Below are 55,059 nucleotides of genomic sequence, written 5' to 3'. Positions count from 1 at the left end.
AGTCTGACACCACAAGCACCCACACGAATTGCTTGATTCAGTTGTTAAAGAGCGGTGGGTTGAGCCTTTCGCCTCAACCGAGGCGCGCATTCTACGNCGCGTGTCAAACTCTTTTTTCTCACCGCTGTCGATTCAGACAAACTCGACCGACTTCCTCGCTGACCTCATCCGATAAACCCTTGTAACTCATTGAAANTTTTCGTTTCCGTCTGCGCCGGAAGTGGGGCGAATTATAGACACCTCAACGAGCGCGTCAACCGTTATTTTGAACTTTCTTCAGAAACCAGCGTAACGCGCCCAAAAACCTTCTTGCCGGCCTGGCAGACATGCGTCGAACCCAGCTTGAAGATAAAGCCGCGATCCACGACCTCTCCATCTATACGCACACCACCGGAAGCCAGCAGATCACGAGCAACTGCTGCGTTCTTTACCAGGCCCGCTTTATTAAGGACGGCCGAGATAGGCATATCTTCAGCAGCCCCTACCGATATCTCCGGCAGATCGTCAGGCAGCTCACCTTCCTTCATACGGTTACCCGCAGAGCGGTGCGCATTGGCTGCAGCTTCTTCGCCGTGAAAACGAGCGACCAGCTCTTCCGCCAGCTTGATCTTGATATCACGCGGATTGGCACCCGCCTCGCAATCAGCCTTGAAGCCCTCGATTTCTTCCATGCTGCGGAAACTCAGCAGCTCGAAGTAGCGCCACATCAAGGAGTCAGGCATCGATACCAGCTTGTTGTACATGATGCCGGGGGCTTCCTGGATGCCGACGTAGTTACCCAGCGACTTGGACATCTTCTTGACGCCATCCAACCCCTCAAGCAACGGCATGGTCAGGATGCACTGCGGCTCCTGCCCATAAGCGCGCTGAAGCTCACGCCCCATCAGCAGGTTGAATTTCTGGTCGGTACCGCCCAGCTCGATATCGGCGCGTAGCGCGACCGAGTCGTAGCCCTGAACCAGCGGATAGAGGAATTCGTGAATCGCGATCGGCTGACTGCCTTTATAGCGCTTGTCGAAATCATCACGCTCGAGCATGCGCGCGACCGTGTACTGCGAAGACAGACGAATGAAGTCGGCAGGACTGAGCTTGTCCATCCAGGTGGAGTTGAACGCCACCTCGGTTTTGGCAGGATCGAGAATCTTGAACACCTGAGCCTTATAGGTCTCGGCGTAGTCCAGAACCTGCTCACGGGTCAATGGCGGACGAGTGGCGCTCTTGCCGCTCGGGTCACCGATCATGCCGGTGAAGTCACCTATAAGGAAGATGACCTGATGACCCAGGTCCTGGAACTGGCGCAGCTTGTTAATAAGGACGGTATGACCCAGGTGCAGGTCGGGTGCCGTCGGATCGAAACCGGCCTTGATGCGTAGCGGCTGGCCGCGCTTGAGTTTGGCGACCAGTTCGGCCTCGACCAGGAGTTCATCCGCGCCGCGCTTGATCAGCGCCAGCTGCTCTTCAACCGACTTCATATCAGCCCCCAATTTAAAGGGAACCAACCATACAAGATCAGAGCCCAATTACAAGTTTTTGCCCAGCACACGCCTACGATTCCAGAAGGGATTCGTGGGGAGGGTTGCTTCGAGCAGGTTTTGGTTATATTTTATACAGTTATTTCATCTTCATCATGTCATTCATCTTTTCCATTTCACCTTTTTCAAAGTCAAAATTACCTATGATAGACACACCGCCTAAAGCGCCCCCGCTTTATCCGAAGAGTCACCTGCTCGCTGCGAGCGGCATTGCTGCCCTGCTGAGCCTGGCTCTCCTCGTTTTCCCATCCAGCGAAGTTGAAGCCAAACGAACCAATCTGGCACTCGACCTGGAAATGCCAACAGATCCGAACGCACAAGACCAAGACGCTCCGGAAGCCGCTCAAGCCACACCTGAAAACGCCGAATCGCCCTTCGCTCAGATCGACAACGGCGAAGAACAGACCGCTGAGACCGCCAGCAAGCAGCCCGACCCAGCCAAGCCGGCGCCGGAAGCAGCCAAGAACCCGAATCATCGTGAAGTCGTAGTCTCCAAGGGCGATACCCTGTCCACCCTGTTCGAAAAGGTGGGTCTTCCGGCAACGACCGTCCATGAGGTACTGGCCAGCGACAAGCAGTCCAAGGAATTCAGCAAGCTGCAGAACGGCCAGATCCTGCAGTTCGAGCTCACGCCGGACGGTCAGCTCAAGCAATTGCACACCAAGCTCAGCGAGCTCGAGACCATCAGCCTGTCCAAATCGGCCAGCGGTTTCACGTTCAGCCGCGAAGTCAGCAAGCCCAACGTTCGTAACGCGTACGTCCATGGCGTGATCAACAGCTCTCTCTCGCAATCCGCGCAGCGTGCAGGGCTGACTCACAGTATGACGATGGACATGGCCAACATCTTCGGCTACGACATCGACTTCGCCCAGGACATCCGCAAGGGTGACGAATTCGACGTGGTCTACGAGCAGAAAGTCGTGAACGGCAAGCCCGTCGGCACCGGCAATATTCTGTCTGCCCGCTTTACCAACCGCGGCAAGACCTACACTGCGGTTCGTTACACCAACAAGCAGGGCAACACCAATTACTACACCGCCGATGGCAACAGCATGCGCAAGGCGTTCATCCGAACGCCGGTGGACTTCGCCCGCATCAGCTCGATGTTCTCCATGGGTCGCCAACACCCGATCCTCAACAAGATCCGCGCCCACAAAGGCGTCGATTACGCAGCGCCACGTGGTACACCTATCAAGGCAACCGGCGATGGCAAAGTCCTTCTCGCAGGTCGTCGCGGCGGCTACGGCAATACCGTGATCATCCAGCACGGCGATACCTACCGCACGCTGTACGGCCACATGCAGGGCTTCGCCAAAGGCGTACAAACCGGCTCATCGGTGAAGCAAGGTCAGGTGATCGGCTATATTGGAACAACCGGCTTGTCGACAGGCCCGCATTTGCACTACGAATTCCAGGTCAACGGCGTACATGTCGACCCACTGGGCCAGAAACTTCCGATGGCGGATCCTATCGCCAAGTCCGAAAAGCAGCGGTTCATGCAGCAAAGCCAACCTTTGATGGCGCGCATGGATCAGGAAAAGGCCACCACGCTGGCCTCGAATAAAAGGTAATCCATGGCCTTCTTCTATATAGGTGTGATGTCCGGCAGCAGCCTCGATGGGATTGATATCGCCCTATTGGAGCAAGACGACCGACCAAGACTTCTGGCAACCCACTACATTCCCATGCCGGAAGACCTGCATGCGGAATTGCTGGGTCTCTGCTCCAGTGGCACGGATGAGCTGACGCGCGCGGCAATTGCCGAGCAGAAGTGGTGCCATCTGGTTGCCAAGGGTGTTTTGCAACTGCTGGAAGAACAAAACATGGTCGCCGGCCAGATCCGAGCAATCGGCAGCCACGGTCAGACTATCCGCCACGAGCCGGCACGCGGTTTCAGCATCCAGATCGGCAACCCTGCGTTGCTGGCCGAGCTGACCGAAATCACGGTCGTCAGTGACTTCCGCCGTCGTGACATCGCAGCAGGAGGCCAGGGCGCACCCTTGGTCCCGGCCTTCCACGAAGCGTTGTTCGATGACAACAAGGAACACCGCGCAGTACTCAACATCGGCGGGTTCAGCAACCTGAGTCTGATCGAGTCCGATCGCCCGGTGACCGGTTTCGATTGCGGCCCGGGCAATGTCTTGCTCGATGCCTGGATTCAGTCGCAGCGCAATCTGAGCTATGACAAGGATGGCGCCTGGGCCGCCAGCGGGCAGGTAGATGCGGCGTTGTTGAAGACGTTGTTGAGCGACCAGTTCTTCCTGACCAAGGGTCCGAAGAGCACTGGCCGCGAAGTGTTCAACCTCGGCTGGCTGCATCATCATCTGTTCCAGTTGCCAACCCTGGCACCGGAAAACGTCCAGGCGACATTGCTTGAACTGACCGCGCTGACCATTACCGAATCTCTGCAGTCGGCTCAGTCGAGCACGATGGAACTGCTGGTCTGCGGCGGCGGCGCTCACAACACTGCGTTGATGAATCGACTGGCCGAGCTGTTACCCGATACACGTGTCAGCAGCACCGCGAAGTTCGGCGTCGATCCTGACTGGGTTGAAGCCATGGCGTTTGCCTGGCTGGCGCATTGCTGTCTGGAAAGCGTACCGGCCAACCGTCCTACGGTGACCGGTGCCAAAGGTCTGCGAGTGCTGGGTGCTATCTACCCGGCCTGATGTCCTGGCTGATCCAAAGCGCCAGAACGAAAAACGCCGCTCAATGAGCGGCGTTTTTGTAACTGCAGCGTACGATCAGATAGAGAACGACGAACCGCAACCACAGGTCGTGGAAGCATTCGGGTTCTTGATCACGAAGCGCGAGCCTTCCAGTCCTTCCTGATAGTCCACCTCGGCACCCGCCAGGTACTGGAAGCTCATCGGATCGACCACCAGACTGACGCCTTCGCGTTCAACGATGGTGTCGTCGTCTGCAACGTCTTCATCAAATGTGAAGCCATACTGGAAGCCGGAACAACCGCCCCCCGTCACGAAGACACGTAGTTTAAGGCGATCATTGCCCTCTTCATCGACCAGGGACTTCACCTTGTGCGCTGCACCTGGGGTGAATTCCAAAGCCGTCGGAGTGAAGGATTCGACACTCATGTCAGATATCTCCCGGCGATAAGCCGTCGTAATGCGTAATGACGGGCATTATCCGCTTGTCCTAGAAAATCGGTCAACTATTTGCAGAGCAGCGGCAAATGGAGCAGGACCCCGCTTGCCGCTTGATCCCGAGTCTTACGGCATCATACCGGCGTGGGACAGGCCCAGCCGTTCGTCCAGACCAAACAGGATGTTCATGTTCTGCACCGCCTGACCCGACGCGCCTTTAACCAGGTTGTCGATGACCGAGAGCACGACGACCAGTTCACCGCCCTGCGGACGATGCACGGCGATACGGCAGACGTTTGCACCGCGCACGCTGCGTGTTTCCGGATGGCTGCCTGCAGGCATTACGTCCACGAACGGTTCATCGGCGTAGCGCTTCTCGAACAGCGCCTGCAGATCGACCGACGTGTCAGTGACTGTCGCGTAAAGCGTGGAGTGAATACCGCGGATCATCGGCACCAGGTGCGGAACGAAGGTCAGACCGACGTCACCACCGGCGGCGCGGCGAAGGCCCTGAGTGATTTCGGGCAGATGACGATGACCTTTGACGGCATAGGCCTTGAAGCTTTCGTTGGCTTCCGAGTACAAGGAACCGATGCTCAGACCACGCCCGGCGCCACTGACACCCGACTTGCAGTCGGCAATCAAACGCGTGTTATCGGCAATGCCTGCTTCCAGCAACGGCAGGAAACCCAACTGGGTTGCAGTCGGGTAGCAGCCAGGAACCGCAATCAAGCGAGCATTCTTGATTTGCTCACGATTGACTTCCGGCAGGCCGTAGACCGCATCCTGCAACAATTCCGGTGCGCCGTGAGGCTGGCCGTACCACTTCGACCACTCGACAGGGTCCTGCAGGCGGAAGTCTGCGGACAGGTCGATCACCTTGGTGCCCGCCGCGAGCAACTCGCCAGCCAGTGCATGGGCAACGCCATGAGGTGTCGCGAAGAACACCACGTCACAGGCACCCAGTGTTTGAACATCCGGAACGCTGAACGCCAGACCGTCGTAATGGCCTCGCAGGTTCGGGTACATGTCGGCGACGGGAAGACCGGCCTCCGAGCGGGAAGTAATCACCACCACTTCAGCCTGCGGATGCTGTGCCAACAGACGCAGCAGCTCGACTCCGGTGTAACCCGTGCCGCCGACGATACCGACCTTGACCATAACCTGCCCTCAACGAAACAACTGGAAAGCGGTCGATAATATGGGCCTATGGCCTCTGCGACAACCGACAACGTGACGTATGGACACTCTAGCCTCTACTATTCGGCCACCGTGAACCTGGGAATAACCAAAAATGCTCTATCTATGGATCAAAGCGCTGCACATCATCTCGATGGTCTGCTGGTTTGCAGGTCTCTTCTACCTGCCACGACTGTTCGTTTATCACTCCATGAGCGAAGACACCATCAGCCGCGACCGCTTCTGCATCATGGAGCGCAAGCTGTACAGAGGTATCATGGGCCCGGCAATGATCGCGACCCTGATCTTCGGCGGCTGGCTCATCAGCTTCAATCCAAGCGGATATTTCAGCCAGGGCTGGATGCACGTCAAGCTTACGCTGGTGGTGTTGCTGATCGGTTACCACCATGTGTGTGGCGCGCAGGTCAAACGTTTCGCCCGGGGCGAGAACGGACGCAGCCATGTGTTCTACCGCTGGTTCAATGAAATCCCGGTCCTGATTCTGCTAGCCATCGTCGTTCTGGTAATCGTCAAACCATTCTGATGCACGACTGGATGGTGCTCATTCGGGTCTCATTCAAATAACAGGCGCTCTGCCCTTTTGCAGATGCGCCTGGCTCGCTCTCACTTCAAGACAAGGAAGCCCTGTATGGCCGAAACCCACTTCAAGATCGTTTTTGAAGGACAGGTGCGTGATGGCGTAGAGCCCGAGGTTGCGAAAGCCAATCTGGCGCGTCTGTTCAAGAGCGAAACCGCGGCTGTCGAAAAACTGTTCAACGGTCAGCCTGTTGCACTCAAGCGGGGCTTGCCCCACGACGAGGCCGAACACTACATAAAGGCGCTGTATGAAGCTGGCGTCGAGGCACGGATTGAACCGGATCCGGCCATCAGTCTGACCATCAACGAGAAAGACCTGCCCGCGCCCGCCTCCCCTTATGCGCCACCTCGATCGCACGTGGGACCAGCCGAGTTCGCCGAACACTCCACGCTCAAGGTGTTCAGTATCAACGGACGGATCGGGCGTCTGCGTTACCTGGCATGGACGCTGGTGCTGAGCGCTGCCAGCCTGGCGCTGCTGTCCATCGCAATCACGATCATGAGCCAGTCACTGATCGCCGGCGGGCTGCTGATCGCGATCATTGCGATGGTATTCGTGGTCATCAGCTCAATGATGGGCGTTCAGCGGCTGCACGACATCGGCTGGTCAGGCTGGCTTCTGCTGCTCAATCTCGTGCCTTTCGTGGGCAGTGTCTTCCCCTTCGTAATGACCGCCATGCCCGGTACCAAAGGACCCAACGCATACGGGGCACCGCAGCCGCCCAACTCACGCGGCGTTAAGGTCCTGGCCGGACTATGGTTGCTGCTGATTCCGGTCATCCTCGTCAGCGGCATTTTCGGCGGGATGAACACACTCAAGGAAGAAATTGAGGTGCAGACCGACGAGTACGAGCAGTCCCTGCCTTATGACGATGAAACGCAACGCGACAACGCCCAATCCAGCCAGGCCAACCCCGAAAATGTGCCTGAAGACGAAAGCGACTCGCAATAAAACGCTCATGGCCCGGTAGACTGCCGACCGCACTACGTTCAATGGAGAACTGCATGACCCGTTACGCCCTGATCACCGGTGCATCCAGCGGCATAGGCCTGGCCATGGCCGAAGCACTGGCGCGCCGTGGTCGCAGCCTCATTCTGGTCGCTCGCCAGCGAGATCATCTGGAAACCATCGCCTTGGAGCTGACGCAGCGATTTGGCGTGGAAGTGCTGTTTCGCGCCTGCGATCTGGGCGAGCCTCTGCGGCTTTCCGGGTTTCTGCTTGAGCTGGAAGACGGCGCGCATCAGATCGATCTGCTGGTCAACGCAGCGGGTATAGGTAGCAGCGGCCCATTCCTCGCGCAGGACTGGGGCGTCGAACAGGATCTGATCGACCTGAATATTCTGGCACTGACGCGTCTGTGCCACACCGTCGGCAACCTGATGGCGATTCAGGGTGGCGGACAGATACTCAATGTCGCGTCGGTGGCTGCATTCCAGCCAGGCCCATGGATGAGCACGTATTATGCAAGCAAGGCTTATGTCCTGCATTTTTCCGAAGGTTTGCGCGAAGAAGTGAAGAAAACCGGGGTCAAGGTATCGGTGCTCTGCCCCGGTCCGACCCGGACGGCTTTTTTCCACACCGCTCAGCTCAAGGTCAATATCGACAAGATGATGAGCCCCGAAGAAGTTGCGCTGTACACCGTACGCGCGCTAGCGAAAAACCGCGCCGTCATCATACCGGGCTGGCGCAACAGGCTCTGGACGTTCAGCCCGCGACTGGTTTCACGCTGGCTGGCCAGACAGATCAGCGGTTACATTAACAAGTCCTGCTGCCCGCGCTGACCCACAAAATGGCTGGGCGAGCCCTGCCTCGCTCAGTACACTCGACCGCTGTGATACCCCGCACGCACCATCAACCGATAAGGAGCATACGGCTGTGGATACTTTGTTCACCAAGATCATCAATCGGGAAATTCCGGCGAAGATCATCTACGAAGATGATCAGGTGCTGGCGTTCCACGATATCGCCCCTCAGGCCCCGGTACACTTTCTGGTCATTCCCAAGAAGCCGATCCGTACGCTGAACGATCTGACCGAAGAAGATAAGGGTCTGGCAGGACACATCCTGTTCACGGCGCAGCGTCTGGCACTTGAGCTGGGCTGCGAAGAAGGCTTTCGCGTGGTCATGAACTGTAACGAGCTGGGTGGACAGACCGTTTATCACATTCACATGCACGTACTGGGTCAACGCCAGATGAACTGGCCGCCGGGCTGAGTCAGCCTTCCGGCCCCATACGCCCTTCCAGCTTCCGGCATCGAGAAGCTGGCAAGGCGGTACCCTGCTCCGCTGATTCGGTTAAACTCCTTCTCAGGATCTATCCGGAGGTGCCCATGGCTACCGAACGTCACTACTCCCCCATTGACCGCCTGCTGCTGCAGGCCGACAGCGCGATGCGCACGCTGCTACCGTCAAGCGGCCACTCCCGTCGGCCGTCACCTGCCGTTGTGCAGACTGATCACAAAATGAGCGATGTCGACTCGCGTCACGTCGCGGGTCTGATGCGCATCAACCATACAGGTGAAGTCTGCGCCCAGGCGCTGTATCAGGGTCAGGCGCTGACCGCCAAGCTGCCCAAGGTGCGCAAGGCCATGGAGCATGCAGCCGAAGAAGAAATCGACCATCTGGTCTGGTGCGAACAACGCATCCATCAACTGGGCAGTCACACCAGCGTGCTCAACCCGCTGTTCTACGGTCTGTCATTCGGAATGGGAGCGGCGGCCGGTATCATCAGCGACAGGGTGAGCCTGGGTTTTGTTGCCGCGACTGAAGATCAGGTCTGCAAGCACCTGAGCGAACATCTTGAACAACTGCCCGTCGAGGACAACAAGTCCCGGGCGATTCTCGAACAGATGCTCAGTGACGAGGAGCATCACGCAGAATCGGCACTGGAAGCGGGCGGTTTTCGCTTTCCGGCACCGGTCAAGTTCGGCATGAGTATCCTGGCCAAAGTCATGACCAAGAGCACGTACCGCATCTGACAAAACCGCATGAACAAAAAAGGCGCCCTCGAGAAGCGCCTTTTTTGCTTACGGCCGCTGGCCGATCCGAGTCTGGACTCAGACCGCTACGTTACGACCGTAGAAGATTTCCAGCATCTCGTGCTTGACCTTCGCGGTCACCTGCTCACGCTGCTCGGTGGACAGGTTGCTGGTCGCATCGCCGAACAGGTAGTTATCCAGTTCGAACTCCTTGAGCAGCATCTTGGTGTGGAACAGGTTTTCCTGATACACGTTCACGTCGGTCATCTGGTAACCGTTGCGGGTGTCTTCGGACAGGTAGTTCTGGATCGAGTTGATCTCGTGGTCGATGAAGTGCTTCTTGCCTTCCACGTCACGGGTAAAGCCGCGCACACGATAATCGACCGTCACGATATCCGATTCGAACTTGTGAATCAGATAGTTCAGGGCCTTGAGCGGTGAAATGACGCCACAGGTCGACACATCTATGTCCACGCGGAACGTGGCGATGCCGTCTACCGGGTGAATCTCCGGGTAGGTGTGAACCGTGATGTGGCTCTTGTCCAGGTGGGCCAGAATGGTTTCCGGCAATGGACCTGGCGACTCTTCGATCTGGCTTTCGGTAGGCGTCACCGGCTGCTCGGAGATCAGAATGGTCACACTGGCGCCCTGAGGATCGTAATCCTGACGCGCAATGTTCAGGATGTTGGCACCAATGATATCGACAACATCGGTCAGAATCCGCGTCAGGCGTTCTGCGTCATACACACTGTTGATGTATTCGACATAAGCCTGCTGGTCTTGCGGAGTTTCCGCATAGCAGATGTCATAAATGTTGAAGCTCAAGGTCTTGGTCAGGTTATTGAACCCGTGGAGCTTGAGTTTGCTTTTCACCGTTAAAAACTCTCTATATGTGTGCGGCGCCGGCCGCGTGATCAAGCATGCCCGTCAGATGAGTCCGGCTCAGCTGCGTAGGACGGTTAACACCTCTTCGCGTTGGCGATTTTGGTTGTCTGTTCGGGCGCGACAGCAGATAACCAATGCACGCTGCGCCCTGAAAAAGTGGCGCATTATGCAGACGTCCGAAGCCGTCTGCCAGAGTGTGCGCCGTTTTTATGATCGTTGGATGTCTGGAGGTCAGCCCAGTTCGACTATTTCATAATCGTGGGTGATCTTCACACCCGCATTGCCGAGCATGATCGAGGCAGAGCAATACTTTTCTGCGGACAGCTCGATGGCGCGTTTGACTTGGGCTTCTTTAAGCCCGCGACCTTTGACGACAAAGTGCAGATGGATCTTGGTGAAGACTTTCGGATCCTCGTCTGCACGCCCTGCCTCGAGGAAAGCTTCACAGCTCTCGACCGGCTGGCGGGACTTCTTGAGGATGCTCACGACGTCGTAATTGCTGCAACCGCCCAGACCGATCAGCACCATCTCCATAGGACGAACGCCCAGATTGCGACCGCCACTTTCGGGCGGGCCATCCATGACCACCACGTGACCGCTGCCGGACTCACCGAGGAACATGGCTTCACCAGCCCATTGAATGCGTGCCTTCATCGCCAAGACTCCAGTGCTAAAAAAGGGGCGTCAGCTTAGCACAGGGCCACCCCGCCCCCTGATCACATGATGAAAAATGCCTTTTGCAGCCAATGTGTAGGAATATTCGGAGATTGGGCCCGCCGCTCGTCGAAAAGCTGGCGAGAATGCAGGTGCAGCCGATACCTACAGGTATGCCATTTGGCGCAGGTCCTCATTTCGGAATTCACGCATGGCCGCACTCACACTTGCATCTAAAACAAAGAATCTGGAAAAGCTTCTTCCACACGCACAACGCCGTCGCTACACCGCCAAGAGCAACATCATCAACGCCGGTGACAGCTCCGACTCGCTGTTTCTCATCATCAAGGGATCGGTCACGATCCTGATCGAAGACGACGAAGGCCGCGAGATGATCATCGCCTACCTCAACAGCGGCGACTTCTTCGGCGAGCTGGGTCTTTTCGAACAGGCAGGGCAGACGTCAGTGCGCAGCGCCTGGGTAAGGGCAAAGACTGAGTGCGAAGTGGCCGAGATTGCCTACGACAAGTTTCGTGAACTGACGCAGCAGGAGCCGGAGATTCTCTACGCGCTGGGCAGCCAGATGGCGGATCGTCTGCGCAACACCACGCGCAAGGTGGGGGATCTCGCATTCCTGGACGTCACCGGACGTGTGGCTCGTACCCTGCTGGACCTGTGCAAGCAACCCGATGCCATGACCCACCCCGACGGTATGCAGATCAAGATCACCCGTCAGGAGATCGGTCGCATCGTGGGCTGTTCACGGGAAATGGTGGGGCGAGTGCTCAAGGCGCTCGAAGAGCAGAGCCTGATCGACGTCAAAGGCAAGACCATGGTGGTGTACGGCACACGCTGACATGCGAACGGGTCAGATGCCCGCAAGCAGTTGCCGATAGGCATTCAGCAGCCCGGACACCTCTGCCTCGGGAAACGCTTCATGCAACGCGATGTGGCTTTCGGCCCGAACGCGCGCATCAAGTTCGCAGATCACGTTGAAGCGATTGACGGCGGCGACCATCTGCACCCTTTCATCGTCCAGCAACAAGGCGGCGTGAGCCAGCACAACAGGTCGCGCGCCGCCTTGGCTCTGACGCCAGCGCTGGGCCGTGCCGACCATCTTGCGACCGTCGAGGTTGACGTTGAAACGACCGTCGCAGAACGCCCCCTCCACTTCACCCAGCGAAGCCTCGCCACCCAGCTCATTCAACATGTCGAGAATGGGCTGACACAGACGGCGATACGCTGTCTCGATACGGTCCCGATCAAGGTCAGTCGATGGCTGTGCATAGACCAGAGCGATGTTCACCGTAGCGGACGACTGCGGCACCGGCTCGCCGCCGGTTTCCCGCAGCAGGATCGGCCATCCGTTATCCGCCAGGGTTTCACTCGCTTCGACGAAGCCAGGAAGCCGGCTCAAGCGACGCGGCATCACCAGCGCCTGATCATTGGGGCGCCAGAACAGCACCCCATGCTCTGCCTCGCCCGCACACACAGCAGCCAGAAGATCCTGCTCGGCCTGCAGTCCTTTTTCGACACAGATGTCGATGATCGAGTCTGACATACGAACGCTCTGGCTCCTGTACGTGTGGAACAGTCAGTCGAGTGTCGAGCCGCTCACCGATGCACCGCGCTCGGGGAAGAACAGGCGCTGCAGTTCCGTACCTGGATGTTCAGCACGCATGAACGCCTCACCGACCAGAAACGCATACACGTCACTGATTTCCATCAATTCGACATCGGCACGGTTGAGAATGCCGCTCTCGGTGATGACCAGACGGTCGCGAGGAACACGCGGCAGCAAGTCCAGCGTGGTTTCCAGACTGACGTTGAACGTGTGCAGGTTACGGTTGTTGATGCCGACCAGTGGGGTGTCGAGTGTCTTGAGTGCGCGATCCAGTTCGTCGCCGTCATGCACTTCGACCAGCACATCCAGCCCCACGTTTTTCGCGACGGCGGCCAGTTCGGCCATCTGCACGTCGTCCAGCGCCGACACGATGAGCAGAACACAGTCCGCGCCCAAGGCACGGGCTTCGACGATCTGATACGGATCGATCATGAAATCCTTGCGGATCACAGGCAGGTTGCACGCCGCCCGGGCATCTTTCAGGTATTGATCCGAACCCTGAAAGAAGTCGATGTCAGTCAGCACTGACAGGCAGGTTGCGCCACCGGTCTGGTAGCTTTTGGCGATCTCGGCAGGCTGGAAGTTTTCCCGGATCACGCCTTTGCTGGGCGATGCCTTCTTGATTTCAGCAATGACCGCAGGCTGTTTCTTTCTGGCCTGTTCGATCAACGCCTTGGCAAAGCCACGCGCAGGATCGGCTGCGGCAGCTTGTTGCTCAAGCTCGGCCAGGCTGACGACAGCGCGGCGGGCTGCGATTTCCTCGGCCTTACGGGCGAGGATCTTTTCAAGTACGGTTGGTACGCTCATTCTTCGTTCTCCTGCTTGAACACTGCCGTAAAGGCGCCCAACTCTTCCAGTTTTTCCCGGGCAAGGCCGGTATGAAGCGCGTCATGCGCCAGTGCTACGCCCTCCTTGAGGCTCGTGGCGTGGTCTGCAGCATAAAGTGCAGCCCCTGCATTGAGCACAACCATTTCGGCCGCTTTCTGACCGTTCTCGGTCTTGCGACGACCCAGAGCATCACGGATCAGCTCAAGCGAGGCCGCCGGGCTTTCCACCGCCAGGCCATACAGGCTCTGACTCTTGATGCCCAGGTCTTCAGGCTGCACCCAGTATTCGGTCACTTCGCCATTCTTGAGTTCCGCGACGAACGTCGGTGCGGCCAGGCTGAATTCGTCCAGCCCGTCCTGCGAGTGCACCACCAGCACATGCTTGCTGCCCAGACGCAGCAACACTTCGGCCAGCGGGCGGCACAACGCCTGATTGAACACGCCGACCACCTGATGGCGTACGCCGGCCGGATTCGTAAGCGGGCCGAGCATATTGAACAGGGTGCGCAGGCTCAGGTCGCGACGCGGGCCTGCCGCGTGCTTCATCGCGCTGTGATGAGACTGGGCGAACATGAAACCGATGCCGACACTGTCGATGCAACGCGCGACCTGGACCGGCGTCAGGTTCAGGTAAACGCCTGCGGCTTCCAGCAGATCGGCACTGCCGCTCTTGCCCGAAACCGCGCGGTTGCCGTGCTTGGCCACGGTGCAACCCGCTGCTGCAATCACGAAAGCGGATGCGGTCGAAACGTTGAAAATGTTGGCGCCGTCGCCGCCGGTGCCGACGATATCGACCACGCCTTCCAGAGTCTTCAGCTCGACGTGATCGGCCAGCTCACGCATGACCGACACCGCACCGACGATCTCATCGATGGTTTCGCTTTTCATGCGCATGCCCATCAGGAAAGCACCGACCTGTGCTTCAGTGCACTGGCCAGTCATGATCTCGCGCATGACATCGCGCATCTCGTCCGTGGTCAGATCCAGCTGGTTGACCACGCGGTTCAGCGCGCTTTTGATATTCATGGGGGTATTCATAAAAAGTCCTTAACCCTGACGACTGCCGCCGCGCTGCTTGAGGAAGTTGGCGAACAGCTCATGGCCCTGCTCGGTCAGGATCGACTCGGGGTGAAACTGTACCCCTTCGACGTTCAGTGTCTTGTGACGCAGGCCCATGATCTCGTCAACCGAGCCGTCGTCATGTGCTGTCCATGCAGTCACTTCCAGAGCGTCAGGCAGTGTATCCAGCTTGACCACCAGCGAGTGATAACGCGTGACGACCAGCGGATGGTTCAACCCTTCGAACACGCCCTGGTCTTCATGGATCACCGGACTGGTCTTGCCGTGCATGACCTGACGCGCACGGACCACGTCACCGCCAAATGCCTGACCAATGGACTGATGCCCGAGGCAGACACCCAGAATCGGCAGTTTGCCCGCGAAGTGATTGATCACTTCCAGCGAGACGCCAGCTTCATTGGGAGTGCAAGGACCGGGCGAAACAACGATGCGCTCGGGGTTCAGGGCTTCGATCTGCGCGATGGTCAGCTCGTCATTGCGGATGACCTTCACGTCGGCGCCCAGTTCGCCCAGGTACTGCACGACGTTGTAGGTGAAGGAATCATAGTTATCGATCATCAGCAGCATTTTGCTATTAACCTTTTGAATTTACTGACTTCGTTTACGCCTTCAGATCGCGATTCGCTCAAGCTTCCGCCTTTTCAGCCACATCGAATGAGGTGACAGTGGCGGGAGAACATGACGAATTGAAGACATACAGGTGCGGGTCCGGCAGGGCCGGCAAGGAAATAGTCAGGCGCGCCAACGCCAGCGGGCGTGAGCCTTGATAACGCGCATCAAGAGTTTGCTGACAATCGTCACGGAAGGGGTCTCATCGGTACGTTTCGGGACATTAGCGTACCGATGAGAGCGGTGCAATATGAATGTATCGAGCGAGGTGATCGATAACGTCGATGGGCGAGCCTGGAAAAGGCTGCAAGAAGGCAGCGCCTCCGTGTGGAGGCGGGAAAGAGGCAGGTCGTTCAGAACGCGATCTCACGCACGTAGGCCTGGCAGGCCTTTAGCGCGATCAGTCCCTGGTCGCCGTCGCCGGTGATGGCGACAATTCGTTGAGCAGCCGTTGGGTCAAGTTCGGCTCGCGTGCCTCCATGAACCACGCGGCCGGAGTCGGTGGAGGCTGACACTCCAGCACCACCGCTCGGGGTGGCGAGGAGGACTGACAACCGCAGATCAGCAGTGGCCAGGCGATCACGCAGGCGGACCTGAGAAGTCTGTGCATCACTCAATTCCTTGTGAAGGGTTGTGTCGCTGTTTTGCAGACGGACTTCCAGCGCCCGTCGCCTGGCCTGCTCAGCGGTTTGCCAGTCGCTGACTGCCCTGGACGCCAGTTCGCGCTCTTGCAAACAGGCCATCGCTTGTTCGGACAGTTGCCGCTCGTAGCGCGTGGCCTGCCACTCCCAGGCAAGCCAGCCACCGAGGCCTGAACCGACCACGACCGCCAACAACACGAAGCGCAGATCCAGACCATTCACGGCAGTATCTCCAGGGCGCGTTGATAGAGCACCTGTCGATCGGCCAGACCATTGGTGCCGCCATTGATACGCCGGGTGATCATCAGGAAATCGCCCTTGTCCGCCAGCGCGTTCAGGTTGGCGCGATCCCAGAACCATGCCGCCGACATCGCGGCATGGTCGGGCCTTTCAAGCAGCTCGGGCTGGCGCAACAGATCCAGACCCAGCGCCTCCCCGCACGCTTCATAGTTGGCCCGCCCCGTGACCTGAATCAGCCCACGACCACGGTAAAGCTGGCCATCGCCGTCTGCGTCGGGCGTGTTGCCCAGACGCAGCGCCAACTGACCCGTGTCGTACTTCGCCAGGTAACTGTCGTTGCCCAGTTCACGCACGTACCGCAACTGGCCGGACTCATGACCGATCTGCGCGATGAATGCCGCCAAGCGCAGCCGTGTGTCGATGCAGTAGCGAGTCATCGCGATGTTGAGAGCAGGAACGAAAACGCCGGCTTTAAGGCCGGCGTTGGGGAGGATGTTTAGCAATTGTTGCTGGTTGACAGGCATGGGTCCTCCTAGGGCAGACGGGCTCAAACAAACGGCGTTGCTGGCGCAACAGGCCATTCGAACGACACGGGAAAGCCAGGCAGCGCATCGAGTTGGGCGAGCTGCAAGCGGTAAAGCCAGTACGCATCACGCTCGGCCTGTAGCGCAGGCAGGGATTTGAGTTGAGCCTCGATGGTGCTTTGCAACGTGCTCAGCGTGTGGTTCAACGCCTCGATTTTCGCAGTAGCCATGGCCGCATAGCGGTCACGCTGAACTCGACCGTCTACGGTGACGACAGGCTCAAGCGGTTCAAGCGGCTCAAGGACCGGGCCAAACTCGCTGAAGATTGCACGATCAAACAGCTTTCTGGCTTGCGGCCTCGGGTCGTTGAAGGAGACGGTGACCGCCTCTTCACCACGGGTATCTTTGGTGTTCTCGAAAACCACCAAAAGAACAATGGCGTTATGGGACTGATCGGCCCAGCGAGGGTTGCGAATGCTCGACATCACCCAGGGCAGCTCATCATCGCTCACACCTGTCGGCGGCGTTGGTACTTCAGGCGGTTTTACGTACACGAACGGCGACGCAGGCGGAACCGGCCATACGAAAGACATCGGGAACCCCGGGATGTCTTCGAGGTGGGCGAGGTCTGCCCGGTAAGCCATGTAGGCATCAAGCTCGGCCTGCAGCGCAGGCAGGGATTCAATCTGAGCCTGGGTTGCCGTTCCCGATGCGACAGCGTTCTGCAGGACAGACAGGTCGTTGGTCAGTGCATCGATTTTGCGGCTCGCGTCGGCCGAGTAGTTGCCACGCTGCATCATGACGGCGATCCGCACCATCTGCTCGGTGGGCTCGGCAATGACTCCAAACTCACCCGCGACGGCGCGATTGAACAGCGCGACAACTTGCGGATCCTGGTCATTCGCAGAGATGGATATCCCCTCCTCACGACCGGAATCCTTGTTTTCTTCAAAAATCACCCACAGGTTCAGGGTGGTGTGGGCTTGATCGGCCCAGCCAGGGTTGCGGGCGCTGGATACTGTTTTCATGTGAATACCTTTTAATCATTATTCAGAGCAAAAAAACGCCGACTTGAAGGCCGACGCTGGGGGAAGGGGCTAGGGAAGTTGTTACCAAGACGCATGCCCCGTTCACTTACGGGGCACTTCGGCGCTGCTGATGCTTTAATCAGACACGGCTTCTTCGACCGGCTGCACATACACAAACGGCTTTGCCGGAGCCACAGGCCAATCGACCTTCGCTGGATAACCTTCCAACGTTTCAAGCTGGGCAAGTTGCACGCGATAAAGACGGAACGCATTGAGCTCGGCCTGTATCGCAGGCAAGGAGTTCACTTGCGATTCAGTCTCCATCTTCAACGCCGTGGCGTCTTGCAGCGTATCCAGCTCAGCAACCAGCTCGTTGATTCTGGCAGTGGCTGTTGCTGAAAAGGCTTCCCGCTGGAGCGTAACCAGCGTTAATACCGTTTGCTCGGTGGGCTCCAGTACCTCGCCAAACTCACCGGCGACAGCACGGTTGAACAGGTCGACGCCGTGAGGCTCGGAATCTTTGGGAGACGCAGCAAAAGGCACCTCACCATAGATATCTTTCATTTCTTCAAATAACACCCACATCTCAATGGAGGTGTGTGCCAGATCGGACCAGCGAGGGTCGCGAGCGCTTAATACTGTGTGCATATAAATACCCTTAACTGGCTCTTTGAAAGAGAGTGCGTTCGCCGCTGGAGAAAGCGCCATGCGCGCGCCAAGTGCCAATACCAATGGTTCCTGAGTTATTGGTACCGCCATCACTGCCACTCGTGGAGCTGTAAATCAGGTTGTTGCCTGCTACCAGCCCGCCCTGATTGATAGGACCTATAGAATTGATGACGCGCGCGAAGGCATAAGAGCCGACCTCGCTTAGCCCTAGCGCTGCAATTCTTGCCGCCAGACCTTGCTCACTGACCAGGTTATAGACCTGTCCATCAGAGGAACGACGCATGTAGGGGTAGAGTGGGTTGTTACTGGCAAACCCCAGGATATTGATCGAATCCGCAAGGGGGCGCTGCATGTCACGAAGATCAACCTCAGCCTTGGTGTAAGCGTTGGTGATGCCATACGCTTCCAGTGTGGTGCCCCGGTTGGCCTTGTCATCAGGATTAAAATTTCTGGAGTACCAGAGATTGCCCAGATCCGTAGAGTCGACTGCGGCCTTCAGGCTTGATCCGGACCATCCAATCTTGATCGGATTGGCCAACTGCCCGACACCCCCGCCCTGCTGAACCGGCGTAAAACCCAGTCTCGACTGCAAGTAATAAACACCATTATCCGACTCGCGCCGCATGTAAGGGGCATCGGGTTGATTATTGGCCATACCCACATGGGTAATCGAATCACGGAGAGGTCTTGCAGCATCACGCAGATCGACCTCGGCCTTAGTGAAAGCATCCGTAACACCATACCCGGCAAGCGTCGTAGGACTACTCCCCTCCTCAACCTGCCCATACCGATTGACCTTCACCCGGCTATAACTACCCGCCGCCACGCCACTTCGCCCCAGCGCTCGCTCGAAGACCAAACCTGTGGTGCCCAAAACCGGAGCCGTTGTGTTGGTCAATTGCCAGACCGTACCGCCGTTCCTCGTACCTGCCTGCACCGGCACAAGATGACCGGGGGTGCACTCGGTGCTTTCATTGGCGTCCTGCGCACGGGTCCAGGCGTCTGCTGCTGCCAAATAGATCCAGTTCTGCGCCGGGTTGTCCTGGTTCTTGACCAGTACCCGGTCGCCTGCAACCAGCGTGACGTCGTCGATGGTCTGCAAGCCGCTGAGGCCGATCGCCATGGTCGTGGCGCAGCGCACGGACTTTTTGTAGTCCGAGGCGGCAAGGCCGAGGATGGCCCTGTGCAGTTGCGTGACATCCGCTTCGCTGGGCACCAGACCGGCCCCCAGAATCACGTTCAGAATCTCCTGCGTCACCGAGTTGCCCCACTGCGCCGGAATCAGCGAGCCGGGGGTGCCGGTCGCCGGGTTTTCATCTACAAACTTGCCGCTGACCAGGCCTACGCCTGGCACACTCTTGGGATAATCCATAGGTTGTTCCTCAGTTGAAATTAACGAATTCGATGCCGTGCGCCGGTGCTGCTCGACGAATCAGGCATTCGATTGCGGTTCCGGGATTGACCCCGAAACGCTCTCCCCAGTAACTGGCGCCAAAGCGCCGCCCCAAACGCTGGCGCCCGCCGGTGTTCAGGGTCCATATGAATTGCGCGTTCCAGGTCCCGAAATGCGCCTGCCCAAAACGAGAACGCCCCATACGGGGCGTTCTGAATTCGGTGACAGATGCATCGGGATAGCCCTGGCTGACGGCAATGCCGACATAGAACGCCGCGTTCTGCCCTCCTACGGCAACCAGCCGCTGACGTACCGACAGGCGTCGGTCTTCGAACAGTGGCTTGAGGCCAAGGCAGGGGTCGGGCAGGTTCATGACCCGCTCCCAGTCCGGAACCAGTTCGCTGACGGTGGCTGGGTCCATCTCGTTGAGCAGGTCGAAGGCGCGGCCGTCAATGCGAGCGAACTCATGGGACAGGCCGGCGATCAATTGCTGCACCTCGGGCACGCGCTCCGGGTCCCAGGCAGGACCGGGTGGCAACAAGGCTTGCAGCTGTTCGGCGTAATGCTCGGCGGTTCTTATGACGACCATAGAATCCCCCCGAAGGTGAGCAGCTGATTGGCAGCTGCCGTGACGTTGGCCGTCGGTGAGATCAACACGTGGTCGGTTTCTCCGGTCGCCCGGCTGATGGCCTCGGCAATGTGCGTCAGCAACAGGGTTTCACCCAGGCCCGCCTCGCGGTTATGCAGGTCCGCCAGTTGCGCCTGCACAGCGGCGCGCACCGCCGTGGTGTCCGGCGTCAGGCTGATGGTGTAGGTCACCGGTTTCTGCACCGGCGCCAGCACGTACAGCTCGGCCGTGACCGGGCGTAGCGGCTCGATGTAAGCCGCCACCTGGGCCAGTTGTTCGGCATCGGGCGTCGGCGTCGCGTCATCGTCACGCATGAAAAACACGGCGACGGTGCCCGGCCCCATATAGCGACGGACACACCAGGCTCGTGTTACGCCCGGCACGTCCAGCGCCCAGGTGACGTAGTCGTCCTGATTGCCGCCGTGCGGGATGACCCTGTAGGACCGCACGACACGAGCCCGCAGCGACTCGGTGCTTTCCCGGGCGATGCCGCCGGTCAGGCCGTCGGCGATCACGGTAAAGCTGCTGTCGATGCCTTCAACAGGCTGCACGACGGTCATGACCTGCCCGGCATCCGCATTACCCAAGGCTCCCGCGTCCACCGCCTCGACAGTGGTCGTGTTGTTGCCTGCCACTGTGGTGACGCCCTGGGTTACGCGATAGAAACGCCCATCGCTGAACTGCAGGATCGTGTCGACATCCAGCACAGCGCCCGCGGCCGCCACAAAACGCACGGCGCCGGTGGCAGGCTGCGCGGGTTTGCGCGGTTGCCGGAGGCGCAGGATGGCCTGGCGCTCAAGGGTTTCTTCATCGGCGGTGTCCGGCAGAATCTGGTCCGCGATCCAGTCCTGATAGCCGTACAGCCCATAGGCCGCACCACTGTGGGCGCGGGACAGTACGCGAGCATCGGACTGACGAAGCGCGTCGCCCGCCAGATCAACCTGTGTGCGGTTGACGAGTGCGGGTAACGTGGGGGTTTCAAACGGCATAAATCACCTGCCACTGTTCTGAAGGGTTGAAACGTACGACCTGACCGTCCGGGACGACCAGCTCGACGCCCAGGTTCAAGCGATTGCTCTGAACCTGTTCGGTGAAGATGTTGATGCGTTGGACGTGACCATCGTCGATCAGCCAGCTCAACGCTTCGCGGGCATAGAACTCGGCGTCGCGCTGCGTCTGAGCGGTGAGCTTGACCCTGCGCAGCAGCCAGAGCCTGGAGCCGATCCGGTCATTGGCAACGGCCGGGTAGGTGTCGCCCCACCAGCCAAAGCGCTCGGCATCGTCGAACGGATCGTCCGCTTCGGCGCGGCGCCAGGTGAACAGACTGATGATCACCGAGCGCAGCAACGAAGCCTGCAAGGAGCCTTCGATAATCATCAGCCACCTCCAACGGGCGGCCCGCTCTGGTCGGGACCGGAGCGCACGCTGCCGTGCAGATGAGTGATCTGACTGATGCCGCCGGCAATCTGGTCGCCCTGGGAAACGATCTTTCCGGTCTGGGTGATCTGCGGCGTATCGAAGTTCACCGCCGTCGCCGCCTTGATGTTCAAGGTGTTGGTTTCGATGTCGATGACCTTGCCGCGCTTGAAGTGAACCTTGTCACCTTCATCGGTGTAGATCGCCACTTCGCCCGACTCCAGTCCCTGAAGGCGATAGCGGCGGTCGGCAACGACCAGCAGCAGACCGTGGGAGCGGTCGCCGCCGATGAAGGCAGCGATGCCTTCGGCGCCGGCCAGCGGGTTGCTGGTGAAGCCATAGGGTTCGAAATGCTCCATGTCCCCCCTGACCTCCCCTGCCGTCAGACGCATCTGCAGCGCCTGCATTTTGCTGCTGGCCCTTGCGAGCACGACCGTGCCGCGCACCAGCATGCGATTGAATAGACTCATGCAAGTGTTCCTTCGTTATTGGGTTGCGCGTAGCTGTAGGCGTCTTTGTTGACCGGCACCTTGCTGCGCTTTTCAGGATCGCCGGGCTCGGCTTCGAACCCCTCTATCGGCCCCACCACCAGCGTGGTGGTGGTGCCCTTGTCGCTGAGCGAATAGGTAATGGCTGAAATCAGCATTTCCTGATCCAGATCGAGGATCGAATCAACGACCCGGACCAGAGTGTTATGGCGCCATAGCGCGCCGTTGGCCTGCCGCCAACCCTGCACCTTGTAGGTCGTGAGCCGCGTCTTGCCCTGGCGGTGACCGCGTTCCCATTTGGCACGGCTCAACGCCAGTGCCGGTGTGATCGGCGACTCCTCATGGATGACCAGCACACGCGCAGGCGTCACGCTGCTGTCAGGGACCGAGGCCGATACCTCGGACGCAGCCTTGCCGAATGTCTTGTCATTGCCCGCCTGCTGGCCAATGACCTGGTACTCGGAGAAGAGTCCGGAAAAATCCAGCGGCGCAACGGCTGACAGTACGTTCCTGCCCAACTCCAGCGCGTCCACTGCATTGCCCATGCTGCCGGGCCTGGCGAGCACGACATTGCCGTATTCGTCATCGGTGGAAAATATCCGGAACACGGTCAGCAGTCGGTCGATGGACTTGAACACGGTCTCACCGGGCTCGATGGTGTGTTTCGATTTCCTCGAGGTTTCCGGTATCTCGCTGAGCACCTTCACGTTGTAGGACGCGGCCAGCTCCCTGACGATGGTCAGCGCCGACACGTCGTTCCACTCGCCAGGTTTGTTGATCGCAGAACAATCAATGAGGTCGGCCGTCAGGGAGCGCCCGGATATCTTCAAGGTGATCTGCTTGTCGTCATAGCTCACAGGTGTGGCGAACACCCGGCCTGTCAGGATCAGCTCGCCGCCGATACTGACCGCACACCGGGCACCTGCCCGAACAGGTCTGACCATGTCCGTTCCAGGCCATTGCCAAGTCAGGCTGATGTCGAAGCTGCGCGCCTGACGCTCGATGCCTGCGGAGATTTCCACGGTTTTCCAGCCAGCGTAATCCTTGTCATCCACCGTCAAGGTGACAACATTGGGGTCGATCATGGGTTACTCCTGAGCGATCTTGAGCGTGCCGGGCGGCACGAAGCCTGGATGCGGAATACGGTTGCGCTGAACCACTTCGTGCGAGCGGCTTGCGTCGCCGAAACGACGGTACGCCAGCACGAGTGCCGGTAAAGGTTCGGAGACCTTCATGTCCTGCAGGCGTACACCGGAAGCAGCCACTGCGTTGAGGTGACTGATCAATGCATGACGCAGCGTATTGAGCGCCAGGTAATGCTCCGGATCGGCTTTAAGGGACGCGTCCCAAATGGCCGCGCTGAGCGTGTCGCGCAGTTCGATCACATCGTCGGCCACCGGTACATCGGCACGTTGCAGCGGTTGAACCCGTTGCTGATCCAACGAAGGAACGACCAGAATCGGTGTCGTGCTGACGGCCACCGGCATGCTGGCCACAACCCTCGCCACCTTGACGAGCAGCGCGTCCTGCACCAGATCCGCCGTGGCCTGAGCAGTCACCCCGGTATCGAGGCCTCCGCCCTGATTGACCTGATTGATGCTGGAGACCGCCTGCGCCTGTTGAGTGGCGTCGGAGATGATCGAGCGATACGGCACCGCCTCGACACCCGAAGCATTTCGGGAGACCGAGGCGCTGGACGCAACGCTACCGACGCTGCCTGTGCCATTGGAACCGCTGGAACCACTGGAGCCGCCGCTACCCGGGCTACCGGAACCACTGCCGGAACTGCCCCCCGTATTGCCGCTGCCAGAACTGCCTGAACCACTGCCTGTGCTGCCACCGCCAGCGCTTCCGCTGCCAGATCCAGTGCCGCCTGCGCCGACGTTGCTACTGCCGCGCTCTCTGCTGCTCCGGCGGCTGTCACCCTGGAAGCTGGCAAAAAACGTAGAAAACATCGTACTCACGGTGTAAGGCGCGTTGACCAGCGAATGCACCAGTGCGGTGGCATCCGAATAGACCGTCATGAACGAGGAGAACTGCCGCTGAATCGTGGCGAATACGCCAGACAATGTGCTGCGCAGCGCCTGAATGTTGATGCGCACCGCGTCCACCGTCGCCATGACCGCCCGGTAGCGCCTGAGCGCAGAACCCAGCAATCCGTCCGACGCCTGCATGAGCTGGCGTCCCGTGTTGAGCGTCGACGTCGGAAACTTCAGCGGCTGATCCGGGTAGAACTTCAGGTTCAGACGCACGATTCCGCCTTCGGCCAGGCTGTGCGTCATGTCGCATTCGCCAACCTGCACCTGCATCCGTCCCAGCCAGGGATGCACCAACTCACCGGCGCCCGACACTTCCAGCGCCTGAAGCAGCTTGTCTCTTTGTTCAAAACAGTCCGGCCCGACAATGAACGCCGTTACCGTATGGACTTGCGATTGCTTGCCCAGCGACTCGAAGTAAGGTTCGTCGCGCTGCGGAAACTCATGCAGTTGGCCTTTGCGCCCTATCGGAACAACGGCGCTGCTGATGAAAAAGCCGACACCCCGAAAAGACGCGGGCAACAGGCTGTCACGCCAAGTACTCATGATGCGGCTCCTGCGCCGAGGGTTCGATAACCCACGCTTGGCGATATCGTCAAACCGGGTTGATTGGTCTGCATCTGTTCGGTGCGCATGCCAGGCGGCGCGTTTTCAAAGCGAATATTGAGCTCGCCTTCAAGCCGCGAACCCACGCCTGTGCCCTGTTGCAGCAACAGGCTGCCAGGGGCCGGCAGGTTAGGCGCGCTCAGCAACTGGCTGGTTGCCGGTATGCCCATTGCCTGATTGATCTGCTGCTGTTTCAACTGGCTGACCTGCACAGCGTCGGCGGTCAGGAAAGCCCCTTTGCCACCACCGGGACCGGCGTTATCCACACGCCGTTCTTCAGCGAACTCGTTGAGCTTTTGAGTGGCTTTTTGCAGCAGAGACTTGTCCTCGGAGCCCATACCGAACCAGCTCAGGATCGGGTCAATAAACGGCTTGATGTCCGTGAACAGACCCGAGAAGAAGGTTTTGATCGGCGTCCACTTCTCGTTGATCGATTCCATCGGCGACCAGTTGAACAGGCCCGTCAGCGCGTCCATGAGCGGCGCGGTTTCGGCCTTGATGCCTTCCCAGATACCTGTGAAGAAACCACTCACGGGTTGCCAGGCGGCCGAAATCAGTTCCATCGGAGACACGTCGAACAACGAGGCCAACGCATCGGTGACAGGTGCCGCCTCAGCCTTGATGGTTTCCCAGAGACCAGAGAAGAAGCTGCTAACGGGTTGCCAGGCAGACGAAATCGTGTCCATCGGCGACCAGTCGAACATCGATTGAAAATAACCAATCACCGGCGAAGCCAAGGCCTGGATAACGCCCCAAAGCGCGCTGAAAAACTCGGACAACGGTTGCCAGTTCGAGATGATCATGCCGATCGGCGTCCAGCCAAACAGCGTTTTCATCGCGTCGAAGACCGGCGCGGCCAGAACATTGATGTCGTCCCATAAGCCGACAAAAAATGTGGACAGCGATTGCCAGCTTGAGACGATCGTGTCGATCGGCTTCCAGCTGAACAACGTTTTCATTGCGTCGAACACCGGCGCAGCCAGCACCTTGATGCCATCCCACAAGCCAACAAAAAATGCGGACAACGGCTGCCAATTCGAAATGATGAGGCCAATGGCACTCCAGCCGAACACCCTCTTGAACACATCCCACAGCGCCATGACGGGTTCCCGGATCGCCGCCCATACCGCCTGGAAATACGGGGCAACGGTCGACCAGTTGGCGATCAGCAGACCGGCGGCCAGCGCCAGCGCCCGCACGACAATGCCCACCGGAGACATACCGAGGACCGAGCTCAGCACTCTGCTGGCGTTGGTGGCCGCGATGACGGCCACCTGCAGCACGCCAAAGGCAATCGCAGCGCCTACCACACCCTTGATGACGCCCGGGTGTTCGGCGGCCAGTGCTGCGACCTGAGAAATCATCGGCCCGATCACGGCCATTGTTTCGTTCATCGCAGGCAGAAACATGCTGCCGATATTGATGCTCAGGCGATCAACCCGATTCTCCATCTCTTTGAGAGCGACCGCAGTCGTCTCCGAGTTGGCCTGGAACTCCTGTTCGATGGTCCCTGCCGACTGCACCCCTTCCCCGACTTTCGCCAGGTTGGAGCGCAGCACATCTAGGTTCTTCAGCAGCGGCGTGATAGCGCCCAGCGACTCTTCGCCAAACAGTTGCGTGATAACCGCCGACTGTGTGCCCGGATCGACCGTCGAGATGGCCTTCAGCACCTTCTCGATGGTCCCGGACGGGTCCTGCTGCATGCCTTGGGTCAGCTGGTTGATGTCCAGTTGCAAGGCCTCGAAAGCCCCGGCCTTGGCTGCGCCGCCCTCGGTAATCGACTGCATGAAACTCTTGATGCCCTTGGCGGCCACATCGGTCGGTACATCCACCCCGGCCAGCGTGGCGCCCATTGCGGCAATCTCGCCCGACGCCCGACCCGCCACAGGCCCGAGCGGGCCCATCGCGGTGACCATGGTCGCAATCTGCTTCTCCAGATTGTTGCCGCCCAGCACGTTGATCTTCTCGGACAGCGCCGCGACCTGTGGCTGAGTCATCTCGAAAGAAGAGCGCCACTTGCCCATCATCTCGCCAGACTGAGCGGCGGTCTGGTCGAACGCGATGCCCATTTTCACGGCATCGGTGGCAAACCCGGTCAGCTCGGCGCGTGGCACATTGGCCTTTGCGCCTTCAGTGACAATCGCCGCAAGACCACTGGCGCTTTCCGGAAGTCTTTCACTCAGGTCAAGAATGTCACGGCTCATTGCCTGGAATTGCTGCGGGGTTTCAAACGTCACCGACCGTTTGACACCGGCCATGCTTGTCTCGAAACCCATCGCGGCCTTGACCGCATCGATCAGCGGCTGCGCCAGGGTGCTTTCGCCGATCATTTCCTTGAGCGGGACTTCTGCCAAACCGGAGCTTTCCAGACCTTCCGTGAATCCTTTGACGTTCTTGCTGACCGTGGCCAGCGTTGGAGACAGTTGATCGACGCCGGTGATCAGCGTTTTTATAGTGTTTGCCATCACTCCCCCTGCAGGATCTGGTTGATGCGTTGCGCCTGCAAGATCGACTCGGTGATGACGTCCAGTTCCCTGGACATCATCAGTTCGGGGTCGGTCTTCCAGAAGTACGCGAGGTCGTAAACGACGGCTATCAGGCCTTCAAGGTTGCTGATGCCGCTGCCATGAAAAAACTCGCGACCTTCCAGCTCAACGTGTTGATGTCACACAGATCCATCTGGTTGACAGACGACGGCGGAATGCCGGCGCAGACGGCGATGTACTTCGCCGCCACGTCCAGATCGAGGGACACGTCCTCGTTCTTGTCGATCCGGTAAGGCAGGGCCTTGATGGCGCGTGCTTCCTGTGCGGTGGGACGGCGAAACGTCAGTTGCGAAACGGTTTCGCCATGAGCCTCGATAGGGCTCGCCAGCTCGATGATTTCACTCATTGCCAGCTCCCCTGACTGCCCTCGAATTTCAGGTCGATGGTGCCGTCATCGGCCTTGCTGCTCGGATCTTCAACCATGTAGGCGCCGGACAGGACGTAGGTCTTGCCGTTGTTGAATTCGCAGGTGATGGTCATATCCACACCGGTGGTGAGCAGCTTGAGCGGCATGTCTGGCGTGTGTACGGCCTTGAATTTCACCCAGGCGGCTTTATCCACCTCCTTGAAGTAGCCCGGCACGACGGTGTCGCGCTTCACGTTCATCAACGGGGCTTCGCCGCCGCCGCTGATGGTCAATTGGGTGCCATCCACTTTGATGTAGCAGGTACCCGCAACTTTCTGAGCCATGTTCTTTTATCTCCAGAATGAAAAAACCCGCACAAGGCGGGTTTGAAAGTGATGTTGGTGGAAAAATTTACGCCGCTTCGTCGTACTGCAGGCGGAACTGGTTGAGCAGTGCAAACACGCGCAGGCCGTTGATGTAATCCGGCGGGAACATCACGTTCACGCGGCTCGGATCGTTGCCGTCACGTTCAACGATAAGGTGCTGGGCGAACACTTCAGCGTTTTCCACATGGCCTTCTTCTTCAAGACGGGCGTACTGAGCGATCAACTCACCGCGAATGGTGCTCGGCGTGATGATCGGCTGACCGGCGCCGAAGCGCGTGCCATCGCTGGCCAACTTGTGGCGACCGTACTTACTGGTGATCACACCCTGCAGGCGGCGAATGATGAACGCCGACTGGTGCATGGTTTCGCTGTCCAGATACGAGTTGTCGGCCTGGCCGTAAGCGTTCTTTTGATAGGTGGTAATCGAACGCTGAATGCGCACGTAACCGCCTTCGTAGTACGCCGTGGCAATGCCATAACGCAGCAGTGACTCACGCTCTGTCAGCGTGAAACGCTGGCTGGCCGGTGCAGGGTCCAGACCGGGCATGGTGCCGCTCTGGGTCGGACGGCTGGCGTCGGCGGAAATGAACACCGCGGTGCGTGCAGCCAGTGCAGCCGCTTGCAGCCAGACCGGCTGTGGCGCTGCCATCTCGACGGCCTGAATGGTGATGTGCTGATCGTTGCGCAGTTGACCTGCGGCGACCAACGTACCGACCGTGCCACGCTTGGCGCTGTAGACATGACCGTACAGTTGACGCGCCCAGCTCCAGCGACCGGTGCTGTCATCCATGGCCGCTTTCCAGGCATCCAGCGTGCTGGTGTCGGTCCACGGCAGGCACAGAAACTCGAAAGGCTCATCGCCCAGAGCAGCCAGCGCCTGAACCTGATCGGGGGTGCCGACGCCGCCGGTCATGGCAGTGACTTCGGCGGTCAGGCCTGCCGGAATCGCTTCGCCATTGGTCTTGCCCAGGCGATTGAATTCCAGGCGGATGTCGTTGCCGCTCACGCCGCTCCATTTGCAGGAGAGGGTCAGCACGCCCGCGTCGACAACCGACCGGACTGGCAGGTCAGGCGTGGCGTTGATCTTCACCGACAGGGCATTGGCTGCCTGAGCCGCCGTTGCGCCATTGACCACCGTGGCCTGCACGCGCACGCCACCGACATACAGGTTCAGCAAACCGGTTTCGGTCGCTGCGCCCGCCACGGTAACCGTCGCGCCGGCTTTGGCCCCTTCGGTGTTGAGCAGCGGCAGGCACCAGACTTCACCGGTCGGGTCGGCCTTGCGCCAGGTTTCGTACATGGCGGCGAGCATGGAGCCCTGACCACCAAGGTTCTTCGCCAGCGCCACGCTCGGCACCAGCACCAGCGAACCGATTTCCGGGCCGGTGACATCGTCGTTGACCTGAGCAACGATCAGACGGCGCATGCCGGCCGACGCGCTGTTGGCGGCCGAGTTGTCCATCTCCGCATAGAACAGCGGCACGCGGACATCGGATGGAATGTTGTTAAAGCTGATAGCCATTGTTTGGCTTCCTCTTGATTAAGCCGTTTCGGCGGATTGAGTGGGGGATTGCTCGGTTTGCAGGGTGATATCGCCGTCGTTGTGACGGCGTTGCCACCAGGCGTTGAACGTCACGACGCGTCCTTCGGCAGGCAACAGATCGCCTGCTTCAGGGTCGGGCACGGTGCGGCCTTCGGCCGGTAGAACGGTGATGCGTTGGGTCATGGTTTTACATCTCCTGAGAATTTCACTTCGATACGCCCGTCCGGGCCTGGGTATTTCAGGTTGGGGTCTGCCGGGTCGATGCTGTCCATCTCGAACGTGGCACCGGTAAAGCCCGGCAATCCGTCCAGATAAGCCTCGTGCCAGGTTTCGGCGGGCTGGCTTTCGAGGTTGCGACCCAGCTGAAACTGCGCGGCGAAGCCGAAGCGATAGGTCACGCGATCACCGCTGATCTGCACCAGCGCGCCGCCCTGGTACTGCATCGGGTCGTACTCGCGCTCCGGGCTCCAGCCCACCAGCGCACGCCATAGCTCGGCGCGAATGGCATGCAGTTGTTCACTGGCTTCCTGTCCGCGCTTGTCGCCGCCATCAAGCACCACCACCACGTCCAGCCGGTCGGTGATGATCTGGCGAACGACGTTCTGCAGATCGTTGGCCGTGGCCAGATCGCCAGTGGCAATCACGTAAGCCGAGGGATGCGCGAGCTGATCGCCGAGGGCAACAGCCGCCCAGTCGATCCCTGCACTGATTCGCCCGGCAAAGGTCGGACAGGTCGCCTGCAGATGGGCAACTATTGGGGTTATCTTCATGAGTGAATCCGCGTGTAAGAAATGTCGATCCAGCACCGCAGCGATGGCTGCCAGTCTGGAAAGTGTGTACGGCTGAATGCCTTGAGCTATTGAGTCGCCTTGTCGAGCACCTTGTTGGCCTTGTCGGCAGCACGGCTGGCCGTGTGTGCTGCCTCGCTGGCGACGGTGGCGGCGCTTTCGACCTTGCCAGCGGCTTCGGTCGTACTCTCGGCCAGCCGGTCAAGACGAAGATCGCGCCTGCCCAGTGCTGCGTCGTAGGCCTTGCGCACCTCGGCCAGCTGTTGAGTGTGTTCGGCATTGGCCGACCATTGCCCGGCCTGAAACCCGAGCATCAGGCAGCCAGCGATCATCAACGCGGCGATCACCCAGACCTCGATCTGGCGCCAGGCGCGACGGGCGATGAAATCAATTACGCATCTGTGCATCGTTGGCACCTCCGAGCTGGGAACGAAGCCGGGCTATCTCGGCGCTTTGGGTGGTCACCTTGTCGGTGAGCTGCACGATGTGACTGGTTAGCGCTTCGATCTTGCCCTCCATGCGGCCAACGGCTGCGGCGAGTTCGTTGCGCTCCTTGGCGAACTGATCAGCCCGCGCTTCAGCCTCCTTGCGAATCTGTCGCTCGGAGTCGAGCAGTTCATTGAGGCGCCGGACGGTGCCGATGTCGGCGTTATCCATCGCCCGGTCGGCGGCGTCTCTGGAAAGAAACTTGCGCAGCCATAAAAAGCCGCCAAGCAGAATGGTGCCAGTGCCGCCCAGCCAGGTAGCTGTGCCTGGTCCAAGGTCGGTGGGGTCCATCTTTGCTCCACGCATAAAAAAGGCCGCACAGTGGCGGCCGGGGAAATCCATGACGGTAGTCCGCCAGGGCGGGCTTCGGGGCGGATCACGAATGACCCGTTTCAACAGTTGCGCGGCCTGCCTTGAGCAGCAGTTCCGAGGCGCAAATTGCATATCGTGGGACCTTTTTACCCCCCTCCGGAAAGGCTGGGAAGGGGCAATTTCGGGGTGGGTCGAGTTTGACCGGACTTCAACCCGAGTTCGACCGCAGCTGTGCAGTCAACCCGGATGAGCGGTGCGAAACGCCGCGTGATCCAAGGCGAAATCAGGCTCTGCGCGCGACCTCCTTCCTGTTGCTTCGAGAGGCGCTACGCGCAGAAAGCGCAGCCAGAATGCTTTGATGAAGCTTTTCGACCCAGTTGCGGTAGGTTCGATCGGCGCCTTCATTAATGCCCAGCAAACGCATCTGCTCGCGCATCGGCAACGACTCCACATAACGCAGGGTGGCGAGCTGCGCCAATTCAGGTCCTCGGCTCCTGGCCGGGCTGCGCGCCATCTCGGCAACAGCGGCTTCGACTTCGCTGCTTATATAGTCCATGCCGCTGCCATTGCCGATCAGCGAGCGCGAACCCGGCGTGCTGCGGGGGATATAAGCGCCCCACTCCATGATCCCGGCCATCGGACTGCTCAAACCGCCGCTCAGCCCGATGCGGTTGCGCTGCTCGCCCCAATGCGCCATCACCGCTTCTACTTCTTCAATCATTGTGTCGCTCCTGACTTTTGTGCAGAGAACGCCGATCGACGTCCTCAGGAAAGCCAGACAATACAATCTGTATTTTTTATACACAACAAACCATTACAATGTGTATATTGAAGAACACCCTACAGCCTGTATGATTCGACGCATGAATAAATGGTATGAAGTCGCAAGACAGGTCATGGATACCCAGCAGATCAGCCAGGAAGAAATGGCTGAACGCATGGGGGTTACGCCCGGCGCGGTCGGGCATTGGCTGAACGGCAAACGCGAGCCCAAGATCGAGGTCATCAATCGATTGCTTGGCGAGCTGGGCCTGCCGATCCTCACTACCTCCATCCCTTGGAACGAGCCCGGACAGCAGAACGTTGCGCCAACGGGGCAGCCTTCGCGTTTCTATCGCTACCCGGTGATCAGCTGGGTCGAAGCCGGTGGCTGGAACGAGGCGGTCGAGCCCTATCCGGTCGGTTACTCGGACACCTTCGAATTGAGCGACTACAAAGCCAAGGGCCGAGCCTTCTGGCTGGTGGTGCGCGGGGACTCGATGACGGCACCCGCAGGCCAGAGCATTCCGGAAGGCATGTTGATTCTGGTGGACACCGGCATCGAGCCGACGCCCGGAAAGCTGGTGATTGCCAAGCTCCCGGAAAGCAATGAGGCAACGTTCAAGAAGCTGGTCGAGGACGCCGGGCGCTATTTCCTGAAGCCGCTCAACCCTGCCTATCCCACCATCGCGATCAGCGAAGAATGCAAACTGATTGGTGTTATCCGGCAGATGACCATGCGCCTCTGATCACCGTGATGATCCCCGAGCCTCGCCCAGCGAGGCTTTTTTATGCCCGGCATTCAGGGTCATGACTTCCAGATAGGAAAGGTTTGCCGCTTGCGTGGGAAATATTACTCAACTACTGTACGCACATACAGTAAAAAGGAGTTCACGCATGCAAAACCTGAGACCTGAAGCCTCGCAACACGATGCCTACCTGGCGCTCGCCCAGCGTATCCAGGACCTGATCACCAGCCCCAAGGCGCAGATAGAGCACCAGGTACTGTTAGTCCGGGAGCCTGGTGAATCACCTGTTCACTGGGAGCAGATCGTCGAGCAGATCAGCGAGGCCGAGGGTATCAACGTGACGCGTAACTTCGAAAACGGCTCGGTCAACGTGTCGTGGTACGTCGAATCCGCAGACGCGTACTAATACAAATCGTATTTAAATATACAATCTGTATTGCGCCACTCCGCTACATATCGTATTGTTTGTTCGCACCTCGTCATGGAGTACGAACATGCAGACCACACGACCCAAAGCACGCTGCCCGGTGTATCTGCACCCGGCAGCCTGCGACAGACATCTCATCGAGATGATCCAGCGGCAGACCGGGCAGTTCCTGGTCCTGACAAATTCCAGCCACAGGCCCTCGCCTGCCATCAATACGCACCCTGCCCCGTCAGGTGGAGACGCGGCATGACGCTGCGCCTTTCATCTGCACCTACACAACCACAAGGAGTCACGGAATGAACGACATACTCGACCAGCTTCGCAAGGAATTCGCCACGCCGTGCCCATCGCTGAGTGCCGTGCGCGAGCGCTACTTCTCCCATCTGTCCAACGACCGCAACCTGCTGCGCAAGATCAACGCCGGGCGTATCGCCCTGAAGGTCAGCCGCACCGGCGGCACGCGCCAGGGACATCCCTTCGTCTACCTGCACGATCTGGCGAACTACCTCAACGATATCGTCACTGACAGGGCCGCATGATTTACGCCAGTGATAGGCCAACCACTGGGCGGTAACTTTCGATAGCGCTGGCGGTCATGAAGAGGCTTGCTACGTTTCCTAGACAGAATAAAAAACAGGAAAGGATCTTTCTCATGATCACGATATCAAGGCGATGGCCCTTCGCGGCCTGTCTGCTTTCGCTGGCCTGTAGCACGGCCGTTGCCGCGCCTTACTCGACCATGGTGGTGTTCGGTGACAGTCTGGCCGATGCCGGGCAGTTTCCCGACACGGACGGACCTGCCGGTTCGACCCTGCGCTTCACCAATCGGGTCGGGCCGACCTATCAGGACGGCAGCGGCGAGGTTTACAACCTCAACTCGTCCACGCTTATCGGCAGAATGCTCAACGTTCCTGCTGGCGATCTGGCCGCTTCGACCTCACCCGTCAACGCTGCGCTGGGTCTGCCGGATGGCAACAACTGGGCGGTGGGCGGCTATCGGACCGACCAGGTTCTGGACTCGATCACCACGCAGTCCGACGCGGTGACGCCCATCACCAGCGGATCGCAGACCGTTCTGCGCAGCCGCCCGGGCTATCTGCCGACCAACGGGTTTCGTGCCGATCCGAACGCGCTCTATTACCTGACCGGAGGCGGCAACGATTTCCTGCAGGGCCGCGTACTGAGTTTCGGCGATGCCGAGGATGCCGCCGACCGTCTCGCCGACAGCGCGCAGGTGCTGCAGCAGGCGGGCGCACGCCACATCATGGTCTGGCTGCTGCCGGACATCGGCCAGACGCCTGCGTTGAGCGGCACGGTGCTGGAGTCCTTGACGTCCAGGCTCAGCGCCCGATTCAACGAGCAGCTGGTCAGCCGCCTTTCACAGATTGATGCGCAGATCATCCCGCTCAACGTGCCGCTGCTGATCAGCGAAACCCTGGCGCAGCCTGCGCGATTCGGCTTCGATCCAAATGAAGACCTTGTCGGCACCTGTTTCAGCGGCGACAGCTGTGACGAAAGCGCCACCTTCGGACGCTCAGGCACAACACCTGATCCGACCAAGCTGTTCTTCAACGACCGCGTTCACCCGACCGAAGCCGGGCAGCGGCTGCTGGCCGACTATGCGTATTCATTGTTGTCGGCGCCCTGGGAAATCACCCTGCTGCCTGAAATGGCCAACAGCACCCTGCGTGCTCATCAGGACGAGCTACACGCCCAATGGCTCAGCGACTTTGGCAACTGGCAGGCGGTCGGCCAATGGCAAGGCATCCTCTCGGCAGGCGGTCAGAAACTGGACATCGACGCTCAGGACACCGCTGCAGATGCAGACGGCAAGGGCTACAACCTGACGATCGGCACCAGCTACCGTTTCGCCGAAAACTGGCGTACGGGTGTCGTTGCAGGTGCCTATCGACAGAACCTCGAAGCGGGACCGCGAGATTCGGACTACAAACTCAACAGCTACATCGCCACCGCGTTTCTGCAGTATCAGGCCAACCACTGGTGGGGTGATCTGGCGGCCTCGGGCGGCAAGCTGGATTACGAGAACGCCGAGCGCAAGTTCGCATTGGGCGTGAGCCAAGGTCAGGAGAAAGGCGATACCGACGGTGAAATGTGGGCTGTGAGCGCACGTGTCGGCTTCGACATCGCGGGTACAAACAGTCGCTGGCACCTGTCGCCGTTCATCAGCGCGGACTATGCGCACATCGATGTGGACGGCTACTCAGAAGAAGGCGCTCGTTCGACAGCTCTGACCTTCAGCGACCAGACGCGCAAATCCAAACGAGCAGGCGTGGGTTTGCAGGGCAAGTTCCAGGTCACGCCATCGACGCAGGTCTGGGGAGAAGTGGCGCATGAAAGGGAGTTTGAAACCGATCAGCAGGACGTGACCCTGTCGCTCAACAGCGTGCCGTCCATCGACTTCACGCTGGACGGCTACACGCCGCAACGCAACCTCAACCGCGCCACACTGGGCGTCAGCCAGAAACTCACCCAGGACCTCACGCTGCGCGCCAACTACAACTGGCGCAAGAACGATGACGTGACCCAGCAAGGGGCTAACGTGGCGCTGAGCCTGAACTTCTGAGTGAAGGAATGGGACCATGCGGGAGATGATCGTTCCCACGAGCGTGGGAACGATCAGAGTGATCTCAAGCACGCCGATCATGCCCATGCCTGTGCTCAGCGTTATACCCGAATCTTGCTGCGACCTCGGACTGTGCGAGGCTCTCACTCCGCTGCGGTCTGCTCCGCCAGCGCAACCGCGCGGAACATCGCGCGGCGTTTGTTGAGGGTCTCTTCCCACTCCAGCGCAGGCACCGAATCAGCCACAATCCCGCCGCCAGCCTGCACATGCAGCTCGCCGTTCTTGATCACCGCCGTACGAATCGCGATGGCGGTGTCCATGTTGCCGTTCCAGGCAAAGTAGCCCACGGCGCCGCCGTAAACGCCACGCTTGACCGGTTCCAGCTCATCGATGATTTCCATCGCGCGAATCTTTGGTGCACCGGACAAGGTGCCCGCTGGCAGAATCGCTCGCAGAGCGTCCATCGCCGTCAGGCCTTCCTTCAACTGGCCGGTGACGTTAGAGACGATGTGCATCACGTTGGAATAACGCTCGATGACCATCTTCTCGGTCAGCTTGACTGTGCCGATCTCCGATACCCGACCGGTATCGTTACGACCCAGGTCGATGAGCATCAGATGCTCGGCGATTTCCTTATCGTCGGACAGCAGGTCTTTTTCCAGCGCCAGATCGGCTTCTTCGTTGGCACCGCGCGGGCGGGTACCTGCAATAGGACGCACAGTGATGAGGTTGTCCTCGACCCGCACCAGCACTTCCGGCGAACTGCCGACGACATGGAAATCGCCGAAGTTGAAGAAGTACATGTAAGGCGTCGGGTTGAAGCAGCGCAGCGCCCGGTACAGATCGATGGGCGCGGCCTTGAAGTCGATGGACATGCGTTGCGACGGAACGACCTGCATCACGTCGCCCGCCAGGATGTACTGCTTGATGGTATCGACTGCGGCTTCGTAATCGCCCTGAGTAAAACTGGAGCGGAACACCGGATCGGGCGCAGGCGGACGGTCCAGATCCAGACCACGACGCGGCGTGATTGGCTGACGCAGTTTGTCCATCAGTTCATCAAGCTGCTTGCGCCCGTGCTCGTACGCATCCTGCTGTGCAGGATCGACCAGCACGATGGCGTGCATCTTGCCCGCCAGGTTGTCGAACACCACTACGGCATCGGACACCATCAGCAGGATATCGGGCACGCCCAGCGGATCCGGGTTCGGGCAGTTGGCCAGACGTTTCTCGACATAACGCACGCAGTCATAACCGAAATAACCGACCAGCCCGCCGTTGAAGCGCGGCAGACCGGCGATGGTCGGCACGTTGTAGCGCGCCTTGAAGGCTTCGACGAACGCCAGTGGGTCTTCCGATTCGTGAGTTTCGATCTCGACGCCATCGTGGGTAATGCTGACGCGATGGCCATGCACACGCATCACGGTGCGACATGGCAGACCGATGATCGAATACCGCCCCCACTTCTCGCCGCCCTGCACCGACTCCAGCAGATAGGAGTTCGGCTGGTCGGCCAGTTTCAGGTAGATCGACAGCGGTGTGTCGAAGTCAGCGAGGGTTTCGCGGGCAAGCGGAATGCGGTTGAAGCCATCAGCGGCCAAACGCAGGAATTCTTCACGGTTCATGAGCAACCTCGTGGTTTGAGGATAAAACGGTCAGTAAGGCAAACGTACCGGCAGGCCGGCCAGAAACAAGTCAGGCGCGCCAACGCCAGCGGGCCAGGGCCTTCATGACTTTCATCCAGAGTTTGCGAGTGACCACCACGATGGAATCTCTAAAGGAGGGACGTTCGATGTCGGGCAACAGTATCTCAGCGTCCTGATCCAGGCAACCGGGAATCAGCTTGCGCAGATCATCAATCACCATCGCCGGAGATTCCTCGGCAATCGGGCGACCATGGTTGTAGCCGTAGCTCATCGCAACGCAGGCCACACCGGCAGCCTTGGCAGCCTGCACGTCGGTCCGCGAGTCGCCGACGAACAGGGATTGCGAGGCCGGAACACCGGCCATTTTCATGACGAAAAACAACGCCGCAGGATCGGGTTTCTTTTGCGGCATGGTGTCGCCGCCGACGATCCAGCGAAAGAACCGGCCCAGCTTCATTTCATCGAGCAACGGCGCAACGAAGCGCTCTGGCTTGTTGGTGATGAGGGCCATCTGCACGCCCATCTTCTGCAGCCACTTCAGGGTTTCCCGCACGCCCGGATAGACCACAGTGAACTCGTGCTTTTGCGCGTAGGCTTCCATGAAGATCTCCAGCCCGCGCTCGGCCAGGGCGTCGTCGACATGGCCATGGTCGATGTCATTGGCCAGCGCGCGACGCACCAGCACCGGCGCGCCGTTGCCAACCCAGGCGCGTACCGACTCAAGCCCGGCCGCAGGACGACCCAGCTCAAGCAGCATTTTGTCCACGGCGACGGCAAGATCCGGCACGGAGTCCACGAGGGTTCCGTCCAGATCGAACATGATCAGCTTGGGCAGTTGATCTGCAAACAGCTGCTCGAAGCCGCTCATGCGCGGGCAGACGCCAGTTCGGCACGCATTTTCTCGATCACTTCGCGGTAATCGGGCGCGTTGAAAATGGCAGAGCCTGCCACGAAGGTATCGGCACCGGCAGCCGCGATTTCGCGGATGTTGTTGACGTTGACGCCGCCGTCGATCTCCAGACGGATATCGCGACCCGACGCATCGATCAGCGCCCGTGCTTCACGAAGTTTGTTCAGCGTGCCGGGAATGAACTTCTGACCACCGAAACCGGGGTTGACGCTCATGAGCAGGATCATGTCGACCTTGTCCATGACGTACTCCAGCAGGTTCAAGGGCGTCGCAGGATTGAACACCAGCCCCGACTTGCAGCCGCCTTCGCGAATCAACTGCAACGAGCGGTCGATGTGCTGAGTGGCTTCAGGGTGGAAGGTAATGTACGTGGCACCGGCCTCGACGAAATCGCCAATGATGCGGTCCACCGGGCTGACCATCAGGTGCACATCGATGGGCGCCGTAACGCCGTACTTACGCAGCGCGCTGCACACCATCGGACCAATGGTCAGGTTCGGGACGTAGTGGTTGTCCATGACATCGAAATGCACGAAGTCCGCGCCAGCGGCCAGCACATTGTCGACTTCCTCACCCAGGCGGGCGAAGTCAGCGGAAAGAATCGATGGGGCAATAACGAAGGGCTGCATGACGCACCTGTTTGAGCAGAATCACAGTGGCGCGCATTGTACTCCAACGTTTCTGGATATGTCGCAGGTGCACTCTGGATGTTTTTGTCAGGCATTCAGCGGCCAAATATCAGAGATCGCTTCATGCCTGATACAACCCGAGCAATTGTCGGGGGCGCCCGCTGCGCAACGGCATCAGGCCGCCTGCGTCCTCAACTTCTCGCTCCGCCCACGCAGCCACTCGAGCACCAGCAGCAACACCACCGAGAAACCGATCAGCAGGGTGGCGGCAGCGGCGATGGTCGGGCTGAGGTTTTCGCGGATACCGCTGAACATCTGGCGCGGCAATGTCGCTTGCTCGGGACCGGCGAGAAACAGCGTCACCACCACTTCATCGAACGAGGTGGCGAAGGCGAACAGCGCACCGGAAATCACGCCCGGCGCAATCAGCGGCAAGGTCACGCGGCGAAACGCAGTCAGCGGCGAGGCACCCAGGCTGGCCGCTGCGCGCACCAGATTGTGATTGAAGCCCTGCAACGTCGCCGACACCGTGATGATCACGAACGGTACACCCAGCACCGCGTGCACCAGGATCAGCGAGGTGTAGCTGTTGCCCAGCCCGAGCGGTGCGAAAAACAGGTAACTGGCGACCCCGACGATCACCACCGGCACGACCATCGGCGAGATCACCAGCGCCATGACCAGCGCCTTGCCGGGGAAGTTGCCCCGCGTCAGGCCAATGGCCGCCAGCGTGCCGAACACCATGGCCAGCACGGTCGCGGCCGGAGCGACGATCATGCTGTTTTTCAGCGCACGCATCCATTCGGCAGAGTTGAAGAAGTCCTGATACCACTGCAGGGAAAAGCCCTGCAGCGGATAGACCAGAAAGCTGCCGGAGTTGAACGACAGCGGAATTATGACCAGTACCGGCAGCACGAGGAACAGCAGCACCAGCGCACAGATGATGCGCAGCGCGAAATACCAGATGCGCTCGATCGGCGATGTGTAGGGATTCAGCATGGTTTCGCTCCTCAGCTCAGACGCAGGCGGCTGGCGCCGACCAGCCAGCTATAAATCAGATACAGCACGATGGTCGCCAACAGCAGCAGACCTCCCAACGCTGTGGCCATGCCCCAGTTGATGCTGGTGTTGGTGTAGAACGCGACGAAGTAGCTGACCATCTGATCGTTCGGGCTGCCCAGCAGGGCCGGGGTGATGTAGTAGCCGATCGACAGAATGAACACCAGCAGGCACCCGGCACCGATCCCGGCGTAGGTCTGCGGGAAGTACACGCGCCAGAAGCTGGTGAACGGATGACAGCCCAGAGAAATCGCGGCGCGCATGTAGGTCGGAGAGATGTTCTTCATCACGCTGTAGATCGGCAGGATCATGAACGGCAGCATGATGTGCACCATCGAGATGTACACACCCACCCGGTTGAAGACCAGTTCCAGCGGCTTGTCGATAATTCCCATCGCCAGCAACGCGCTGTTGATCAGTCCGCTGGACTGGAGCAATACGATCCAGGCCGCAACCCGCACCAGAATCGAGGTCCAGAACGGCAGCAGCACCAGAATCATCAGCAGGTTGCTTTGCCGTGAAGGCAGGCTGGCGAGCAGGTAGGCCAGTGGATACGCCAGCACCAGACAGATAACGGTAATGACCAGTCCCATCCAGAAAGTGCGGGCGAAGATGTCCAGATAGATCGCTTGATCAGGGGTCGCGGGAGCCACTTCACCGAGGTCGTCGATGCGATGATCCAGCGCGGCCAGTACGTAATACGGGGTGATGCTGCTGGTGTTGCGGCGCACGGCCTGCCAGTAGGCAGGATCGCCCCAACGCTCATCCAGCGCTTCGAGCGCTTCTTTATAAGAGGCAGGCTCAGTCTTGAACGGCAATGCACGAGCCGTCTTGCTCAGCAGGCTGCGATAACCGGCCAGCTCTACGTTCAAGCGTCTGGACAGATCGCCCAGGGTTGAATTCTTGCGGGTTTCAGCCAGGTCCAGGCTCATTGCCTTGTAGACCGACTCGGGCGGCAGCCCTTTTCCATCCCATTTCTGGACTTCGATCACGGTGCTCGGCAAGGCGGCAACGACTTCCGGGTTATCGACGCTTTTGTAGAGCAGCGCGGCGATAGGGACCAGAAACACCAGCAGCAGGAAGATGACCAGCGGAGCGATCAGTGCCTGGGCCTTCCAGCGGTTGACCCGCTCTGCGCGAGCAAGACGTTGCTTCAAGTTGGGGCTGGCGCCTTCAGTCAGGGGCACGGCGATGGCCATAGCGAACTCCAGAATCTTTCAACGAAGGGTGTTCCCCTTGGTACAGGGAACACCCGGATCTAACGCAACGTGACGCGCTTACTTGGCAGCCCAGGCAGTGAAACGCTGCTCCAGGGATTCGCCGTTGTCAGTCCAGAACGACACGTTCATCTGCACCTGATCCTTGATGTTCTCAGGGGTCGTCGGCATGTTCTGCAGGGTTTCCTTGTCCAGCAGCGGTACCGCCTGAGTGTTGGCCGGGCCGTAGGCAATGTTCTGCGAGTAGACCTTCTGCTGTTCCGGGCTCAGGCTGTAGGCGATGAATTTCTTCGCGGCTTCAGCGTTTTTCGAACCCTTTGGAATGGCCCATGCGTCGAAGTCGTAGACGCCGCCAGTCCACACCACTTTCAGGTTGCTTTCTTTCTGTACGGCGGCGATGCGGCCGTTGTAGGCCGAGCTCATCACCACGTCGCCGGAGGCGAGGTATTGCGGCGGCTGTGCGCCGGCTTCCCACCACTGGATGTTCGGCTTGAGTTCATCGAGCTTCTTGAACGCGCGGTCCTGACCGTCTTTGCTGGCCAGCACTTTGTAGACGTCCTTCGGCGCAACGCCGTCGGCCATCAGAGCGAATTCCAGGGTGTACTTGGCGCCCTTGCGCAGGCCACGCTTGCCCGGAAATTTCTTGGTGTCCCAGAAATCCGCCCAGCCGCTCGGAGCACTGGCAACCTTGTCGGCGTTGTAGGCGAGTACGGTGGACCAGACGAAGAAACCGGCACCGCAGGTGGTGATGGCGCCCGGAACATAGTCGGAAGCCTTGCCCAGCATGGCCGGATCAAGCTCTTCGAACATGTCCTCGTCACAGCCACGCGCCAGCTCCGGCGACTCGACTTCTACCAGGTCCCAGGACACGCTCTTGGTGTCGACCATGGTCTTGATCTTGGCCATTTCACCGTTGTACTCACCGGCGATGATCTTGCCATTACCCGCCTTTTCCCACGGCGCGTAGAAGGCTTTTTCCTGCGCGGACTTGTTGGCACCGCCGAAGGAAATGACCGTCAGGTCAGTGGCTGCCATGGTCTGCGCTGCGCACATCATCCCCAGGGTGATGGCGGTGAACTTCAATGATTTCAGCATTTATTCTTTTCTCCACGAGCAGTGTTGGTAAGCGATTGGAATGGGCGATCGATTCGCCTCTGTTATTGCTTTTATCGATAGATCAATGCACTTGCTGCAAGGGGTCGAGCGCGCGAACGTGCTCGACTTGCCATCCGATGGGCACCACGTCGCCAACGCTCAGCGCAGGGTCCAGCTCGGCGATGGGCTGCTTGACGAAGAAGTCGGTCTTGCCTGCCACTTCCAGACGCACACGCACGTGGTCGCCCAGGTAGATGAACTCGGCCACACGGCCGGAGAAACGATTGGTGCAGCTCTCGCTGCGACCATTGAGGTGGATGCGTTCCGGGCGAATGGACAGCGTGACCGGACCGCCCGGCTGTCCGACGTTGATCGCCAGCGCGTGGACTTTCTCACCGCGCTCCAGCTCGACGATACAGCGGTCGCCATCCTGGCTGACCAGACGGCCGTTGAGGCGGTTGTTCTCGCCGATGAAGTTGGCCACGAAGGTGTTTTTCGGCTCTTCATACAGGCTGCGCGGCGGCGCGATCTGCTGGATTTCGCCCTGATGGAACACCGCCACGCGGTCGGACATGGTCAGGGCTTCGCCCTGGTCGTGGGTCACGTACACCACCGTCACGCCGAGGCGCTGGTGGAGGTGCTTGATCTCCATCTGCATGTGCTCACGCAGTTGCTTGTCGAGTGCGCCGAGGGGTTCGTCCATCAGCACCAGCTGCGGTTCGAAAACCAGCGCGCGGGCCAAGGCGACGCGCTGCTGCTGACCGCCGGACAACTGGGCCGGGTAGCGATGGGCGAACGTATCCAGCTGGACCATGCCCAGCGCACGCTTCACTTTCTCGCCAACGTCGGTCTTGCTCATGCCACGCACCGACAGCGGGAACGCCAGGTTCTCGGCCACCGTCATGTGCGGAAACAATGCGTAATTCTGAAACACCATGCCGATGTCACGTTTGTGCGGCGGCACGTTATTGATGGCGCGGCCGCCGAGCAGGATTTCACCGGCAGTCGGGGTTTCGAAACCGGCCAGCATCATCAGGCTAGTGGTCTTGCCGGAGCCGGACGGTCCGAGCAGGGTGAGAAACTCGCCTTTGCGAATATCCAGGTTGAGGTCTTTGACGATCAGTGCTTCGCCGTCGTAGCTCTTCTGCACACCACGAAAGCTGACCAGAACATCACTTGCTCCAGCGCTTGTATCGACGTCGCTCATTACCCACACCTTTGTTTTCTGTCTGCGTGGCTCGAAGACTAGAACAGCCCGAAGCCCCCGCAAATCGGGGCTAATGAGAGATTAGCCTAGGCAGACTGGAAGGCCAGGGGTAGGGATTGCCCTACAAGGATGGCGGGGATGGGTATGTGCATCGAGTGATCGTTCCCATGCTCTGCGTGGTAACGCCTCTCAGGACGCTCCGCGTCCGGCTGTCGCTGTGACGCAGAGCGTCACGGGCTGCATTCCCACGCGGAGCGCGGGAACGATCGACCCTGCCGTGAACATGTCGTTTTCAGACTCAGAGCAGCTTGTGCTCCATCGCATATTTCACAAGGTCAGCCAGCGAGTTGAGCTTCATTTTCTGCATCAGGCGCGCTTTGTGGGTGCTGATGGTCTTGCTGCTCAGTGCCAGTTGCTGGGCGATGTCGTTGACGTTCGCGCCCTGGGCCAGTCGTTCGAATACCGAAAATTCGCGCTCTGACAGCAGCGAGTGCAACGGACGGTTGTCGGTAAGGCCCACCTCGAACACCATGCGGTCGGCCAGTTCGGGATCGATGTAACGCCCGCCGGCCGCCACGCGACGGATCGCCGTCAGCAGCAGCGCCGGATCGCTGTCCTTGGTGGCGTAACCCGCGGCACCGACCTTCAAGGCGCGGGCCGCCATCTGCGCCTCGTCATGCATCGACAGCACCAGAATGGCTGGAGGATTGTTCAGGGCACGAATTCTCGGGATCGCTTCAAGTCCGTTGACACCCGGCATGGAAATATCCAGCAGCACCACCTCGCAGGCCACATGGCGCAGCGTCTCCAGCAGTTGCTCGCCATTGCTCGCCTCGCCCACCACCTGCAGGTCCTTGGCCAGGCCGATCAACTGCTTGATGCCCTCACGCACGATGGTGTGGTCTTCGGCTACCAGTACACGGATCACTTTGCTCGCTCCTGTCCAGCGGGGTCCAACGGAATATAGGCGCGCAAGGTTGTGCCCTCACCCAGCTCGCTGTCCAGTTCCAATCGACCGCCCAGCATCAATACCCGCTCGCGCATCCCGACCACGCCGAACGACGCCGACCTGCCGGACTCGATGACAAAGCCCTGCCCGTCGTCGGCGACAGTCATGCAGAGCATGTCTCGCTCGAGCGTCAGACTGATCTCCACAGTGTGTGCCTGCGCGTGACGCATCACATTGGTCAGCGCCTCCTGAAGAATCCTGAACATCCCCGTCGCCTTCGCATCGCTGAGCGACGGCAGATTATCCGGAACCTGCACCAGACACGGGATCTGCGTGCGCGCCTCGAAACGCCGGGCCTGCCACTCGATGGCCGAGGCAATACCCGCATCGAGAATGGGCGGTCTCAGCGCGGTCGCCACATCGCGTACCAACTGGAACAACTGCGCAATCAGCTTTTTCATGCTGCCGAGCCGTTCGCTCAGGCCTGGGTCCAGATCGGCGTAGGCCAGTTCGCACATCGAGGTTTCCAGCTTGAGTACGGTCAGCATCTGCCCCAATTCGTCGTGGACCTCGCGGGCGATCCTGGCTTTCTCCTCTTCACGCACGCTTTCCAGGTGAGCCGACAGTTCGCGCAACTGATCATGGGCGCGACGTCGCTCGCTGACGTCGCTGAGGAAGACCACCAGATATTCCGCCTCGCGAAAGCGCAGAAAACTCAGCGACACATCGACTGGCAATACCCTGCCGTCGGCACACACACAATTGGTTTCGAACAGTTGTGGGCTCTCTTCGGTCGAGCGAGCGTTTTTCCACAGGTTGAGCCAGCGATCCATATGCAGGCTAGGATCGAAATCAATCAAGGGCCTTTCGACGACTTTACCCGGCGCATAACCAAGCATGGTTTCTGCCGCCCGGTTGGCGTAGCGCACGCGGCTGTCCCAGTTGACCCAGAGAATGCCGACGGTGCTCTGGTCGATGGAGAACTGCGCCAACCGTAGCGATTCCTCGCCTTGCACCCGGCGGGCGATGTCATCGCGGGCCGTGAGCAACTCCTGCTCGAGCGCCTGCTGCTGACGACGTTGCCAGATCACGATGGCGAAACAGGCCAGCAGCATCACCAGCAGCAGGATGCACAGGTTCTGCCAGAGGCCCGGTGATTCGCTGAAATGCGAAGGTGTCAGCGGCATCCAGCGGGTGTGCAGTTGATCCAGTTCTCTGGCCGGAATGGCACGCAACGCTTCACCGATGATGTCCGCAAGCTCCGGGGCATCCCGGCGCGATGCGACCCTCAGCAACAGCGGCAGGCCGATATCGCCCACCACCGCAAGACCTGCAAACTCGGGCTCGCGCAGCAGGCGACTGAGCTGGGCTTCATCGGCCACGGCATAGCGCGCCTGCTGGCTGAGCAACAACTGCAAGGCCTGACGCTCCAGCGGTACGCCTTGCAGATTCAGGTGCGGGTAATTACTGCGCAGGTAATCGGCCGTGGCGCTGGGCATGCGAACCGCCACTCGAGAGAGACTGTCGAGCTTGTCCAGATCCACGGCGGTGCTGCCGTCCCGTTCGCCGATCAACAACTGGGACACACGCAGATAGGGATCGGAAAACAGCCAGAGCTTCAGTCCCGCAGGCGTCTGGGTCAGGCCGGGCGCAACGTCCACTTCGCCCTCGGCCAGCGCTTTCTCGAGCGCAGCCTGATCAGCAAAATTTCGCCACAGCAATTCCACCGGCAGCGTGGCCGCCAGGGCATTCATGAACTCGACGTTGGCCCCCGACAACTGCTGCAGGCGTTGATCGAACTGCGCATAGGGCGCACGCAGGACAAGGCCGACGCGCAACGGGCCATGCTGCTTCAGCCAGTCGCGCTGCGCCGGACTCAGTTGGGCACGCGCAGCGACTTCAGATGCATCGAACTGTGCATTTGCCGCCTGCGCCATCAAGAGCACAGCCAGGCAGCCGATAAAACCGATGCGCCGAAGACGAGTTAGCAACGTGTCGTTCTCATATAGAGGTAGTGCGCCCAGGCTCACGCCTGACAAAAGCCGATCAACCCATTAGGCTGCCGGTATCGTTTCTGGCTTGGAATATCCGATGTCCCACACCATTCGCGCAATGTTTCCTGCATTGTTTCTGTCATTGATCATCCCTTGTGCCCTGCCTGCCCTGGCAGCCGATGCACCAAAGGACGCGGCCAAAGACGCTCCCGAAGAGCGCGCACCACTGCCCAGCCGCGCGCAGGAAGATGCCATCGCGCTTGAGCGTCAACTGCCCAAAGAGGATCAGCAGCAACTGCAGGCAGGCGACGAAAGCTTTCTGGCGCTCTGGAAACCGGCCAACACTGACGAGCCGCAAGGTGCCGTCATCATTCTGCCTGGCGCAGGCGAATCGCCGGACTGGCCAGACGTGGTCGGCCCGCTGCGACGCAAGTTCCCCAACGTCGGCTGGTCAAGCCTGAGCGTGACCTTGCCGGACGCACAGGACAGTGCGCTGATGCCGCGTGACACTGACGCCGCGACCGGCGACGCCAGCGCTGAAAAACCCAAGGAAGCGCCAAAGGATGCGCCTGCCAAGGCAGAAGCCCAGGCCAGCGCCGACACGGCCAAGGCAGCGGCCGATGAAGAACGCAACAAGGCCCAGGCTGAAAGGGTCTTTGCCCGCATTGATAGCGCGATTGCCTTTGCGCAGCAGAACAAGGCGCACAGCATCGTCTTGCTCGGCCACAGCAGCGGCGCTTATTGGGCGACGCGCTACATGAGCGAGCGCCCGTCGCCTCTGGTACAGAAACTGGTGATGGTGGCCGCACGCGAACCGCTCGACACGCCACCGTCACTGCTGGACATGGTGCCCACGCTGAAGGTCAACACCGCCGACTTCATCTACAAGAACCCGCCCCAGCAAGCAGCGACCGAACGCCTCCAGGCCAGCAAACGCGCCAAGGGACCGGGCTTCACACAAATCGGGCTGATCAATATTGCAGGCAATGCAGAGACCGAACAGGAACAACTGTTCCGCCGGGTTCGGGGCTGGGTCGAGGCCAAATAGGCCGGGTGATGCTCTTGGCGTGTTGAAACACGCTGTCCGTAGCAATCACCAGATTGGGGGAGGCCCCACCACGTCTCCGACGTAGCGCGGTCGCGCAGCACACACCGGACGTCGTGGGGACTTGTCCGCGAATGCTGCATTTCAGTCGCTGAACCTTCATCGTCTGCACCACCCCTTCGCGGACAAGTCCGCTCCCACAAAATCCAGTTTCTTCAGTGGGTTGCAGGTTGTTTGATAAGAGGCGGCTTGTCGGCGATGAACGATGCTGACCAGCCGCGTCGACTGCATCGCCGGCAAGCCGCCTCCCACTCATAGGGGTGAGCATCATCACTGAAACCCGCGGCGCGCCTTGATGAGTCGATAAGCGTTGTGCAGTTCGCTGGTTTTCTCGGTCGCCACACGAACCTGCAACGAACTGGCGCCCGAGCCTGCAATCTTGTCCGGGTGATGACGACTCAGCAGCCGCCGGTAGGCACGCTTGATGGTCACAGGATCGGTGTCGGCCTTTACGCCCAGCAACAGCAGTGCACCCTTATAGGCGTCAGTGCTGCCGATTGACGGCCTCTTCATCGGATCATTTTCGGTGGCCAGCGCTTCGATCTGCGGCTCGGTCCAGCCCAGCCACATGCCCCATACACCAATCAGCTCGCGCTCGGCCCGGGACGCCTTGCCATCGGCCCACGCCATTCGCCAACAGGCACGTAACAATCCTTCGGCCTTGTCCGATTGATCACGCAAACCGCGCAGATAACTGCGCAGTCCATCGGATCCGTCCTTGCCGCGCTTGAACGCATTAATTGCACGCAACTGACCCGCCTTGTCCATGCTCAGTCGTTGCATCTCGACCCGCGCCTGATGGATGTGACTGGCGACCACGCGCCCGTCACATTTGGCCAGGCGCCCCAGCAGCACAAACAGCAACTCGTCGTCATGAACAGCCGGGCGACCACCCAGCCGCTCACGCAGATGTGCCCAGCTGTACAGTTTCAATCGACGGTCCAGCGCCTGCCCCAGCAAGGCGCCCAGCATCGCACCGGGTATGTCGGCAATCGCGTACCCGATACCAGCGCCTGCCAGTGTGCCCGGCCAGATCATTCAGTACGTCCCGCCAGCAACTGCTCCACTTCAGCCAGCCGTTCATGAGTACCGACATCCACCCAGCGTCCGCTGAAATGCTCACCGGTTACCTGCCCTTCACGCATGGCATCACGCAGCAACGGCGCCAGCTTGAACGCGCCCGCCTCGCAGCCGGCGAACAGTCGAGGATGCAGAATCGCGATACCGCTGTAGGTGAGGCGATGCTCAGCCGAATCGTCATCGAGTACCTGACCGTCAACCAGCGAGAAATCCCCCGTCGGGTGATGCGCCGGGTTGTCGATCAACACCAGATGCGCAAGCCCCGTCAACGGTCGACGCAGCGAGGCGAAGTCGCAGTCTGTCCAGATGTCGCCATTGACCACCACAAACGGCTCGTCGCCCAGCAAAGGGAGGGCGCGGAAGATGCCGCCACCTGTTTCCAACGGCTCGCCTTCAGGGGAGTAACGGATGTTCAGGCCGAAGCGCTGGCCGTCGCCAAGCCAGTCTTCGATCTGCTGACCCAGCCACGCATGGTTGATGACCAGATCGTGAAACCCGGCCTCACGCAAAGCATTGAGGTGATATTCGATCAAAGGCACACCACCTGCGCGCACCAGAGGTTTTGGCGTGTGCAGGGTCAACGGGCGCATGCGCTCGCCTTTCCCGGCAGCGAGAATCATCGCTTTCATGCAGTCCTCTTCAACACAATCGGTACCTTTTTCAAAATGAGTCAGACGGCTGTCTCGACGGGCTGCTGCAGGCTGGTCAGCAACTGACCCAGTTGCGCCAGTTCCGGACGTCGCGAAAGAACGGCTTCTATATAGGCGAAAAAGCGTGGAACGTCGCCCAGATAACGAGGCTTGCCATCGCGGTGACAGATACGCGCGAAGATCCCGATGACTTTCAGGTGACGCTGTACCCCCATCAGGTCGCTGGCCCGCTCGAACGCAGCGAAGTCTTCATGGACCGGAATGCCCAGCGCCCGCGCCTTGTCCCAGTAGATTTTCAACCAGTCGCTCACACGCTCCTGAGGCCAGCTCAGGAACGCATCCTTGAACAGGCAGGTGATGTCGTAAGTGACCGGGCCATACACGGCATCCTGAAAATCCAGCACGCCCGGATTGGGTTCGCTGATCATCAGGTTACGGGGCATATAGTCGCGATGCACCAGCACCTTGGGCTGTATCAGCGCACTTTCGATCAACAGGTCGCTGGCCTGCTGCCAGTCAGCCCGCTGCGCCTCGTCCATGTCGATACCCAGATGACGCTTCACGTACCACTCGGGAAACAGCTCCAGTTCACGGCGCAGCAAGGCCACGTCATAGCTGGGCAACGGCGCATCCATCGGCAACTGTTGATAAGCCAGCAACGACTCGATCGCGTCGGCAAATAACACGTGCGCGTTATCGGCATCGATCACGTCGAGATACGTCTGGCGACCCAGGTCATTGAGCAGTAAAAAGCCCTGCGCGAGGTCTTCGGCATAAATTTTCGGAACATTTATGCCGGACTTTTCCAGTAAATGAGCGATATCAACAAACGGTTTGCAGTTTTCCTGGGGTGGCGGCGCGTCCATCACAATAAAAGTTCGCCCTTCGCCCTCCCAACGGAAATAACGACGAAAACTCGCGTCGCTGCTGGCCGCAGTCAACGTGGCCGGGGGTACGGCGCCCCAATTCTGCGCGGCGAACAGCGCTGGCAACTGCTTATCCAGCCAAACTTTCAGGGATTGCAGGCGTATATCTTGATCTGGCATTACAAGGGTCTCCGACGGCGCTAGCCGTCAAGCGGGTCATGCTTTATTATCCGGAATCTTTTTCAGCCCATCGAGAGGCGTGCGGCCCCCCCGCGGGCAGATGGCGCGCAGGAAGCCCGGACTAATAAGATGGCATTGAAATCCCCCGCGTTTCGTAAAAAATTTCCGTTGCTCGTAACCGGCAGTCTGCTGGCGATGCAACCTCTGGCCACTCAATTCGTGGTTGCCGCGGAACAGTATGACTGCTCAGTCTCTGCTTCGGGTGCCTGGAATTGTGCGCCTAAATCCGGCACCGCTGCCGTTGATCTGCCTCCGCGCCCCGTGCACAGCACGACGTCGGTCAGCTCCAACGGTACTGTGACCTCGGAAAGCACTTCCGCCGGCGAACCGGTTGCGACCACGCAACTGGTGACCGAAGCCAAGGGCAAAGGCCTGAGGTCGCGTAGTGCTGACTACAGTCACCTCGATTGGGTTCCTCGTGAAAAGCTCACCGCAGCACAACTGGCCGAAACCGGTCCGTATTGCTCGGGTGCCTACGTAGAGCCGATTCGCCCGGGCATGGACGACAAGACGAAGATGAGCGATGCACCGATGTTCGTCGGTGCAAAAGCCTCGCGTTACGAGCAGGAAGCACAGGTTGCGACCCTCGCTGGTGACGTCGTGTTGCGTCAAGGCAGCATGCAGGTTCAGGCTCAGGAAGCCGCCCTGCATCAGGCCGAGAACCGTGGCGAGCTGAACGGTGACGTGCGTCTGCGTGACAACGGCGCACTGATCGTCGGCGACAAGGCCGAACTGCAGCTCGACACCGGCGAAGCCCGTGTCGACAACGCCGAGTACGTCCTGCACAAGTCGAACATTCGCGGTAACGCTCTGTACGCCAAGCGTGCCGAGAACGCGATCATTCGTCTCAAGGACGGCACGTACACCACGTGCGAGCCGAACAGCAACGCCTGGACGCTCAAAGGCAACAACATCACGCTGAACCCGGCCACCGGTTTCGGCACCGCGACCAACGTGACGCTGCGGGTCAAGGACGTACCGGTACTCTACACGCCGTACATCTACTTCCCGATCGACGACCGTCGCCAGTCCGGTTTCCTGCCGCCGAGCTTCTCTACCAGTAACGACTCCGGCTTCACGCTGGTTACGCCGTACTACTTCAACCTGGCACCGAACTACGACGCCACGTTGTACCCACGCTACATGGCCAAACGCGGCCTCTTGATGGAAGGCGAGTTCCGCTACCTGACCAAGAGCAGCGAAGGCCAGTTCGGTGGTGGCTACCTGAATGACGAAAACGATGATCGCAAGCTGCAGTCGGATTACGACAAGACGCGCTGGATGATCAACTGGCAGCACAAGGGCGGGCTGGACTCGCGCTGGCTGACCAAGGTGGATTACACCGACATCAGTGACCCGTACTACTTCCAGGATCTGGAAACGGATCAGATTGGCGTAGAAAGAACTGATTTTATCAATCAGCAGGGTTCCCTGACCTACCGTGGCGACAACTACACCGCGATGTTCAATGCCCAGGCTTACAAGCTGGCAACAGTCGCAAACATTACACCCTATGACCGACTGCCGCAGATCACCTTCAACGGCACCCTGCCCTACAACCCGGGTGGTCTGAAATTTGATTATCAGACCGAAGCGGTTCGTTTCGAGCGTGACTTGCGTGACGGTAGCTTTATAGACGAAGACGGCAATTCGTCTCCTCGTCTGGACAGAAACGTCGCAGGCCTTGCCCGTGCCAACGGCGACCGTCTGAATCTGGCACCGTCCATGAGCCTGCCGATGAACTGGACCTATGGGTTCCTGACGCCAAAGCTCAAGTACGTCTACACCCAATACGACCTGGATCTGGACAGCCAAGGCAAAAACACGCTTTTGGCTGATGAGCAGTACAGCAGTAGTCAGAGCCGCAGCGTGCCGGTCTTCAGTGTCGATAGCGGCCTGTACTTCGATCGAAACACGCAGTGGTTCGGCAAGGACTATCGCCAGACACTCGAGCCACGCCTGTTCTATCTCTATGTGCCTGAGAAGGATCAGACCGACATCCCGGTTTTCGATACAAGCGAAAGCACCTTCAACTATGCCTCGCTGTTTCGTGACAACCGCTTTACCGGTGCTGACCGTATTGGTGACGAGAACAAGCTGTCGCTTGGTGTAACCAACCGCTGGATCGAAGAAAACGGTTTCGAGCGTCAACGCCTGAGCGTAGGCCAGGCAGTGTATTTCAGAGATCGCAAGGTACAACTGCCAGGCGTAACGTTCGCAGACCGCGACGATGCCAAGGCCAGTGTTTCGCCTTATGCTCTGGAATACGAATACAACTACAACCGCGACTGGCGCTTTACATCCGACCTCAACTGGGACCCTGACAGCAAGAGCACCCGTTCCGGTAGCGCGATGTTCCATTACCAGCCTGAAGACAACCCGAACAAGGTCATCAACGCTGGCTATCGCTATCGTAACGACCAGGTCCGTTTCGACCAGACTACCGGTCGCTGGACAGTGGGCGGTGGCGACTATGGCACACCGGGCACCCCGGGCTACGTGAAGGACTACTACAAGATCCAGCAGCATGACTTTTCGGTCATCTGGCCGATCATCCCGCAGTGGAACCTCATCAGCCGCTGGCAGTATGACTACAACCGCGACCGTACCATCGAAGCCTTTGGTGGTTTCGAATACGACAACTGCTGCTGGAAGCTGCGCCTGATCAACCGTTACTGGATTGATTACGACGAGTTCAGCCAGGAAGCGCCTCAGAACGAAAAAGGCGACCGCGGCATATTCCTACAAATCGTGTTGAAGGGACTCGGCGGCGTGACCGGCGCCAAAGTAGAGAGCTTCCTCGACAAAGGCATCCAAGGTTATCGTGAACGTGAAGACCAAGCTTTCTGATTGTCTGCGCCCGCTGATGCTGGGCGCGTTACTCCTGAGCGGTGCTGTGCATGCAGCGGTTCAGCCTCTGGACAGTGTCGTGGCCATCGTCGACAACGACGTGATCATGAAAAGCCAGATGGACCAGCGTGTTCGTGAAGTTCAGCAAACCATTGCCAAGCGCGGGTCGGGCGTACCGCCCGCCGAAGCGCTGCAACAGCAGGTTCTGGATCGTCTGATTCTGGAAAACCTGCAACTGCAGATCGGCGAGCGTTCCGGCATTCGCGTCACTGACGAAGAACTGAACCAGGCCATCGGCACCATCGCTCAGCGCAACAACATGAGCGTTGACCAGTTCCGTGCAGCACTGGCCCATGACGGTCTGTCATACAACGATGCACGCGAGCAGGTTCGTCGCGAGATGATCATCAGCCGTGTGCGCCAGCGTCGTGTAGCAGAGCGTATCCAGGTCTCCGAGCAGGAAGTGAAGAACTTCCTGGCTTCCGATCTGGGCAAGGCTCAGCTGTCCGAAGAGTTTCACCTGGCCAACATCATGATCGCCACGCCTGACAGTGCATCGTCCGATGCCATTCAGGCGGCAGCGCGCAGGGCCAAGGACGTTTACGACCAGTTGAAGAAAGGCGCCGACTTCGCACAGATGGCGATTGCCAAATCGTCGAGCGAAAGCGCGCTGGAAGGCGGCGACATGGGCTGGCGCAAGGCAGCCCAGTTGCCACCTCCGTTCGGCGACATGCTCAGCTCGATGCCAATTGGTGACGTGACGCCTCCGGCGCGCACACCGGGCGGCTTCATCATCCTCAAGCTGCTGGAAAAGCGCGGTGGACAGGGTCAGGCTCAAATGCGCGATGAAGTGCATGTGCGCCACATCCTGATCAAGCCAAGCGAAATCCGCAGCGAAGAAGAAACCAAGCGTCTGGCTGCCAAGATCTATGACCGCATCGAAAACGGCGAAGATTTCGGCGAACTGGCGAAGAGCTTCTCGGAAGATCCGGGTTCGGCGCTCAACGGTGGTGACCTGAACTGGGTCGATCCCAACTCGCTGGTTCCAGAGTTCCGCGAGGTGATGACCGAGACGCCTCAGGGCGTGGTCTCCAAACCGTTCAAGACTGCTTATGGCTGGCACGTTCTGGAAGTCCTGGGCCGTCGCGCCACGGACGCCACCAGTCAGGCTCGTGATCAGCAAGCGTTGAACGTACTGCGTAACCGCAAGTACGACGAAGAGCTGCAAACCTGGCTGCGTCAGATCCGTGACGAAGCCTACGTTGAAATCAAGCTTCCTGGCGCAGTCCAGGCTGCTCAGTGAAACCAAAGCGCTTCGCCCTGACACCCGGCGAGCCGGCCGGCATAGGTCCTGACCTTTGCCTGCTGCTCGCCACGCAGCCTCAGCCACACCCCCTGATCGCCATTACCAGCCGCGACCTGCTCATCGAGCGGGCCGCGCAACTGGGCGTGGCCGTCAACCTGCTCGACGTGATGCCAGATGCCCTCCCCGACTCGCCCGCTCCTGCGGGCAGCCTGTATGTCTGGGATACTCCGCTGGCGGCGTCGGTGGTCACGGGTGAGCTGAACACGGCCAACGCCGGGTTCGTGCTGCAAACCCTGACACGCGCCGGACAAGGCTGCCTCGACGGCCTGTTCAGCGGCATGATCACCGCCCCGGTGCACAAGGGCGTGATCAACGAAGGCGGCTTCGCCTTCTCCGGACACACCGAATTCCTCGCTGAACTGACCCACACCGAACAGGTGGTGATGATGCTGGCCACTGGCGACTTGCGAGTCGCACTGGTCACCACTCACCTGCCATTGCGCGATGTGGCCGATGCCATTACCCCGGACCGGCTGGAACGCGTCACGCGCATCCTGCATGCCGATCTGGTGAACAAGTTCGGTATCCCTC

At 59.5% G+C, this 55,059-nt stretch carries 57 protein-coding genes (1 of these 57 running past the window's edge); 16 read left to right on the top strand and 41 right to left on the bottom strand.

Annotated features, from left to right (window positions below; translation table 11 throughout):
- Positions 1-260: 260 nt before the first annotated feature.
- Complete coding sequence (gene tyrS, locus AO065_RS26370) at positions 261-1,472, bottom strand: tyrosine--tRNA ligase (RefSeq protein WP_004885460.1); 1,212 nt, start codon at positions 1,470-1,472, stop codon at positions 261-263.
- Between the two features lie 203 nt (positions 1,473-1,675).
- Between tyrS and AO065_RS26365 the strand changes: the two genes are divergently transcribed.
- Entirely contained in the window at positions 1,676-3,103 is a 1,428-nt protein-coding gene (locus AO065_RS26365; RefSeq protein WP_004885458.1) for a peptidoglycan DD-metalloendopeptidase family protein, read from the top strand.
- Between the two features lie 3 nt (positions 3,104-3,106).
- A complete protein-coding gene (locus tag AO065_RS26360; protein ID WP_025995994.1) occupies positions 3,107-4,201 on the top strand; it encodes an anhydro-N-acetylmuramic acid kinase in 1,095 nt (364 codons plus the stop codon).
- Positions 4,202-4,276: 75 nt separating this feature from the next.
- Here AO065_RS26360 and erpA read toward each other — a convergent pair whose 3' ends face one another.
- Positions 4,277-4,627, bottom strand: a complete 351-nt coding sequence (gene erpA, locus AO065_RS26355) for an iron-sulfur cluster insertion protein ErpA (protein WP_004885454.1) — start codon at positions 4,625-4,627, stop codon at positions 4,277-4,279.
- Positions 4,628-4,762: 135 nt separating this feature from the next.
- Positions 4,763-5,797 (bottom strand): N-acetyl-gamma-glutamyl-phosphate reductase, encoded by a 1,035-nt coding sequence (gene argC / locus AO065_RS26350; RefSeq protein WP_004885452.1) that lies wholly within the window; start codon positions 5,795-5,797, stop codon positions 4,763-4,765.
- A gap of 133 nt (positions 5,798-5,930) precedes the next feature.
- Here argC and hemJ point away from each other — a divergent pair, with 133 nt between their 5' ends.
- The 5 genes from hemJ (at position 5,931) to coq7 (ending at position 9,391) form a co-directional block, all read left to right on the top strand.
- Positions 5,931-6,359 carry a protoporphyrinogen oxidase HemJ gene (hemJ, locus tag AO065_RS26345; protein ID WP_004885450.1) on the top strand — a complete coding sequence of 143 codons (429 nt, stop codon included), beginning with the start codon at positions 5,931-5,933 and terminating at the stop codon, positions 6,357-6,359.
- Between the two features lie 105 nt (positions 6,360-6,464).
- Entirely contained in the window at positions 6,465-7,364 is a 900-nt protein-coding gene (locus AO065_RS26340) for a DUF805 domain-containing protein (RefSeq protein ID WP_004885448.1), read from the top strand.
- Positions 7,365-7,417: 53 nt separating this feature from the next.
- A complete protein-coding gene (locus tag AO065_RS26335) occupies positions 7,418-8,194 on the top strand; it encodes an SDR family NAD(P)-dependent oxidoreductase (RefSeq protein WP_004885445.1) in 777 nt (258 codons plus the stop codon).
- Between the two features lie 94 nt (positions 8,195-8,288).
- The gene (locus AO065_RS26330) at positions 8,289-8,627 is read left to right on the top strand and encodes a histidine triad nucleotide-binding protein (protein WP_003316306.1); all 339 of its coding nucleotides are present in this window, start codon (positions 8,289-8,291) and stop codon (positions 8,625-8,627) included.
- A gap of 116 nt (positions 8,628-8,743) precedes the next feature.
- Entirely contained in the window at positions 8,744-9,391 is a 648-nt protein-coding gene (coq7, locus tag AO065_RS26325; protein ID WP_004885443.1) for a 2-polyprenyl-3-methyl-6-methoxy-1,4-benzoquinone monooxygenase, read from the top strand.
- 78 nt (positions 9,392-9,469) lie between these two features.
- Here coq7 and speD read toward each other — a convergent pair whose 3' ends face one another.
- Positions 9,470-10,264, bottom strand: coding sequence for an adenosylmethionine decarboxylase (speD, locus tag AO065_RS26320; RefSeq protein ID WP_004885441.1), 795 nt, complete (start codon positions 10,262-10,264; stop codon positions 9,470-9,472).
- Positions 10,265-10,507: 243 nt separating this feature from the next.
- Positions 10,508-10,930, bottom strand: a complete 423-nt coding sequence (locus tag AO065_RS26315; protein ID WP_004885438.1) for an OsmC family protein — start codon at positions 10,928-10,930, stop codon at positions 10,508-10,510.
- 211 nt (positions 10,931-11,141) lie between these two features.
- On the opposite strand from AO065_RS26315, the gene crp reads away from it, so the two are divergent.
- Complete coding sequence (crp, locus tag AO065_RS26310) at positions 11,142-11,786, top strand: cAMP-activated global transcriptional regulator CRP (RefSeq protein ID WP_004885436.1); 645 nt, start codon at positions 11,142-11,144, stop codon at positions 11,784-11,786.
- A gap of 12 nt (positions 11,787-11,798) precedes the next feature.
- Here the strand turns inward: crp and AO065_RS26305 are convergent, their stop codons facing one another.
- The 24 genes from AO065_RS26305 to AO065_RS26190 all read right to left on the bottom strand — a co-directional run bounded on the left by AO065_RS26305 (position 11,799) and on the right by AO065_RS26190 (position 31,867).
- Positions 11,799-12,491, bottom strand: a complete 693-nt coding sequence (locus tag AO065_RS26305; protein WP_004885435.1) for a lipoate--protein ligase family protein — start codon at positions 12,489-12,491, stop codon at positions 11,799-11,801.
- 33 nt (positions 12,492-12,524) lie between these two features.
- Positions 12,525-13,361 carry an indole-3-glycerol phosphate synthase TrpC gene (gene trpC, locus AO065_RS26300; RefSeq protein WP_004885432.1) on the bottom strand — a complete coding sequence of 279 codons (837 nt, stop codon included), beginning with the start codon at positions 13,359-13,361 and terminating at the stop codon, positions 12,525-12,527.
- On the bottom strand, positions 13,358-14,407 hold the full coding sequence (gene trpD, locus AO065_RS26295) for an anthranilate phosphoribosyltransferase (protein WP_004885430.1): 1,050 nt from the start codon (positions 14,405-14,407) through the stop codon (positions 13,358-13,360). The genes trpC and trpD overlap by 4 nt, the downstream gene beginning before the upstream one ends.
- 21 nt (positions 14,408-14,428) lie before the next feature.
- Positions 14,429-15,028, bottom strand: a complete 600-nt coding sequence (locus tag AO065_RS26290) for an aminodeoxychorismate/anthranilate synthase component II (RefSeq protein ID WP_004885428.1) — start codon at positions 15,026-15,028, stop codon at positions 14,429-14,431.
- Positions 15,029-15,423: 395 nt separating this feature from the next.
- Positions 15,424-15,933: a lysis system spanin subunit gene (locus AO065_RS26285; RefSeq protein ID WP_004885426.1), complete on the bottom strand. Its 510-nt coding sequence runs from the start codon at positions 15,931-15,933 to the stop codon at positions 15,424-15,426.
- Positions 15,930-16,475, bottom strand: coding sequence for a glycoside hydrolase family 19 protein (locus AO065_RS26280; protein ID WP_004885425.1), 546 nt, complete (start codon positions 16,473-16,475; stop codon positions 15,930-15,932). Before AO065_RS26280 ends, AO065_RS26285 begins: the two co-directional genes overlap by 4 nt.
- A gap of 23 nt (positions 16,476-16,498) precedes the next feature.
- A complete protein-coding gene (locus AO065_RS27555) occupies positions 16,499-17,503 on the bottom strand; it encodes a hypothetical protein (RefSeq protein WP_004885421.1) in 1,005 nt (334 codons plus the stop codon).
- Positions 17,504-17,638: 135 nt separating this feature from the next.
- The gene (locus tag AO065_RS26270) at positions 17,639-18,151 is read right to left on the bottom strand and encodes a tail fiber assembly protein (protein ID WP_004885419.1); all 513 of its coding nucleotides are present in this window, start codon (positions 18,149-18,151) and stop codon (positions 17,639-17,641) included.
- A gap of 10 nt (positions 18,152-18,161) precedes the next feature.
- On the bottom strand, positions 18,162-19,544 hold the full coding sequence (locus AO065_RS26265; RefSeq protein ID WP_004885417.1) for a hypothetical protein: 1,383 nt from the start codon (positions 19,542-19,544) through the stop codon (positions 18,162-18,164).
- 10 nt (positions 19,545-19,554) lie between these two features.
- Entirely contained in the window at positions 19,555-20,154 is a 600-nt protein-coding gene (locus tag AO065_RS26260) for a YmfQ family protein (RefSeq protein WP_004885415.1), read from the bottom strand.
- On the bottom strand, positions 20,142-21,182 hold the full coding sequence (locus AO065_RS26255; protein WP_004885413.1) for a baseplate J/gp47 family protein: 1,041 nt from the start codon (positions 21,180-21,182) through the stop codon (positions 20,142-20,144). The genes AO065_RS26260 and AO065_RS26255 overlap by 13 nt, the downstream gene beginning before the upstream one ends.
- Positions 21,172-21,570 (bottom strand): phage GP46 family protein, encoded by a 399-nt coding sequence (locus AO065_RS26250; RefSeq protein ID WP_004885412.1) that lies wholly within the window; start codon positions 21,568-21,570, stop codon positions 21,172-21,174. The genes AO065_RS26255 and AO065_RS26250 overlap by 11 nt, the downstream gene beginning before the upstream one ends.
- The gene (locus tag AO065_RS26245) at positions 21,570-22,079 is read right to left on the bottom strand and encodes a phage baseplate assembly protein V (RefSeq protein WP_004885410.1); all 510 of its coding nucleotides are present in this window, start codon (positions 22,077-22,079) and stop codon (positions 21,570-21,572) included. The genes AO065_RS26250 and AO065_RS26245 overlap by 1 nt, the downstream gene beginning before the upstream one ends.
- Entirely contained in the window at positions 22,076-23,182 is a 1,107-nt protein-coding gene (locus AO065_RS26240) for a phage baseplate assembly protein (protein ID WP_004885408.1), read from the bottom strand. Before AO065_RS26240 ends, AO065_RS26245 begins: the two co-directional genes overlap by 4 nt.
- Before the next feature lie 3 nt (positions 23,183-23,185).
- Positions 23,186-24,679 carry a DNA circularization protein gene (locus AO065_RS26235; protein ID WP_004885406.1) on the bottom strand — a complete coding sequence of 498 codons (1,494 nt, stop codon included), beginning with the start codon at positions 24,677-24,679 and terminating at the stop codon, positions 23,186-23,188.
- The gene (locus AO065_RS26230; protein ID WP_004885405.1) at positions 24,676-27,204 is read right to left on the bottom strand and encodes a phage tail tape measure protein; all 2,529 of its coding nucleotides are present in this window, start codon (positions 27,202-27,204) and stop codon (positions 24,676-24,678) included. Before AO065_RS26230 ends, AO065_RS26235 begins: the two co-directional genes overlap by 4 nt.
- Positions 27,205-27,334: 130 nt before the next feature.
- A complete protein-coding gene (locus AO065_RS26225) occupies positions 27,335-27,631 on the bottom strand; it encodes a phage tail assembly protein (RefSeq protein ID WP_004885402.1) in 297 nt (98 codons plus the stop codon).
- Positions 27,628-27,975 (bottom strand): phage tail tube protein, encoded by a 348-nt coding sequence (locus tag AO065_RS26220; protein ID WP_004885400.1) that lies wholly within the window; start codon positions 27,973-27,975, stop codon positions 27,628-27,630. The genes AO065_RS26225 and AO065_RS26220 overlap by 4 nt, the downstream gene beginning before the upstream one ends.
- A gap of 67 nt (positions 27,976-28,042) precedes the next feature.
- Positions 28,043-29,539 (bottom strand): phage tail sheath subtilisin-like domain-containing protein, encoded by a 1,497-nt coding sequence (locus AO065_RS26215; protein WP_004885398.1) that lies wholly within the window; start codon positions 29,537-29,539, stop codon positions 28,043-28,045.
- Positions 29,540-29,557: 18 nt separating this feature from the next.
- A complete protein-coding gene (locus tag AO065_RS26210) occupies positions 29,558-29,743 on the bottom strand; it encodes a DUF2635 domain-containing protein (RefSeq protein ID WP_004885397.1) in 186 nt (61 codons plus the stop codon).
- Entirely contained in the window at positions 29,740-30,330 is a 591-nt protein-coding gene (locus AO065_RS26205; RefSeq protein ID WP_004885396.1) for a phage tail terminator protein, read from the bottom strand. Before AO065_RS26205 ends, AO065_RS26210 begins: the two co-directional genes overlap by 4 nt.
- An 86-nt stretch (positions 30,331-30,416) precedes the next feature.
- Positions 30,417-30,755 carry a hypothetical protein gene (locus AO065_RS26200; protein ID WP_004885394.1) on the bottom strand — a complete coding sequence of 113 codons (339 nt, stop codon included), beginning with the start codon at positions 30,753-30,755 and terminating at the stop codon, positions 30,417-30,419.
- Entirely contained in the window at positions 30,736-31,125 is a 390-nt protein-coding gene (locus AO065_RS26195; protein ID WP_004885392.1) for a DUF3450 domain-containing protein, read from the bottom strand. Before AO065_RS26195 ends, AO065_RS26200 begins: the two co-directional genes overlap by 20 nt.
- 304 nt (positions 31,126-31,429) lie before the next feature.
- Complete coding sequence (locus AO065_RS26190; RefSeq protein WP_004885390.1) at positions 31,430-31,867, bottom strand: hypothetical protein; 438 nt, start codon at positions 31,865-31,867, stop codon at positions 31,430-31,432.
- Positions 31,868-32,042: 175 nt separating this feature from the next.
- On the opposite strand from AO065_RS26190, the gene AO065_RS26185 reads away from it, so the two are divergent.
- The 4 genes from AO065_RS26185 (at position 32,043) to estP (ending at position 35,665) form a co-directional block, all read left to right on the top strand.
- On the top strand, positions 32,043-32,654 hold the full coding sequence (locus AO065_RS26185; protein ID WP_004885388.1) for a LexA family protein: 612 nt from the start codon (positions 32,043-32,045) through the stop codon (positions 32,652-32,654).
- Between the two features lie 148 nt (positions 32,655-32,802).
- Positions 32,803-33,060 carry a DUF1654 domain-containing protein gene (locus AO065_RS26180; protein WP_004885385.1) on the top strand — a complete coding sequence of 86 codons (258 nt, stop codon included), beginning with the start codon at positions 32,803-32,805 and terminating at the stop codon, positions 33,058-33,060.
- Positions 33,061-33,377: 317 nt separating this feature from the next.
- Complete coding sequence (locus AO065_RS26170; RefSeq protein ID WP_004885381.1) at positions 33,378-33,620, top strand: pyocin activator PrtN family protein; 243 nt, start codon at positions 33,378-33,380, stop codon at positions 33,618-33,620.
- Between the two features lie 113 nt (positions 33,621-33,733).
- Entirely contained in the window at positions 33,734-35,665 is a 1,932-nt protein-coding gene (gene estP / locus AO065_RS26165) for an esterase EstP (protein WP_004885379.1), read from the top strand.
- A 143-nt stretch (positions 35,666-35,808) separates the two neighbouring features.
- On the opposite strand, the gene trpE is transcribed toward estP, so the two are convergent.
- The 9 genes from trpE to AO065_RS26120 all read right to left on the bottom strand — a co-directional run bounded on the left by trpE (position 35,809) and on the right by AO065_RS26120 (position 46,314).
- Positions 35,809-37,290: an anthranilate synthase component I gene (gene trpE, locus AO065_RS26160; RefSeq protein ID WP_004885377.1), complete on the bottom strand. Its 1,482-nt coding sequence runs from the start codon at positions 37,288-37,290 to the stop codon at positions 35,809-35,811.
- Positions 37,291-37,360: 70 nt separating this feature from the next.
- Positions 37,361-38,179: a phosphoglycolate phosphatase gene (locus AO065_RS26155; RefSeq protein ID WP_004885374.1), complete on the bottom strand. Its 819-nt coding sequence runs from the start codon at positions 38,177-38,179 to the stop codon at positions 37,361-37,363.
- Positions 38,176-38,850, bottom strand: coding sequence for a ribulose-phosphate 3-epimerase (gene rpe, locus AO065_RS26150; protein WP_004885372.1), 675 nt, complete (start codon positions 38,848-38,850; stop codon positions 38,176-38,178). The genes AO065_RS26155 and rpe overlap by 4 nt, the downstream gene beginning before the upstream one ends.
- A gap of 174 nt (positions 38,851-39,024) precedes the next feature.
- The gene (locus AO065_RS26145) at positions 39,025-39,849 is read right to left on the bottom strand and encodes an ABC transporter permease (protein WP_004885370.1); all 825 of its coding nucleotides are present in this window, start codon (positions 39,847-39,849) and stop codon (positions 39,025-39,027) included.
- Positions 39,850-39,860: 11 nt separating this feature from the next.
- On the bottom strand, positions 39,861-41,108 hold the full coding sequence (locus AO065_RS26140) for an ABC transporter permease (protein WP_004885368.1): 1,248 nt from the start codon (positions 41,106-41,108) through the stop codon (positions 39,861-39,863).
- 78 nt (positions 41,109-41,186) lie between these two features.
- Positions 41,187-42,221: a polyamine ABC transporter substrate-binding protein gene (locus AO065_RS26135; RefSeq protein WP_004885367.1), complete on the bottom strand. Its 1,035-nt coding sequence runs from the start codon at positions 42,219-42,221 to the stop codon at positions 41,187-41,189.
- A gap of 82 nt (positions 42,222-42,303) precedes the next feature.
- The gene (locus tag AO065_RS26130) at positions 42,304-43,428 is read right to left on the bottom strand and encodes an ABC transporter ATP-binding protein (RefSeq protein ID WP_004885365.1); all 1,125 of its coding nucleotides are present in this window, start codon (positions 43,426-43,428) and stop codon (positions 42,304-42,306) included.
- A 298-nt stretch (positions 43,429-43,726) separates the two neighbouring features.
- Complete coding sequence (locus AO065_RS26125; RefSeq protein WP_004885362.1) at positions 43,727-44,356, bottom strand: response regulator; 630 nt, start codon at positions 44,354-44,356, stop codon at positions 43,727-43,729.
- Positions 44,353-46,314: a sensor histidine kinase gene (locus tag AO065_RS26120; protein WP_412778562.1), complete on the bottom strand. Its 1,962-nt coding sequence runs from the start codon at positions 46,312-46,314 to the stop codon at positions 44,353-44,355. Before AO065_RS26120 ends, AO065_RS26125 begins: the two co-directional genes overlap by 4 nt.
- Positions 46,315-46,468: 154 nt before the next feature.
- On the opposite strand from AO065_RS26120, the gene AO065_RS26115 reads away from it, so the two are divergent.
- Positions 46,469-47,419, top strand: a complete 951-nt coding sequence (locus AO065_RS26115) for an alpha/beta hydrolase family protein (protein WP_004885348.1) — start codon at positions 46,469-46,471, stop codon at positions 47,417-47,419.
- Between the two features lie 327 nt (positions 47,420-47,746).
- Here the strand turns inward: AO065_RS26115 and AO065_RS26110 are convergent, their stop codons facing one another.
- Genes AO065_RS26110 through AO065_RS26100 form a run of 3 tightly spaced genes read right to left on the bottom strand, consistent with a single transcriptional unit; the run spans position 47,747 to position 50,252 of the window.
- Complete coding sequence (locus tag AO065_RS26110) at positions 47,747-48,514, bottom strand: TerB family tellurite resistance protein (protein ID WP_004885346.1); 768 nt, start codon at positions 48,512-48,514, stop codon at positions 47,747-47,749.
- Positions 48,511-49,185, bottom strand: coding sequence for an N-acetylmuramate alpha-1-phosphate uridylyltransferase MurU (murU, locus tag AO065_RS26105; protein WP_004885344.1), 675 nt, complete (start codon positions 49,183-49,185; stop codon positions 48,511-48,513). Before murU ends, AO065_RS26110 begins: the two co-directional genes overlap by 4 nt.
- A 41-nt stretch (positions 49,186-49,226) precedes the next feature.
- Positions 49,227-50,252, bottom strand: a complete 1,026-nt coding sequence (locus AO065_RS26100; RefSeq protein ID WP_004885342.1) for an aminoglycoside phosphotransferase family protein — start codon at positions 50,250-50,252, stop codon at positions 49,227-49,229.
- Positions 50,253-50,381: 129 nt separating this feature from the next.
- On the opposite strand from AO065_RS26100, the gene AO065_RS26095 reads away from it, so the two are divergent.
- The 3 genes in view from AO065_RS26095 to pdxA are tightly spaced (each overlapping or abutting the next) and all read left to right on the top strand, a layout consistent with a single transcriptional unit that may run on beyond the window.
- On the top strand, positions 50,382-53,162 hold the full coding sequence (locus AO065_RS26095; protein ID WP_004885340.1) for an LPS-assembly protein LptD: 2,781 nt from the start codon (positions 50,382-50,384) through the stop codon (positions 53,160-53,162).
- Positions 53,143-54,465 carry a peptidylprolyl isomerase gene (locus tag AO065_RS26090; protein WP_004885338.1) on the top strand — a complete coding sequence of 441 codons (1,323 nt, stop codon included), beginning with the start codon at positions 53,143-53,145 and terminating at the stop codon, positions 54,463-54,465. The genes AO065_RS26095 and AO065_RS26090 overlap by 20 nt, the downstream gene beginning before the upstream one ends.
- Positions 54,462-55,059 carry the 5' portion of a 4-hydroxythreonine-4-phosphate dehydrogenase PdxA gene (gene pdxA / locus AO065_RS26085; RefSeq protein ID WP_004885337.1) on the top strand. Its footprint extends 392 nt past the window's final position, so only the first 598 of its 990 coding nucleotides appear in the window; its start codon is at positions 54,462-54,464; its stop codon lies beyond the right edge, outside the window. The genes AO065_RS26090 and pdxA overlap by 4 nt, the downstream gene beginning before the upstream one ends.

It is taken from the genome of Pseudomonas viridiflava, assembly GCF_001642795.1.
Lineage (GTDB): Bacteria > Pseudomonadota > Gammaproteobacteria > Pseudomonadales > Pseudomonadaceae > Aquipseudomonas > Aquipseudomonas viridiflava.
The sequence above is the reverse complement of the archived record's forward strand: the minus strand, read 5'-3'. Positions and strand labels throughout refer to the sequence as shown.

Bases quoted from the DNA above. Each gene is read 5' to 3' on its own strand.
- tyrS (WP_004885460.1), bottom strand. From the start codon at position 1,472: ATGAAGTCGGTTGAAGAGCAGCTGGCGCTGATCAAGCGCGGCGCGGAT.
- AO065_RS26365 (WP_004885458.1), top strand. From the start codon at position 1,676: ATGATAGACACACCGCCTAAAGCGCCCCCGCTTTATCCGAAGAGTCAC.
- AO065_RS26360 (WP_025995994.1), top strand. From the start codon at position 3,107: ATGGCCTTCTTCTATATAGGTGTGATGTCCGGCAGCAGCCTCGATGGG.
- erpA (WP_004885454.1), bottom strand. From the start codon at position 4,627: ATGAGTGTCGAATCCTTCACTCCGACGGCTTTGGAATTCACCCCAGGT.
- argC (WP_004885452.1), bottom strand. From the start codon at position 5,797: ATGGTCAAGGTCGGTATCGTCGGCGGCACGGGTTACACCGGAGTCGAG.
- hemJ (WP_004885450.1), top strand. From the start codon at position 5,931: ATGCTCTATCTATGGATCAAAGCGCTGCACATCATCTCGATGGTCTGC.
- AO065_RS26340 (WP_004885448.1), top strand. From the start codon at position 6,465: ATGGCCGAAACCCACTTCAAGATCGTTTTTGAAGGACAGGTGCGTGAT.
- AO065_RS26335 (WP_004885445.1), top strand. From the start codon at position 7,418: ATGACCCGTTACGCCCTGATCACCGGTGCATCCAGCGGCATAGGCCTG.
- coq7 (WP_004885443.1), top strand. From the start codon at position 8,744: ATGGCTACCGAACGTCACTACTCCCCCATTGACCGCCTGCTGCTGCAG.
- AO065_RS26315 (WP_004885438.1), bottom strand. From the start codon at position 10,930: ATGAAGGCACGCATTCAATGGGCTGGTGAAGCCATGTTCCTCGGTGAG.
- crp (WP_004885436.1), top strand. From the start codon at position 11,142: ATGGCCGCACTCACACTTGCATCTAAAACAAAGAATCTGGAAAAGCTT.
- AO065_RS26305 (WP_004885435.1), bottom strand. From the start codon at position 12,491: ATGTCAGACTCGATCATCGACATCTGTGTCGAAAAAGGACTGCAGGCC.
- trpC (WP_004885432.1), bottom strand. From the start codon at position 13,361: ATGAGCGTACCAACCGTACTTGAAAAGATCCTCGCCCGTAAGGCCGAG.
- trpD (WP_004885430.1), bottom strand. From the start codon at position 14,407: ATGAATATCAAAAGCGCGCTGAACCGCGTGGTCAACCAGCTGGATCTG.
- AO065_RS26290 (WP_004885428.1), bottom strand. From the start codon at position 15,028: ATGCTGCTGATGATCGATAACTATGATTCCTTCACCTACAACGTCGTG.
- AO065_RS26280 (WP_004885425.1), bottom strand. From the start codon at position 16,475: ATGCCTGTCAACCAGCAACAATTGCTAAACATCCTCCCCAACGCCGGC.
- AO065_RS27555 (WP_004885421.1), bottom strand. From the start codon at position 17,503: ATGAAAACAGTATCCAGCGCCCGCAACCCTGGCTGGGCCGATCAAGCC.
- AO065_RS26270 (WP_004885419.1), bottom strand. From the start codon at position 18,151: ATGCACACAGTATTAAGCGCTCGCGACCCTCGCTGGTCCGATCTGGCA.
- AO065_RS26265 (WP_004885417.1), bottom strand. From the start codon at position 19,544: ATGGATTATCCCAAGAGTGTGCCAGGCGTAGGCCTGGTCAGCGGCAAG.
- AO065_RS26260 (WP_004885415.1), bottom strand. From the start codon at position 20,154: ATGGTCGTCATAAGAACCGCCGAGCATTACGCCGAACAGCTGCAAGCC.
- AO065_RS26255 (WP_004885413.1), bottom strand. From the start codon at position 21,182: ATGCCGTTTGAAACCCCCACGTTACCCGCACTCGTCAACCGCACACAG.
- AO065_RS26250 (WP_004885412.1), bottom strand. From the start codon at position 21,570: ATGATTATCGAAGGCTCCTTGCAGGCTTCGTTGCTGCGCTCGGTGATC.
- AO065_RS26245 (WP_004885410.1), bottom strand. From the start codon at position 22,079: ATGAGTCTATTCAATCGCATGCTGGTGCGCGGCACGGTCGTGCTCGCA.
- AO065_RS26240 (WP_004885408.1), bottom strand. From the start codon at position 23,182: ATGATCGACCCCAATGTTGTCACCTTGACGGTGGATGACAAGGATTAC.
- AO065_RS26235 (WP_004885406.1), bottom strand. From the start codon at position 24,679: ATGAGTACTTGGCGTGACAGCCTGTTGCCCGCGTCTTTTCGGGGTGTC.
- AO065_RS26230 (WP_004885405.1), bottom strand. From the start codon at position 27,204: ATGGCAAACACTATAAAAACGCTGATCACCGGCGTCGATCAACTGTCT.
- AO065_RS26225 (WP_004885402.1), bottom strand. From the start codon at position 27,631: ATGAGTGAAATCATCGAGCTGGCGAGCCCTATCGAGGCTCATGGCGAA.
- AO065_RS26220 (WP_004885400.1), bottom strand. From the start codon at position 27,975: ATGGCTCAGAAAGTTGCGGGTACCTGCTACATCAAAGTGGATGGCACC.
- AO065_RS26215 (WP_004885398.1), bottom strand. From the start codon at position 29,539: ATGGCTATCAGCTTTAACAACATTCCATCCGATGTCCGCGTGCCGCTG.
- AO065_RS26210 (WP_004885397.1), bottom strand. From the start codon at position 29,743: ATGACCCAACGCATCACCGTTCTACCGGCCGAAGGCCGCACCGTGCCC.
- AO065_RS26205 (WP_004885396.1), bottom strand. From the start codon at position 30,330: ATGAAGATAACCCCAATAGTTGCCCATCTGCAGGCGACCTGTCCGACC.
- AO065_RS26200 (WP_004885394.1), bottom strand. From the start codon at position 30,755: ATGCACAGATGCGTAATTGATTTCATCGCCCGTCGCGCCTGGCGCCAG.
- AO065_RS26195 (WP_004885392.1), bottom strand. From the start codon at position 31,125: ATGGACCCCACCGACCTTGGACCAGGCACAGCTACCTGGCTGGGCGGC.
- AO065_RS26190 (WP_004885390.1), bottom strand. From the start codon at position 31,867: ATGATTGAAGAAGTAGAAGCGGTGATGGCGCATTGGGGCGAGCAGCGC.
- AO065_RS26185 (WP_004885388.1), top strand. From the start codon at position 32,043: ATGGATACCCAGCAGATCAGCCAGGAAGAAATGGCTGAACGCATGGGG.
- AO065_RS26180 (WP_004885385.1), top strand. From the start codon at position 32,803: ATGCAAAACCTGAGACCTGAAGCCTCGCAACACGATGCCTACCTGGCG.
- AO065_RS26170 (WP_004885381.1), top strand. From the start codon at position 33,378: ATGAACGACATACTCGACCAGCTTCGCAAGGAATTCGCCACGCCGTGC.
- estP (WP_004885379.1), top strand. From the start codon at position 33,734: ATGATCACGATATCAAGGCGATGGCCCTTCGCGGCCTGTCTGCTTTCG.
- trpE (WP_004885377.1), bottom strand. From the start codon at position 37,290: ATGAACCGTGAAGAATTCCTGCGTTTGGCCGCTGATGGCTTCAACCGC.
- AO065_RS26155 (WP_004885374.1), bottom strand. From the start codon at position 38,179: ATGAGCGGCTTCGAGCAGCTGTTTGCAGATCAACTGCCCAAGCTGATC.
- rpe (WP_004885372.1), bottom strand. From the start codon at position 38,850: ATGCAGCCCTTCGTTATTGCCCCATCGATTCTTTCCGCTGACTTCGCC.
- AO065_RS26145 (WP_004885370.1), bottom strand. From the start codon at position 39,849: ATGCTGAATCCCTACACATCGCCGATCGAGCGCATCTGGTATTTCGCG.
- AO065_RS26140 (WP_004885368.1), bottom strand. From the start codon at position 41,108: ATGGCCATCGCCGTGCCCCTGACTGAAGGCGCCAGCCCCAACTTGAAG.
- AO065_RS26135 (WP_004885367.1), bottom strand. From the start codon at position 42,221: ATGCTGAAATCATTGAAGTTCACCGCCATCACCCTGGGGATGATGTGC.
- AO065_RS26130 (WP_004885365.1), bottom strand. From the start codon at position 43,428: ATGAGCGACGTCGATACAAGCGCTGGAGCAAGTGATGTTCTGGTCAGC.
- AO065_RS26120 (WP_412778562.1), bottom strand. From the start codon at position 46,314: ATGGCGCAGGCGGCAAATGCACAGTTCGATGCATCTGAAGTCGCTGCG.
- AO065_RS26115 (WP_004885348.1), top strand. From the start codon at position 46,469: ATGTCCCACACCATTCGCGCAATGTTTCCTGCATTGTTTCTGTCATTG.
- AO065_RS26110 (WP_004885346.1), bottom strand. From the start codon at position 48,514: ATGATCTGGCCGGGCACACTGGCAGGCGCTGGTATCGGGTACGCGATT.
- murU (WP_004885344.1), bottom strand. From the start codon at position 49,185: ATGAAAGCGATGATTCTCGCTGCCGGGAAAGGCGAGCGCATGCGCCCG.
- AO065_RS26100 (WP_004885342.1), bottom strand. From the start codon at position 50,252: ATGCCAGATCAAGATATACGCCTGCAATCCCTGAAAGTTTGGCTGGAT.
- AO065_RS26095 (WP_004885340.1), top strand. From the start codon at position 50,382: ATGGCATTGAAATCCCCCGCGTTTCGTAAAAAATTTCCGTTGCTCGTA.